The organism is Achromobacter sp. GbtcB20 (assembly GCF_019091095.1).
Lineage (GTDB): Bacteria > Pseudomonadota > Gammaproteobacteria > Burkholderiales > Burkholderiaceae_B > Achromobacter > Achromobacter mucicolens.
In genome coordinates this window covers 263494-319115 of the sequence record NZ_JAGXJZ010000003.1, presented here as the reverse complement: position 1 = coordinate 319115, position 55622 = coordinate 263494, and the positions used below count along the sequence as shown (strand labels likewise).

General features: G+C 67.4%; 54 protein-coding genes and 1 pseudogene (2 of these 55 only partly in view). 33 read left to right on the top strand and 22 right to left on the bottom strand.

The window, feature by feature from the left end; all coding sequences use genetic code 11:
- Together KVT32_RS06730 and KVT32_RS06725 are read left to right on the top strand one after the other, a co-directional pair.
- Positions 1-203 carry the 3' portion of a FecR family protein gene (locus KVT32_RS06730; protein WP_217617870.1) on the top strand. The gene continues 850 nt to the left of window position 1, outside the view, so only the last 203 of its 1053 coding nucleotides appear in the window; the start codon falls outside the window, past its left edge; the stop codon is at positions 201-203.
- Between the two features lie 70 nt (positions 204-273).
- Positions 274-2709: a TonB-dependent receptor gene (locus KVT32_RS06725; RefSeq protein ID WP_217617869.1), complete on the top strand. Its 2436-nt coding sequence runs from the start codon at positions 274-276 to the stop codon at positions 2707-2709.
- Between the two features lie 87 nt (positions 2710-2796).
- Here the strand turns inward: KVT32_RS06725 and KVT32_RS06720 are convergent, their stop codons facing one another.
- Positions 2797-3705 carry a LysR family transcriptional regulator gene (locus KVT32_RS06720; protein ID WP_062840807.1) on the bottom strand — a complete coding sequence of 303 codons (909 nt, stop codon included), beginning with the start codon at positions 3703-3705 and terminating at the stop codon, positions 2797-2799.
- Positions 3706-3828: 123 nt separating this feature from the next.
- On the opposite strand from KVT32_RS06720, the gene KVT32_RS06715 reads away from it, so the two are divergent.
- The 16 genes from KVT32_RS06715 to ccmI all read left to right on the top strand — a co-directional run bounded on the left by KVT32_RS06715 (position 3829) and on the right by ccmI (position 17237).
- Positions 3829-4791, top strand: a complete 963-nt coding sequence (locus KVT32_RS06715; RefSeq protein WP_217617868.1) for a 3-hydroxyacyl-CoA dehydrogenase family protein — start codon at positions 3829-3831, stop codon at positions 4789-4791.
- On the top strand, positions 4788-5648 hold the full coding sequence (locus KVT32_RS06710; protein ID WP_217617867.1) for a 3-keto-5-aminohexanoate cleavage protein: 861 nt from the start codon (positions 4788-4790) through the stop codon (positions 5646-5648). The genes KVT32_RS06715 and KVT32_RS06710 overlap by 4 nt, the downstream gene beginning before the upstream one ends.
- 267 nt (positions 5649-5915) lie before the next feature.
- Complete coding sequence (gene napE / locus KVT32_RS06705) at positions 5916-6074, top strand: periplasmic nitrate reductase, NapE protein (protein WP_056316205.1); 159 nt, start codon at positions 5916-5918, stop codon at positions 6072-6074.
- Positions 6074-6415 (top strand): chaperone NapD, encoded by a 342-nt coding sequence (locus KVT32_RS06700; RefSeq protein WP_180100150.1) that lies wholly within the window; start codon positions 6074-6076, stop codon positions 6413-6415. The genes napE and KVT32_RS06700 overlap by 1 nt, the downstream gene beginning before the upstream one ends.
- Positions 6399-8894 carry a periplasmic nitrate reductase subunit alpha gene (napA, locus tag KVT32_RS06695; RefSeq protein ID WP_152384044.1) on the top strand — a complete coding sequence of 832 codons (2496 nt, stop codon included), beginning with the start codon at positions 6399-6401 and terminating at the stop codon, positions 8892-8894. The genes KVT32_RS06700 and napA overlap by 17 nt, the downstream gene beginning before the upstream one ends.
- 16 nt (positions 8895-8910) lie before the next feature.
- Complete coding sequence (locus KVT32_RS06690) at positions 8911-9387, top strand: nitrate reductase cytochrome c-type subunit (RefSeq protein WP_152384043.1); 477 nt, start codon at positions 8911-8913, stop codon at positions 9385-9387.
- A gap of 16 nt (positions 9388-9403) precedes the next feature.
- Positions 9404-10042 carry a cytochrome c3 family protein gene (locus tag KVT32_RS06685; protein ID WP_152384042.1) on the top strand — a complete coding sequence of 213 codons (639 nt, stop codon included), beginning with the start codon at positions 9404-9406 and terminating at the stop codon, positions 10040-10042.
- On the top strand, positions 10029-10712 hold the full coding sequence (ccmA, locus tag KVT32_RS06680; protein ID WP_217617866.1) for a heme ABC exporter ATP-binding protein CcmA: 684 nt from the start codon (positions 10029-10031) through the stop codon (positions 10710-10712). The genes KVT32_RS06685 and ccmA overlap by 14 nt, the downstream gene beginning before the upstream one ends.
- A complete protein-coding gene (gene ccmB / locus KVT32_RS06675; RefSeq protein WP_063954707.1) occupies positions 10678-11343 on the top strand; it encodes a heme exporter protein CcmB in 666 nt (221 codons plus the stop codon). The genes ccmA and ccmB overlap by 35 nt, the downstream gene beginning before the upstream one ends.
- An 8-nt stretch (positions 11344-11351) precedes the next feature.
- Entirely contained in the window at positions 11352-12188 is an 837-nt protein-coding gene (gene ccmC, locus KVT32_RS06670) for a heme ABC transporter permease CcmC (protein ID WP_254636783.1), read from the top strand.
- Complete coding sequence (gene ccmD / locus KVT32_RS06665) at positions 12185-12334, top strand: heme exporter protein CcmD (protein ID WP_056316183.1); 150 nt, start codon at positions 12185-12187, stop codon at positions 12332-12334. The genes ccmC and ccmD overlap by 4 nt, the downstream gene beginning before the upstream one ends.
- The gene (ccmE, locus tag KVT32_RS06660) at positions 12331-12822 is read left to right on the top strand and encodes a cytochrome c maturation protein CcmE (RefSeq protein WP_175156742.1); all 492 of its coding nucleotides are present in this window, start codon (positions 12331-12333) and stop codon (positions 12820-12822) included. Before ccmD ends, ccmE begins: the two co-directional genes overlap by 4 nt.
- Positions 12819-14840, top strand: coding sequence for a heme lyase CcmF/NrfE family subunit (locus tag KVT32_RS06655; protein ID WP_217617865.1), 2022 nt, complete (start codon positions 12819-12821; stop codon positions 14838-14840). The genes ccmE and KVT32_RS06655 overlap by 4 nt, the downstream gene beginning before the upstream one ends.
- A gap of 2 nt (positions 14841-14842) precedes the next feature.
- Positions 14843-15364 carry a DsbE family thiol:disulfide interchange protein gene (locus tag KVT32_RS06650; protein ID WP_217617864.1) on the top strand — a complete coding sequence of 174 codons (522 nt, stop codon included), beginning with the start codon at positions 14843-14845 and terminating at the stop codon, positions 15362-15364.
- Positions 15361-15906: a cytochrome c-type biogenesis protein gene (locus KVT32_RS06645; RefSeq protein ID WP_217617863.1), complete on the top strand. Its 546-nt coding sequence runs from the start codon at positions 15361-15363 to the stop codon at positions 15904-15906. The genes KVT32_RS06650 and KVT32_RS06645 overlap by 4 nt, the downstream gene beginning before the upstream one ends.
- On the top strand, positions 15903-17237 hold the full coding sequence (gene ccmI, locus KVT32_RS06640) for a c-type cytochrome biogenesis protein CcmI (RefSeq protein WP_175156741.1): 1335 nt from the start codon (positions 15903-15905) through the stop codon (positions 17235-17237). The genes KVT32_RS06645 and ccmI overlap by 4 nt, the downstream gene beginning before the upstream one ends.
- Positions 17238-17274: 37 nt before the next feature.
- On the opposite strand, the gene KVT32_RS06635 is transcribed toward ccmI, so the two are convergent.
- From KVT32_RS06635 to KVT32_RS06620, 4 genes are all read right to left on the bottom strand, one after another.
- A complete protein-coding gene (locus tag KVT32_RS06635; protein ID WP_371825570.1) occupies positions 17275-20475 on the bottom strand; it encodes a tetrathionate reductase subunit A in 3201 nt (1066 codons plus the stop codon).
- 37 nt (positions 20476-20512) lie between these two features.
- Entirely contained in the window at positions 20513-21547 is a 1035-nt protein-coding gene (gene nrfD, locus KVT32_RS06630; RefSeq protein WP_152384036.1) for an NrfD/PsrC family molybdoenzyme membrane anchor subunit, read from the bottom strand.
- A gap of 19 nt (positions 21548-21566) precedes the next feature.
- Positions 21567-22340 (bottom strand): sulfate reduction electron transfer complex DsrMKJOP subunit DsrO, encoded by a 774-nt coding sequence (gene dsrO / locus KVT32_RS06625; RefSeq protein ID WP_056316165.1) that lies wholly within the window; start codon positions 22338-22340, stop codon positions 21567-21569.
- 74 nt (positions 22341-22414) lie between these two features.
- Positions 22415-22969: a DNA-deoxyinosine glycosylase gene (locus tag KVT32_RS06620; RefSeq protein WP_217617862.1), complete on the bottom strand. Its 555-nt coding sequence runs from the start codon at positions 22967-22969 to the stop codon at positions 22415-22417.
- A 172-nt stretch (positions 22970-23141) separates the two neighbouring features.
- Between KVT32_RS06620 and KVT32_RS06615 the strand changes: the two genes are divergently transcribed.
- The gene (locus tag KVT32_RS06615) at positions 23142-24005 is read left to right on the top strand and encodes a pirin family protein (RefSeq protein WP_152384033.1); all 864 of its coding nucleotides are present in this window, start codon (positions 23142-23144) and stop codon (positions 24003-24005) included.
- Between the two features lie 61 nt (positions 24006-24066).
- Here KVT32_RS06615 and KVT32_RS06610 read toward each other — a convergent pair whose 3' ends face one another.
- Positions 24067-24936: a LysR family transcriptional regulator gene (locus KVT32_RS06610; RefSeq protein WP_152384032.1), complete on the bottom strand. Its 870-nt coding sequence runs from the start codon at positions 24934-24936 to the stop codon at positions 24067-24069.
- 110 nt (positions 24937-25046) lie between these two features.
- Here KVT32_RS06610 and KVT32_RS06605 point away from each other — a divergent pair, with 110 nt between their 5' ends.
- Entirely contained in the window at positions 25047-26033 is a 987-nt protein-coding gene (locus KVT32_RS06605; RefSeq protein ID WP_217617861.1) for a zinc-dependent alcohol dehydrogenase family protein, read from the top strand.
- A 66-nt stretch (positions 26034-26099) separates the two neighbouring features.
- Here the strand turns inward: KVT32_RS06605 and KVT32_RS06600 are convergent, their stop codons facing one another.
- Genes KVT32_RS06600 through KVT32_RS06590 form a run of 3 tightly spaced genes read right to left on the bottom strand, consistent with a single transcriptional unit; the run spans position 26100 to position 28947 of the window.
- Positions 26100-27308: a GGDEF domain-containing protein gene (locus KVT32_RS06600; RefSeq protein ID WP_180100179.1), complete on the bottom strand. Its 1209-nt coding sequence runs from the start codon at positions 27306-27308 to the stop codon at positions 26100-26102.
- A gap of 53 nt (positions 27309-27361) precedes the next feature.
- Positions 27362-27991, bottom strand: coding sequence for a class I SAM-dependent methyltransferase (locus KVT32_RS06595; RefSeq protein WP_217617928.1), 630 nt, complete (start codon positions 27989-27991; stop codon positions 27362-27364).
- 50 nt (positions 27992-28041) lie between these two features.
- Positions 28042-28947: a LysR family transcriptional regulator gene (locus KVT32_RS06590; protein WP_217617860.1), complete on the bottom strand. Its 906-nt coding sequence runs from the start codon at positions 28945-28947 to the stop codon at positions 28042-28044.
- 107 nt (positions 28948-29054) lie between these two features.
- Between KVT32_RS06590 and KVT32_RS06585 the strand changes: the two genes are divergently transcribed.
- Positions 29055-29933: an aldo/keto reductase family oxidoreductase gene (locus KVT32_RS06585; protein ID WP_152384028.1), complete on the top strand. Its 879-nt coding sequence runs from the start codon at positions 29055-29057 to the stop codon at positions 29931-29933.
- Positions 29934-30017: 84 nt separating this feature from the next.
- Here the strand turns inward: KVT32_RS06585 and KVT32_RS06580 are convergent, their stop codons facing one another.
- Both KVT32_RS06580 and KVT32_RS06575 read right to left on the bottom strand, forming a co-directional pair.
- Complete coding sequence (locus tag KVT32_RS06580) at positions 30018-31874, bottom strand: phosphoenolpyruvate carboxykinase (GTP) (protein ID WP_056316142.1); 1857 nt, start codon at positions 31872-31874, stop codon at positions 30018-30020.
- Positions 31875-32015: 141 nt separating this feature from the next.
- The gene (locus KVT32_RS06575) at positions 32016-33662 is read right to left on the bottom strand and encodes an acyl-CoA synthetase (RefSeq protein ID WP_152384027.1); all 1647 of its coding nucleotides are present in this window, start codon (positions 33660-33662) and stop codon (positions 32016-32018) included.
- 151 nt (positions 33663-33813) lie between these two features.
- Here KVT32_RS06575 and KVT32_RS06570 point away from each other — a divergent pair, with 151 nt between their 5' ends.
- Positions 33814-34539, top strand: coding sequence for a TetR/AcrR family transcriptional regulator (locus tag KVT32_RS06570; protein WP_056316137.1), 726 nt, complete (start codon positions 33814-33816; stop codon positions 34537-34539).
- On the opposite strand, the gene KVT32_RS06565 is transcribed toward KVT32_RS06570, so the two are convergent.
- On the bottom strand, positions 34503-35414 hold the full coding sequence (locus KVT32_RS06565) for an SDR family oxidoreductase (protein WP_217617859.1): 912 nt from the start codon (positions 35412-35414) through the stop codon (positions 34503-34505). The genes KVT32_RS06570 and KVT32_RS06565 overlap by 37 nt on opposite strands.
- A 138-nt stretch (positions 35415-35552) precedes the next feature.
- On the opposite strand from KVT32_RS06565, the gene KVT32_RS06560 reads away from it, so the two are divergent.
- The 5 genes from KVT32_RS06560 (at position 35553) to KVT32_RS06540 (ending at position 40537) form a co-directional block, all read left to right on the top strand.
- A complete protein-coding gene (locus tag KVT32_RS06560) occupies positions 35553-36347 on the top strand; it encodes an enoyl-CoA hydratase/isomerase family protein (RefSeq protein ID WP_217617858.1) in 795 nt (264 codons plus the stop codon).
- 75 nt (positions 36348-36422) lie between these two features.
- A complete protein-coding gene (locus tag KVT32_RS06555; RefSeq protein WP_152384024.1) occupies positions 36423-37700 on the top strand; it encodes a Zn-dependent hydrolase in 1278 nt (425 codons plus the stop codon).
- 13 nt (positions 37701-37713) lie between these two features.
- Positions 37714-38049 (top strand): co-chaperone YbbN, encoded by a 336-nt coding sequence (locus tag KVT32_RS06550; RefSeq protein WP_062841814.1) that lies wholly within the window; start codon positions 37714-37716, stop codon positions 38047-38049.
- A gap of 56 nt (positions 38050-38105) precedes the next feature.
- A complete protein-coding gene (locus tag KVT32_RS06545) occupies positions 38106-39011 on the top strand; it encodes a DMT family transporter (protein WP_217617927.1) in 906 nt (301 codons plus the stop codon).
- Between the two features lie 155 nt (positions 39012-39166).
- Positions 39167-40537: a carotenoid oxygenase family protein gene (locus tag KVT32_RS06540; protein ID WP_217617857.1), complete on the top strand. Its 1371-nt coding sequence runs from the start codon at positions 39167-39169 to the stop codon at positions 40535-40537.
- Here the strand turns inward: KVT32_RS06540 and KVT32_RS06535 are convergent.
- Together KVT32_RS06535 and KVT32_RS06530 are read right to left on the bottom strand one after the other, a co-directional pair.
- A complete protein-coding gene (locus tag KVT32_RS06535) occupies positions 40522-41406 on the bottom strand; it encodes a DMT family transporter (RefSeq protein WP_056316119.1) in 885 nt (294 codons plus the stop codon). The genes KVT32_RS06540 and KVT32_RS06535 overlap by 16 nt on opposite strands.
- Positions 41397-42185, bottom strand: coding sequence for a GNAT family N-acetyltransferase (locus tag KVT32_RS06530; RefSeq protein WP_217617856.1), 789 nt, complete (start codon positions 42183-42185; stop codon positions 41397-41399). Before KVT32_RS06530 ends, KVT32_RS06535 begins: the two co-directional genes overlap by 10 nt.
- A gap of 127 nt (positions 42186-42312) precedes the next feature.
- Here KVT32_RS06530 and KVT32_RS06525 point away from each other — a divergent pair, with 127 nt between their 5' ends.
- On the top strand, positions 42313-43818 hold the full coding sequence (locus KVT32_RS06525) for a PLP-dependent aminotransferase family protein (RefSeq protein WP_217617855.1): 1506 nt from the start codon (positions 42313-42315) through the stop codon (positions 43816-43818).
- On the opposite strand, the gene KVT32_RS06520 is transcribed toward KVT32_RS06525, so the two are convergent.
- The gene (locus KVT32_RS06520) at positions 43815-44111 is read right to left on the bottom strand and encodes a hypothetical protein (RefSeq protein ID WP_056316115.1); all 297 of its coding nucleotides are present in this window, start codon (positions 44109-44111) and stop codon (positions 43815-43817) included. The genes KVT32_RS06525 and KVT32_RS06520 overlap by 4 nt on opposite strands.
- The gene (locus KVT32_RS06515; RefSeq protein ID WP_056569853.1) at positions 44111-44743 is read right to left on the bottom strand and encodes a LysE family translocator; all 633 of its coding nucleotides are present in this window, start codon (positions 44741-44743) and stop codon (positions 44111-44113) included. Before KVT32_RS06515 ends, KVT32_RS06520 begins: the two co-directional genes overlap by 1 nt.
- Before the next feature lie 152 nt (positions 44744-44895).
- On the opposite strand from KVT32_RS06515, the gene KVT32_RS06510 reads away from it, so the two are divergent.
- Positions 44896-45729, top strand: coding sequence for a DUF72 domain-containing protein (locus KVT32_RS06510; RefSeq protein WP_152384018.1), 834 nt, complete (start codon positions 44896-44898; stop codon positions 45727-45729).
- Positions 45730-45748: 19 nt separating this feature from the next.
- Here the strand turns inward: KVT32_RS06510 and gorA are convergent, their stop codons facing one another.
- Entirely contained in the window at positions 45749-47107 is a 1359-nt protein-coding gene (gorA, locus tag KVT32_RS06505) for a glutathione-disulfide reductase (RefSeq protein WP_175156720.1), read from the bottom strand.
- A 181-nt stretch (positions 47108-47288) separates the two neighbouring features.
- Between gorA and KVT32_RS06500 the strand changes: the two genes are divergently transcribed.
- Entirely contained in the window at positions 47289-47912 is a 624-nt protein-coding gene (locus KVT32_RS06500) for a LysE family translocator (RefSeq protein WP_108696702.1), read from the top strand.
- A 52-nt stretch (positions 47913-47964) separates the two neighbouring features.
- Here the strand turns inward: KVT32_RS06500 and KVT32_RS06495 are convergent, their stop codons facing one another.
- Together KVT32_RS06495 and nirK are read right to left on the bottom strand one after the other, a co-directional pair.
- Entirely contained in the window at positions 47965-48291 is a 327-nt protein-coding gene (locus tag KVT32_RS06495) for a cytochrome c5 family protein (protein WP_142049457.1), read from the bottom strand.
- A 71-nt stretch (positions 48292-48362) separates the two neighbouring features.
- Positions 48363-49445, bottom strand: a complete 1083-nt coding sequence (nirK, locus tag KVT32_RS06490) for a copper-containing nitrite reductase (RefSeq protein WP_062841822.1) — start codon at positions 49443-49445, stop codon at positions 48363-48365.
- 191 nt (positions 49446-49636) lie between these two features.
- Here nirK and KVT32_RS06485 point away from each other — a divergent pair, with 191 nt between their 5' ends.
- Entirely contained in the window at positions 49637-50398 is a 762-nt protein-coding gene (locus tag KVT32_RS06485) for a Crp/Fnr family transcriptional regulator (protein WP_217617854.1), read from the top strand.
- Here the strand turns inward: KVT32_RS06485 and KVT32_RS06480 are convergent.
- Together KVT32_RS06480 and KVT32_RS06475 are read right to left on the bottom strand one after the other, a co-directional pair.
- A complete protein-coding gene (locus KVT32_RS06480) occupies positions 50395-51240 on the bottom strand; it encodes an SUMF1/EgtB/PvdO family nonheme iron enzyme (protein WP_193725273.1) in 846 nt (281 codons plus the stop codon). The genes KVT32_RS06485 and KVT32_RS06480 overlap by 4 nt on opposite strands.
- Before the next feature lie 111 nt (positions 51241-51351).
- Entirely contained in the window at positions 51352-53637 is a 2286-nt protein-coding gene (locus KVT32_RS06475) for a nitric-oxide reductase large subunit (RefSeq protein ID WP_152384015.1), read from the bottom strand.
- Between the two features lie 212 nt (positions 53638-53849).
- On the opposite strand from KVT32_RS06475, the pseudogene KVT32_RS06470 reads away from it, so the two are divergent.
- Positions 53850-54089, top strand: a pseudogene (locus KVT32_RS06470) (aspartate racemase); the annotation flags it as partial.
- Between the two features lie 33 nt (positions 54090-54122).
- Here the strand turns inward: KVT32_RS06470 and KVT32_RS06465 are convergent.
- Positions 54123-54833 (bottom strand): Crp/Fnr family transcriptional regulator, encoded by a 711-nt coding sequence (locus KVT32_RS06465; protein WP_056316086.1) that lies wholly within the window; start codon positions 54831-54833, stop codon positions 54123-54125.
- A gap of 160 nt (positions 54834-54993) precedes the next feature.
- Here KVT32_RS06465 and KVT32_RS06460 point away from each other — a divergent pair, with 160 nt between their 5' ends.
- Positions 54994-55622, top strand: the beginning of a protein-coding gene (locus tag KVT32_RS06460) for an acyl-CoA synthetase (protein WP_217617853.1). The gene runs 1027 nt beyond the window's last position; 629 of the gene's 1656 nt are visible here — the first part of the coding sequence; the start codon lies at positions 54994-54996; the stop codon falls past the right edge of the window.

Here is a 55622-nt window from a genome sequence, read left to right as displayed (position 1 = left end):
CGCTGAGTTGCGATCCCGCCGTGGCGGACCGGCTGCTGTCCGGTTCCTTTCCCGTCAACAACGTGGACAAGGTGCTGGCCGCACTCAGCGCCACGCTGGACATCCGCGTGGAAACCGAGACGCGGCTCTGGCGCGGCCGCCGTCTGCACCTCATCGCCGGCCCCGACACGGCGCGTCAGTCACCGCTGTTACAAAAAAGCTGATCCGTTTTTCGATCCCAAGGGTCAAGGAGGGTGAGCACACAGCAACCTCACCTCTCTGAAAGGCCAGTTCATGAATCACGTCCGGGCGCCCAAGCGCCAGTCCTCCCGTATCCTGCGCCGCGCAGCCACGGCGCGCCTGGCGGGCCGCATCGCCACCGCCACGCTGCTTGCGACGCCCGCACTGGCCGTCCCCACTGCCGCCCACGCGCAGGCCGCCGCCACGCGCAGCTACGACATTCCCGCGGGGACGCTTGAGGACGCGCTGGGCCGCTTCGGGCGTGAAGCCGGCATCGTGCTGTCGTTCCGGCCCGACGTGACGGCTGGCCTGCAAAGCAACGGACTGCGTGGCGCCTACGGCGTGCGCGGCGGGCTGGACGCCCTGCTGGCCGGCACCGGCATCCGCGTGCTGCCGCAGTCCAATGGCAGCTATGTGCTGGACCGCCCGGCCGGCGCGGGCATCGCCACAACGCAACTGCCCGCCGTGACGGTGACGGCCTCAGCCGCCGATCCCACCCTGCCCGCGCCCTTCGCGGGCGGCCAGGTGGCGCGCGGCGGCGGCCTGGGCGTGTTGGGCACGGGCGACGTCATGGACGTGCCGTTCAGCACCACCAACTACACCGCGCAGATGATCGAGAACCAGCAGGCCCGCACGCTGGCCGACATCGTCATCAGCGAGTCCTCGGTGCGCACCACCACGTCCAGCGGCGGCTTCTCCGACGAATTCCAGATCCGCGGCTTTTCCGTCGCGGCAGGCGACGTGGGCCTGAACGGCCTGTACGGCCTGGCGTCCGCCAGCCGCATGCCCGCGGCCATGATGGAGCGCGTCGAAGTCCTGAAGGGCCCCGGCACGCTGATGAACGGCATCGGCCCCAGCGGCAGCATCGGCGGCGGCATCAACATCGTCACCAAACGCGCGGGCGACGAACCCCTGACCCGCCTGACCACCACCTACCAGAGCAAATCGCAACTGGGCGGCCAGCTCGACATGGGCCGGCGCTTTGGCGAGAACAACGAATGGGGCATCCGCGTCAACGGCGTCTACAGCAACGGCGACACCAACATCGATGACGGCAAGCAGGAGCAAGGCGTGGGCGCGCTGGCGCTCGACTACCGCGGCACGAAGCTGCGCTGGTCGCTGGACGCCTACACGCAGCACGAAGACATCGACAATTTCCGTCCCCAGATCGGCTTCCAGTCGAACGTGACGTCGCTGCCGTCGCCGCCGTCCGGTCACCGCAACTTCTATCCCGGCACCAAGCTCAAGCTGAACGACTCGACCGTGGCCACCCGCCTCGAGTACGACATCAACGACCACCTGATGGTCTACGGCGCGACCGGCTACCGCTACGGCACCGCCGAGCAGACCTTCCCGTCCGGCCCCGCCGATGCGCTGGGCAATTTCACGGTGTCCAACGCCTATTACGACTCGTATTCGCGCACCTGGACGGGCGACGTCGGCCTGCGCGCCCGCTTCGACACCTGGGGCGTCGGCCACACTGTCACCCTGTCGGCCACGCGCCTGGACCAGGAGTCCGGCAACGCCTACGTCACGTCCTCGGGCCCGGGCGTGCCGTCCAGCATCTACCGCCCCGCGCCGCTGCCCCCGGTCACGGCCTACCGCGGCGCGCCGCAAAAGGCGTCCAAGACCGAGTTGACCAGCTACACGCTGACCGACACCCTGTCCTTCGCCGACGAGACCCTGCTGATCACCGGCGGCCTGCGCAACCAGCGCGTCGCGCTGGACAACTATTCCACCGCCACCGGCGCGCGCCTGAACGCCTATGACGAAAGCGCGATTTCCCCGGTCGCCGGCATCGTGTTCAAGCCGATTTCCAACGTCTCGCTGTATGGCAACTTCACCTCCGGCCTGACCCGCGGCGGCATCGCCCCCGCCACGGCCGCCAACGCCGGCCAGGTGTTTGCGCCCTACAAATCCAAGCAATACGAAGCGGGCGTGAAGGTCGACTGGGGCAAGATCATCACCAGCGCCTCGGTGTTCCAGATCACGCGCCCGAACTCGATGACCGATCCCGACACGCGGATCTACAGCTTCGACGGCGAACAGCGCAACCGCGGCCTGGAACTGTCGGCCTTCGGCGAAGCCATGCCCGGCCTGCGCATGATGGCCAGCGCCACGTTCTACGACGCCACCCTCAAGCGCACTGCGGGCGGCGTGAACGACGGCAACGAAGCCAACGGCGTGCCCAAGAACACCTTCAACCTGGGCGTGGACTGGGACACCCCCTGGGTGCGCGGCCTGAGCCTGAACGCCCGCGTGATCCACACCTCGTCGATGTACTTCAACGCGGCCAACACCCTGACCCTGCCCTCGTGGACCCGCTACGATATCGGCGCGCGCTACAACACCGAGATCCTGGGCCGCTCCGTGGTGTTCCGCGCAAATATCGAAAACCTGTTCAACAAGGACTTCTGGCTGGCCAGCGGCTCGTACGCGACGGTGGCCGCGCCGCGCACGTTCTTGTTGTCGGCGCAGATTGATTTTTGATCCGTACGCCTGCAAGGATTCGCGGCCCCCGCGCCGCGAATCCGCTGCCTGCCGCAAAGCCGGCCTCCGCAACGAGGCCGGCTTTTTTCATCGCGGCTGCGCCGCCACGTACTCCCGAAGCGTCTGCACCAGCGCCACGGCAGCCGGCGACAGACTGCGGTTGCGCGCCGTCACCAACCCAATCGAGCGCTCGGCCACCGGCGCCGTCAGGCGGCGCTGCACGATGCCGGTCTGCGCCACCGCGCCGGCGGCGATCTCTGGCAGCGCGGCCACGCCGAAGCCGCATTCCACCATGGCCACGATGGTGGTCAGGTGTTCGGCCTCGAAGGCGGGCGCAAAGCGGATGCGGTTCTGCAGGAAGGCCCATTCCGTGTATTGGCGCACGCTGCTCGGGTGGACCATGGACACATGCTCCGCACCGGCCGTGTCGGCCCAGCGCAGCGGCCCCTTTGCGCGCGCAAGCGGGTGCGCCTCGGGGATCAGCAGGATGAAGCTGTCGGACATCAGCGGCACGTAGTGCAGGTCGGCGTGCTGCGGGTCGGCGGCGGTCAGGGCAAAGTCCACTTCGCCCGCGCGCACCAGGTCGAAGGCCGGGCCGGACAGCGTGTCGCGCACCTTCAGCGCGACATGCGGGTGCGCCTGGCGATAGGTCATCAACACGCGCGGCAGCAGCCGCGCCGCCAGCGACGGCAGCGCGGCGACCGACACCTGGCCCTCTTCCGCGCTGGAAATGCCGCTCACGGCGGCGATCGCGTCGCGAAAAGCCGCCTGCAGGGTCGCGGCCTGCTGCAGAAAGACCTCGCCCGCGGCCGTCAGCCGCACGGTGCGCGTGGTGCGGTCGAACAGTCGCACGCCCAGCGCCTCCTCGATCCGCTGGATCTGCGTGGATAGCGCCGACTGCGACAGATGCAGCTGCCCGGCGGCCTGCCGGAAATTGAGCGTGCGGCCCAGCACCAGCGTGGTGTCGATGTCGCGCATCGAGAGATTGATCTGCATGGTTTGTCCCCGGGCGTTATTGATCTGATTGACCGATCATTCTATTCAAAAATTCTGATTCATCAATCAACCGCGCTTCTCTACACTCGCCTCCAGACGGGTTTCCAGAATCAGGAGAACAGCATGCAGAAGGACGCGAAGGCGCTGCCCAATCCGGGCGCGGCGCATGCGGTGGTGGTGGGCGGCGGCACGATGGGCGCGGATGTGGCCGTCGTGCTGACGCGCGCGGCGTGCCGCACGACGGTAATCGAATCGAATGCCGAGCGCGCGGCCGGCGTGCCGGCGCGGGTGGCGGAGAACCTGAAGGTCATCGGGCGCGAGGCGAACGCCACGCTGCTGGCCACCGCGCCGTCGCTGGACGACGTGGACTGGTCCACGGTGGACCTGGTCATCGAGTGCATTCCCGAGCGGCTGGACATCAAGCAGGCCCTGTTTGCGGACCTGGCGCGGCGCACGCGGCCGGACGCCATCCTGGCCAGCAACAGTTCCAGCTTTCCGATCAGCGCAATCAGCCAGGGGCTGGACACGCGTGGCCGCATGCTGGGCCTGCACTTTTTCATGCCGGCGCACCTGGTTCCGCTGGTGGAAGTGGTGCTGGGCGAGGCCAGCGACGAGGCCTGCGCCGACACGCTGATCGCGTTCATGCGGCGTTGCGGCAGCGTGCCGGTCAAGGTAAAGCAGGATCTGCCCGGATTTCTGGCCAACCGCCTGCAGCACGCCCTGTCGCGCGAAGCCTTTGACCTCATCGACCGCGGCATCGCGTCGCCCGAGGACGTGGACGCCGCCGTGCGCTTCGGCTTCGGCTTCCGGTTCCTGGCGGCGGGCCCCGTCATGCAGCGCGACCACGCCGGTATCGACGTTCACGCGGCGGCCGGCGCCACGATGTATCCCACCTTCTGCAACGCCGACCACCCGGCGCGCTGCCTGACCGAACGCGCCGCCGACGGGCGCCACGGCATGAAGGCCGGCGAAGGCTTCCATGTCTGGACGCCCGAGACCATTGCCGCCGAACGCGCGCGCTACGACAGGCTGCTGCGCGCGGGCCTGGACCTGATCGCTCCCGAACTGCCGGAGATCCAGCCATGAGCGCCCCGGCCCCCGCCCTGCCGCGCGCCGCGCTGGCCGACTCGCCCGTCATCATTACCGTCGCGCCCAACGGCGCCTACAAGAAGGCCGCCGACCACCCGGCCGTGCCGTTGACCGCGCAGGCCCTGGCCAGCGAGGCCCGGGCCTGCCTGGACGCCGGCGCCGCCATGATGCACATGCACGTGCGCAAACCCGACGGCAGCCACCTGCTGGATGCCCAGGCCTATCGCGACGCGCTTGCCGCGGTGCACAAGGCAGTCGGCGACGAACTGCTGGTGCAGGTGACCAGCGAAGCGGCGGGTGTGTACCAGGCCGCGGAACAGATCGCGATGGTGCGCGAATTGCAGCCTGAGGCCGTCTCCATCGGCCTGCGCGAAATCGCCGTGCCGGGCATTTCCGAAGCGGAACTGGCCGCCTTCCTGGCTTGGCTGGCCGAGCGCCGCATCATGACGCAGATCATCCTGTACGACGAGGCCGACGTGCGCCGCTGGCTGTCGCTGCGCGCGCGCGAGCTGGTGCCGCCCGGCGCGTGGTCGGTGCTGTTTGTGCTGGGGCGCTACAGCGCCGGGCAGACGTCGTCGGCGTACGACCTGCTGCCCTTTCTGGCCGCCTACGATCATTCGCTGCCGTGGGCCATCTGCGCCTTTGGCCCCGAGGAAAACGCCTGCGTCACGACGGCTGCCGCGTTTGGCGGCCACATGCGCGTGGGGTTTGAGAACAACCTGAAGCTGCGCGACGGGACGATCGCCCCGGACAACGCGGCATTGGTGGCGCAGGCCGCGCAAGGCGCGCAGGCATTGGGCCGGCCGCTGGCGACGGCGGCGGACGCCCGGCGCATTTACGGCGCGATCGGCTGACGCGGCGGCGGGCCGCATCGCGGTCGCCTGACGCGGCGGCGGGCGGCGCCGCGGTCGGCCCACGTGGCCGCACGCGGCTCCGCTGACATCTGCGCTGGCATCTGCACGGACTGTCTTTGCCGTCATCGCAACGTAAACAGACCGCGGTACCTTCTCGAATATTTCGCTGTGTTGCAACATTGACGCGGCGCAAACTCATCTGCTACAAACTTTCGCATCAGTACGTTTGACGCAATAACCCTACAAGTTTTTGCAGCGAGGTGGTGTGTGCAAGACGAATCCGATGGCTACACAAAAGCCCAGGAATTCCGAAGTTTCCTGTTCCTGGCGGCAGTCATGGCTCCGGTGCTGGCAGTAGTCATCGTGGCCGGGTACGGTTTTGCGGTCTGGATCTACCAGATGTTTGCAGGCCCCCCGGGAAGCTGATGCAAAGCTTCCGCCCCCCTCTTCCCAATCGTCAGCCGGCCCCCGCTTCCTGTAGCGCGCCGCCCGAGCTGCATATCGCCAGCATGGTGGTGCATGCCGCCCCTCGCCGGCTCTCGGACGTGCGTGCGGCGATCCTGGATATCGCGGGCGCGGAAATCCACGGCGCTTCCGAGACCGGCAAGCTGGTGGTCACCCTGGAAGCCTCTTCCACTGACGACATGATGGCGCAGATCTCCACGATCCAGCGCCTGGATGGCGTGCTGGCGTCCGCCCTGGTCTATCAGGCCGCCGACACGCTGGACGCGATGAATCAGGAGATTGACGATGGCCATCGCCCGTAGGGAATTCATCAAGCAATCCGCTGTTGCCGCGGCCGCCACGGTGGCGGGCATTCCCATCGTCGGCTACACGCAGAACATCGTGACCGAATCGGAAGCGGCCAAGCTGAAGTGGTCCAAGGCGCCCTGTCGATTCTGCGGGACCGGCTGCGGCGTGAACGTGGCGGTCAAGGACAACCAGGTTGTCGCCACCCACGGCGACTTCAACGCCGAGGTCAACAAAGGCCTCAATTGCGTAAAGGGCTATTTCCTTTCCAAGATCATGTACGGCAACGACCGGCTGACCACGCCGCTGTTGCGCATGAAGGATGGCAAGTACGCCAAGGACGGCGAGTTTGCGCCGGTGTCCTGGGACACCGCGTTCGATGTCATGGCCGAGCAGTTCAAGCGGGTGCTCAAGGACAAGGGTCCCGAGGCGGTGGGCATGTTCGGGTCAGGCCAATGGACCGTCTGGGAAGGCTACGCCGCACTCAAGCTGATGAAGGCGGGTTTCCGAACCAACAACCTGGACCCGAACGCGCGCCACTGCATGGCGTCCGCGGCGGTGGGCTTCATGCGCACCTTCGGGGCTGACGAGCCCATGGGCTGCTATGACGATATCGAGAACGCCGACGCCTTCGTGCTGTGGGGCTCGAACATGGCGGAGATGCACCCGATCCTGTGGACGCGTGTCACCGACCGCCGGCTGTCGGCGCCCAAGACCAAGGTGGCCGTGCTGTCCACGTTCGAGCACCGCTCGTACGAGTTGGCCGACCTGACGCTCACCTTCACGCCCCAGACCGATCTGGCGATCCTGAACTACATCGCCAACTACATCATCCAGACCAAGCGGGTGAACCGCGAATTCGTGGACAAGCATACGGTGTTCCACGAAGGCAACACCGATATCGGCTACGGGTTGCGGCCCGAACATCCGCTGCAGAAGGCGGCCAAGAATGCCAACAATGCGGGCGGCTCCAAGCCCATCACCTTCGACGAGTTCGCCAAGTTCGTCTCCAAGTACGACCTGGACTACACCGCCAAGCTGACGGGCGTGCCCAAGAAACAGCTTCAGGACCTGGCCGAGCTGTATGCGGACCCCAAGATTCGCGTCACCTCGTTCTGGACGATGGGCTTTAATCAGCACACCCGGGGCGTGTGGGCCAATAACATGGTCTACAACATCCATCTGCTGACGGGCAAGATTTCCACGCCTGGCAACAGCCCCTTCTCGTTGACGGGCCAGCCGTCCGCCTGCGGCACGGCGCGAGAGGTCGGCACGTTCTCGCACCGCCTGCCCGCCGATCTGGTGGTCACCAATCCCAAGCACCGGGCGCATGCGGAAGAAATCTGGAAGCTGCCCGCGGGCACCATCCCCGACAAGGTCGGCGCGCACGCGGTGTTGCAGAATCGGATGCTCAAGGACGGCAAGATCAACGCCTACTGGGTGATGGTCAACAACAACATGCAGGCGGGCGCCAACCTGATGAACGAGGGGTTGCCCGGTTATCGCAACCCCGAAAACTTCATCGTGGTGTCGGATGCCTACCCCACGGTCACGACCATTTCCGCCGACCTGATCCTGCCGGCCGCCATGTGGGTGGAAAAGGAAGGCGCGTACGGCAACGCCGAACGCCGCACGCAATTCTGGCACCAGCTGGTCAACGCGCCAGGCGACGCCCGCTCCGATCTCTGGCAACTGATGGAGTTTTCCAAGCGCTTCAAGGTCGAGGAAGTCTGGCCCGCCGACCTGCTGGCCAAGATGCCGGAGTACCGGGGCAAGACCTTGTTCGACGTGCTGTTTGCCAACGGCAAGGTCAACAAGTTCCCCAATACCGAACTCAGCGCGGAATACGAGAACCAGGAGGCGAAGGCCTTCGGCTTTTACGTGCAAAAAGGTCTGTTTGAGGAGTACGCCGAATTCGGCCGGGGCCACGGCCACGATCTCGCGCCGTTCGACACTTACCACGAGGTCCGCGGCCTGCGCTGGCCGGTGGTCAACGGCAAGGAGACGCTGTGGCGCTACCGCGAAGGCAGCGACCCCTACGTGAAGGCGGGCGCGGGCTTCGAGTTCTATGGTCATCCGGACGGACGCGCCATCATCTACGCCCTGCCCTACGAGCCGCCTCCGGAGATGCCGGACGAGGAATATCCGTTCTGGCTGTCCACCGGACGCGTGCTTGAACACTGGCACTCGGGGTCGATGACAAGACGCGTACCCGAGCTGTACAAGGCATTTCCCAACGCGGTGTGCTTCATGCACCCGGACGACGCGCAGGCCATGGGACTGCGGCGCGGCGTGGAAGTCGAGGTCGTCTCGCGGCGCGGACGGATGCGCACGCGGGTGGAAACCCGCGGCCGCGACAAGCCGCCGCGCGGGCTGGTCTTCGTGCCGTGGTTCGATGCAGGGCAGCTCATCAACAAGGTCACGCTGGACGCCACCGATCCGATCTCGTTCCAGACCGATTTCAAGAAATGCGCCGTGAAGATCGTCAAGGTCTGAGCCCCGGGAGACAGCCATGAAGAATCGCGTCACCGCCATCGCGCTCTGTGTCCTGCTCGGGTCAGCGGCCTGGGCCGCCCCCCCTTTCGAGGTGGTGGACCCGATGCGCGGCCCCACACCGGTCGCCGACGAGACGGATCCGCCGCTCATCAGTCCCATCGAGAACAAGGACATCAAGCGGATGCGCACGTATTCGATGCAGCCGCCCACCATTCCGCACAAGATCGACGGCTACCAGATCGACAAGAATTTCAACCGCTGCCTGACGTGCCACGCACGCGTGAACACCGAAGAGACGCAGGCCCCGCCGCTAAGCGTCACGCACTACATGGACCGCGACAGCAACGTGCTGGCGGAGGTGTCGCCGCGGCGTTATTTCTGCGTGCAATGCCATGTGCCCCAGGCTGAAGCCAAGCCGCTCGTGGCCAATGACTACCAGGACATCGACGTAATTCTCAAGCGCCTGACCGCCCCGGCGTCCGACAAGAAGTAAGGGACAGGAGTCCGTCATGGTCAAGCTCATCAAGCGTTACTGGAACATCATCCGCCGGCCCAGCGTGCACTTCAGCCTGGGCTTTCTGACCGTGGGCGGATTCATCGGCGGCATCCTGTTCTGGGGCGCGTTCAACACCGCCATGGAGCTGACGAACACCGAGAAGTTCTGCACCGGCTGCCATGAAATGCGCGACAACGTGTACGCGGAACTGAAAGGCACGATCCACTTCACCAACCGCTCGGGCGTGCGGGCGCTGTGCTCGGACTGCCACGTGCCGCACAACTGGACCGACAAGATCGCCCGCAAGATGCAGGCGTCCAAGGAAGTCTGGGGCAAGATCTTCGGCACCATCGACACGCGCGAGAAGTTCGTGGACAAGCGGCTGGAGCTGGCGCAGCACGAGTGGGCGCGTTTCAAGGCCAACGATTCGCTGGAATGCCGCAACTGCCACAACTACGAGTACATGGATTTCACCCGCCAGAGCGTGCGCGCGCAGAACATGCACTCGACCTACCTGGCCGACAAGTCCAAGACCTGCATCGACTGCCACAAGGGTATCGCCCACACGCTGCCGCACATACCGCCTGGCCAGACCTCTGAAGCGACGCCGCCGGCCAGGGCGTCCAAAGAGGTCGCCAATGCGGCCCGCTGACGCGCCGCTGCCGATGCTGAGCGCGCGCGGCCTGGTCAGCCGGCGCGGCGCGCCCGAAGGGTCCGCGCCGCTGGATTTCGACTTGTATGCCGGTCAGCTTCTGCATGTGCAGGGCGCCAACGGCAGCGGCAAGACCAGTCTGCTGCGGATGCTGGCGGGCCTATTGCGGCCGCTGGACGGCGCCATCACCGGCCGGGACGGCGATATCCGCCGCGATCCGGCGGCGCACTTTGCGCGCACGGCCTACCTGGGACACGGCAATGGCCTGTCGGGCGACCTGACCGCGCTGGAAAACCTGCGCTGCGCGCTGCACGTGGCCGGCACGCCGCATGGCGACGGCGCGATCGCCGCCTGCCTGCAGACGTGGCGGCTGGGCGGCTGCCTGCACACGCCGGCTGCCCGCCTGTCGCAAGGCCAGGGCCGCCGGCTGGCGCTGGCCGGCGTGGTGCTGGGCGCCAAGCCGCTGTGGCTGCTGGACGAACCCGACGCCGGCCTGGACGCGGCCAGCCTGGACCAGTTGGGCGCGGCGCTTGCCGCCCATCTGGCGGCGGGCGGCGCGGCCGTCGTCGCCTCGCATCGCGGCCCGGCAACCCCTGCCAAACACACCCAAACCCTGAACATGGATGACTACGCGGATGCTGGCAACGTTGTCTCAGTTGGCGCTGCGTGAAGTCCGGCTGGCCTGGCGTCGACCGGCCGACACGCTGGGCGCGACGCTGTTCTTCATCGTCACGGGGTCGCTGTTCCCGCTGGCGGTGGGGCCCGATCCCGTGCTGCTCCTGGCCATCGGGCCCGGCGTGCTGTGGGTCTGCGCGCTTTTGGGCATCCTGCTCAGCCTCAATCGCCCGTTTGCGCAGGACTACGACAACGGCGCGCTGGAGCAGCTGCTGGTGTCGCCGCATCCGCTGCCCATGCTGGTGGGCGTGAAGCTGGGCGCGCATTGGTTCAGCACCTGCGTGCCGCTGATTCTTGCCAGCCCGGTGCTGGCGTTGCAATTCGGCCTGCCGCCGCACGCCATCGGCATCCTGGTGCTGTCCCTGCTGCTGGGCACGCCGACGCTGGCGCTGGTGGGTGGCCTGGGCGCGGCGCTGACGCTGGGACTGCGCGGCGGCGCGCTGCTGCCGCTCCTGGTGCTGCCGCTGTATGTGCCGGTGCTGATCTTTGGCGCGGGCGCCGTGTCGGCCACGCACGCCGGGCTGGGCGCGGGGCCGCAGCTGTCGCTGCTGGGCGCGGGCCTTTGCCTGGCTATCCTGCTCTGCCCCTGGGGCGCATCGGCGGCGCTGCGCGTGGCGCTGGACTGAGGTTATCCATGCACAATCCCTCCACCTTCGACGCTCCCCGCCCCGCCGCCGCGCGGTCTAGCTGGCTGCGCTATGCGTCACCCGCGCTGTTCTATCCGCTGGCCGGGCGGATGATTCCGTTCTTCGCGGCGGGCGCCGCCCTGCTTGCCGCGGCCGGCCTGTACACGGGCCTCGTGGTGGCGCCCATCGACAGCCAGCAGGGCGAGGTCTACCGCATTCTCTTCATCCACGTGGCCGCGGCCTGGATGTCGATGTTCCTGTATCTGGTGATGGCGGGGTATGCGGCGCTGGGCCTCATCTTCAATACGCGTCTGTCGTTCATGATGATGCGCGCGCTGGCGCCCACGGGCGCGCTCTTTACCTTCCTGACGCTGTGGACCGGCGCGCTGTGGGGCAAGCCGACCTGGGGCACGTGGTGGGTCTGGGACGCCCGGCTCACGTCCGAGCTGATCCTGCTGTTCCTGTACCTGGGCTTCATGGCCCTGCAGGCCGCCACCGACGACACGCAGCGCGCGGACCGCGGCGGCGCCATCCTGCTGCTGGCGGGCGTGGTGAACGTGCCGATCATCTATTTCTCGGTGCAATGGTGGAGCACGCTGCACCAGGGCGCCTCGATCAACCTGACGTCGGCCCCCAGCATGGCGCGCGTCATGGTGACCGCCATGCTGCTGATGGTGGCGGCCTTCTGGCTGTACAGCGCGGCGGTCGCGCTGGCGCGGGTGCGCGGGATCATTGCAGAGCGCGAGCCGGGCGCCGTGCTATCGGGTGCCGTGCTGGCTGCCGGTTCGCCGGACGGCGCAGTGTCTTCCGGCGAGCGCCGCGGCACGCGTTCGGAGGCGCCATGAACTGGGATACGTTTTTTTCGCTGCAGGGCCACGGGCCCTATCTGATGGGCGCCTATGGCGTCACGATCGCGCTGATGGCGTGGGAAGTGCTGGCGCTGTGGCGGCGCGCACGCCGCGCGCGCCGCCCCGGGGGGCCGCGCCGATGACCCCACGCAAACGCCGCGCGCTCGCCATCGTGGGCGGCCTTGGCCTGTTGGGCCTGGCCACCGCGCTGGTGCTCAACGCGCTGCAATCGAACCTGGTGTTCTTCTTCAGCCCGACGCAGGTGGTGGCGCACGAGGCGCCCGCCAGCGGCAGCTTCCGCGTGGGCGGTCTGGTAGAACAAGGCTCGCTGCGCCGCGACGCCGACGGCCTGACGTTGCGATTTGCGGTGACGGACACCGCCCACGCCGTGCCTGTCACTTACCAGGGCCTCCTGCCCGACCTGTTCCGCGAGGGCAAGGGCGTGGTCGTGGCCGGCAAGATGGGCGCAGATGGCGTGTTCCGCGCGACCGAGGTGCTGGCCAAGCACGACGAAAACTACATGCCGCCCGAAGCCGCCGACGCGATCAAGAAGGCGGAGCAGCGCGCGCAGGGTGCGGCTGGCGTACCGGCATCGGGCTACGCCCCGGCCCTTCAGGCGGAGGCGCGATGATCCCCGAAATCGGTCTTTTCTGCCTGATCCTCGCGTTGCTGGTCGCGGTGGCGCAAGGCACCCTGCCGCTCATCGGCGCGGCCACCGGCTGGCAGGCCGGGTTGCGTGTGGCCCGGCCCGCCGCCATCGGCCAGTTCGGCCTGACGACGCTGGCCTTCGCCTGCCTGGCGTGGTCGTTCGTGAACAACGATTTTTCGGTGCTGTATGTGGCTGCGAATTCCCACGCCGACCTGCCGGCCGGCTACCGCTTCGCGGCGGTGTGGGGCGGACACGAAGGGTCGCTGCTGCTGTGGCTGTATCTGCTGACCGCGTGGACGCTGGCGGTGGCGCTATGCAGCAAGCGGCTGCCCTTGCCCTTCGTCGGCCGCGTGCTGGCGGTGATGGGCTGGATCAGCGTGGGTTTCCTGCTGTTCATGCTGTTCCTGTCCAATCCGTTCGAGCGCCTGATCCCGCCCGCCATGGCGGGCCGCGACCTGAACCCGCTGCTGCAGGATCCCGGCATGATCGTGCACCCGCCCATGCTGTACATGGGCTACGTGGGCTTCTCGGTGGCGTTCGCCTTTGCGATTGCGGCGCTTCTGTCGGGCGAGCTGGACGCGATGTGGGCGCGCTGGGTGCGGCCGTGGACGCTGGCCGCGTGGACGTTCCTGACCATCGGCATCCTGCTGGGCAGCGCGTGGGCCTACTACGTGCTCGGCTGGGGCGGCTGGTGGTTCTGGGATCCGGTCGAGAACGCGTCGTTCATGCCTTGGCTGGCGGGCACCGCACTCATCCATTCGCTGATCGTGACCGAGCGGCGCGGCGCGTTCCGAAGCTGGACCGTGCTGCTGGCCATCTGCACGTTTTCGCTCAGCATCCTGGGCACGTTCCTGGTCCGTTCGGGTGTGCTGACGTCGGTCCACGCGTTTGCGGTGGACCCGGGCCGGGGCCTGTACATCCTCGCGTTCATGACGCTGATCGTGGGCGGCTCGCTTGCCTTGTATGCCTGGCGCGCGCCCACCGTCGGGCTGGGCGGCGGCTTTTCGCTGCTGTCGCGTGAATCGCTGCTGCTGTCCAACAACGTGGTGCTGACGGTCGCGGCGGGCTCGGTGCTGCTGGGCACGCTGTACCCTGTCGTGCTGGACGTGATGGAGTGGGGCAAGATCTCCATCGGGCCGCCCTACTTCGAAGCCGTGTTCGTGCCGCTGATGACACCCGCGATCTTCCTGATGGGGGTCGGACCCGTCGCGCGCTGGAAACAGGCCGAGGTGCCCGAGCTGGGCAAACGCCTGCGCGTGGCCTTCGTGGTCAGCGTGCTGACGGCGGTGCTGGTGCCGCTGGCAATGCCCGGGCCGTCACGCTTCGGTTCGCCGATGATCGTGCTGGGCCTGTGGCTTGCCGCCTGGTCCGTCGCCAGCGCCGCGGCACACGCGCGCCAGCGCCTGATGGATGGCGACGGCGAGGTGCTGCGGCGGCTTACGCGCCAGCCGCGCGCCTGGTACGGGATGCTGCTGGCGCACGTGGGCGTGGGCATCTTCATCGCGGGCGTCACGCTTGCCAACGGCTACGAGGACAAGCGCGAACTGCGCGTGGACGTGGGCGCCACGCAGGAAGCCGGCGGCTACCAGTTCACGTTTGCCGGCATCGGCCCGGCCACCGGCCCCAACTACACCGCGCAACGCGCGGTATTCCACGTCGTGCGGGACGGCAAGCCGGTGGTGACGCTGTATCCCGAAAAGCGCCATTACACCGTGCAGGACATGGCGCTCAGCCAGGCCGACATCGACAGCGGCTTTACCCGCGACCTCTTCGTGGCGCTGGGCGAACCGGTGGCCGGCAACGCCTGGACCGTGCGCATCCAGGTCAAGCCCTTCATGACCTGGATCTGGACCGGCTGCATCCTGATGGCGCTGGGCGGCCTGCTGGCGGCGGGCGACGGCCGCTACCGGCATGCGCAGCAAGCGCAGAACAAGGCAGAGGCACAGCGGGCAGCGCCGGCCGGCCTGCCCGAGACCGCCCGCGCGGCGCGGGAGAGCTGAGGATGCTGCGCTATCTGCTGCCGCTTGCGATCTTTCTGACGATGGCCGTGTTCCTGGCGAAAGGGCTGTCGCGCGATCCACGCGCGGTGCCGTCCGCGATGATCGACAAACCCGCGCCCGCCATCGGCCTGCCCGACCTGCTGGAGCCCGGCAAGACGCTGGATGTGGAATCCCAGCGCGGCAAGGTGTGGCTGCTGAATGTGTGGGCGTCCTGGTGCGGCCCCTGCAAGGACGAACTGCCCGTGCTGCGCGACGCCGCGCAGCGCCACGGCATTGCGCTTTACGGGCTGAATTACAAGGACAAGCCTGACGAGGCGCGCCAATGGCTGGCGCGCAATGGCAATCCCTACCTGGCCTCCGCCAGCGACGTCGACGGGCGCGTGGGCATCGAGTACGGTGTCTACGGCGTGCCCGAAACCTTCGTGATCGACGGCGACGGCCGCATCCGCTACAAGCACCTGGGCCTCATCACGCCGGAGCTATGGCGCACCCGCCTGCAACCTGTCATCGAGGCGCTGCAATGACCGCCGCGCCTTATCAGCCTTGCCCGCTGCTTCGTCTTTCGCTGCGTCACCTTTCGCTGCGTCACCTTTCGCTGCATCGTCTGCTTCTGCCGCTACTGCTAAGCCTTGTGCTGCTGCCCGCCGCCCTGCTTGCCGCGCCCGCGCCCAATGCCGAGCCCCCCGCCGTGCTGTCGGCCGAACAGGAGCAGCGCGCCGACAAGCTGGCGCATGGATTGCGCTGCCTGGTCTGCCAGAACCAGACCCTGGCCGAATCCAATGCGCCTCTGGCGCAGGACATGCGCAACCTCATTCGCGGCCAGCTTGCCGACGGCAAGACCGACGCGCAGATCATGCGCTTTTTCGAAGACCGCTACGGCGACTTCGTGCGCTACGACCCGCCGTTCAAGCCGGTCACCTGGCTGCTCTGGCTGGGCCCCTTCGCGCTGCTGGCGCTGGGCTTTCTGGTGTTGGTGCGCACACTCAAGCGGCGTGCCGGCGTGCGCGCGCCGCTGACCGCGGACGAACGCGCCCGCGCCGCCCGCTTCCTGGATTCCGGCTCATGACCACGCTCTGGCTCATTGTCCTGGCCCTGCTCTTGGCCACCCTGCTCTGCCTGGTGCCGCCGCTGCTGCGCCGCACGCCGGCCGCGGAGACCGCGTCGGACGCCAGCGTGCGCGCCTTCTACCTTGCGCAGCGCGAACAACTGCGCCGCGATCTCGCCAACGGGGCCCTCACCCCGCAGGCGCACGCCCGCGCCGACGAAGAGCTGCAGCGCGACCTGCTGCAGGATCTGGCGATGCGCCGCGATCCGCGCGCGCGGCTGGGCGGCCAGCGCGCCGGCCTGGCCGCGGCCTGCGTGCTGACGGTGGCCGTTCCGGTGGCCGCAGTGCTGCTGTACGGCCAGCTCGGCAATCCGCGCGCGGCCGCCACCGTCGCCTTGTCGCAGGCGCCCGAGCCGCATGCGCAGGCGGCGGACAACGACATGGCGCTGGCGGTCAACGCGCTGGCCCAGCGCCTGCGCGCCTCACCCGATGACGCCGACGGCTGGTACATGCTGGCGCGTTCCTACGAAACGCTGGGCCGCTACAACGACGCCGTCGCCGCGTATCAGGAAGTGCTGCGGTTAGTGCCCGGCCAACCGGCCGTGCTGGCCGATCTGGCCGACGCGCTGTTGTCGGCACGGCAGGGACAGCCCGACGAGGCCTCCATTGCCGCCGTCGCGCAGGCGCTGCAGGCCGATCCCGACCAGCCCAAGGCCCTGGCGCTGGCCGGCATGATGGCGCTGCGCCGCGGCGACGCCGCCGACGCGCTGACGCACTGGGAACGGCTGCGCGCGCTGCTGCCCCCGGACGCCGAGGCCGCGCGGCAGATCCAGACGAACATCGCCCAGGCTCGCGCCATGGCGGCAAGCGGCACGGCCGGGGGAGCCGCCGCGCCGCCGGCTTCCGGCAATTCCGCATCCACCGCCGCGGGCCAACCGGCGACGGCGCCGGGGCCAACGGCATCCGGCGTGGCGACGCCCTCCCCTTCCGCCGGCGCTTCGACCGCAACCGCCCGGCTCGCCGGCCAGGCGCGGATCGCCGACGCCCTGCGCGATCAGGTCCGCCCGACCGACACCGTTTTCATCCTGGCGCGCCCCATGTCGGGATCGCGCATGCCCGTCGCCATCCTTAAGATGCAGGCCGCGGACCTGCCGCGGGCCTTCGTGCTGGACGACAGCACAGCCATGTCGCCGGACGCCACGCTGTCCAAGGCCGGCAAGGTGCGTGTGGAGATTCGCGTCAGCCGCTCGGGCAACGCCGCCGCCCAGGCCGGAGACCTGAACGGCGTGCTGACGGATGTGGGGCCTCGGGCGGACGGCCTGGCACTGGTGGCCGACACCGTCGTGCCCTGACGCTTACCGCCACGCACGCGGGCCGGCCCCCCAGCCGTCAGACCCGCTCGATCCGGGCAGGCAGGCCTTGCCGCACCGCCGCGCCCGACACCCAATCGATCCAGACGTTGGCGTGCTGGCCCCGCGTCGCGTCGCCAAAACCCAGGTCGTTCAGGTTGACGCCCGCGGCCAGCGCCGGATCATGCGGCATTGGCTTGCCATCGACGACATGGACGCGCGCGCCCAGTTCGGTGTGGCCGTAGCCGTGCTCGATGCCCACCGCGCCCGGCTGCACGCCATCGCGCAGCAACGCCGGCCCTGTCACCGACCCGCCCGGCGTGACGATGCGCACTGTGTCGCCGTTGCGGATGCCCAGCCGTTCGCCGTCCTGCCGGTTGATCGACACCGGGTTGTGCGGATGCACCTGGCGCAGGCGGTTCACCCCAATCGACAACGAGCTCATCAGATTGGACTTGAATGAACTCAGCAGGAACGGCCACTCCTGCCGCGGATACGCATCGCGCATGTCGCGGCCATCCGCCAGCCTGGTCGGATACCAGGTGGGACAGCCGCTGTACCGCTCACCCGTCATCGCATGACGAAAGCCCGCCAGCTCTTCGCTCCACACATGCAGCGGCTTGGCATACGCCACGCGCGTGCGGCGTGTCTGGCCGCCTTCTTGCGTCCAGGCGTCGTCCGTCCGGTCGAATCGCCCGCCGCGGCTCATCAGCATGGCCACCTGCCGCCATTCGGCAGGCTTGAGCTTGGCTTGCAGCAGGTCGCGATAGCGGTCGACGCCGGTCAGCGCCATGTCGTCGTCGCTGGCCGGCGGCACCGGCCGTCCCGCGGCAAACGCGATGTTCGCCATGCCGCGCAGAAAGAAGTCCTCGGGCGTATCCAGCGCGTACTTGGCGCCCTCCTTGTCTGACATCGCGCCCTCGCCGAATCCCGGCATGGCCAGGCGTTTGGCGCACGCGATCAGGAAGGTCTCCAGGCAAACTGGCTCGTTCGTGGCCGTGCGCGCCACGCGCGGCTGCACGGTCGGCCACCGCACCGTCGAGGCTTTGGCCACCACGTCCGCCCACGGCGCCGACACGCCCCAGCTTTCGTACGTGACCGTGTCCGGCACGATGTAATCGGCCAGCGCGTTGGTCTCGTTGATGAAAGGGTTGATCGACACCGCCAGCGGCAGGATGCGCGGGTCCTTCAGCTTTTCCAGCGCCACGTGCTTGAACCCGGCAATCCCGTAGACCGGGTTACTCATGTGATTGAACCAGACCTTGGCACGGTACGGATAGCCCGCCAGCGCCGAAGCCAGCATCTCGGAACTGAGGCCGCCCGTCGCCGGATACCACGGCGCGGCTGCCGGATAGGCAGGCTGGCCCGCGGCCTTTTTGCGCTTGAATTCGCTGGATTTTTCGTACGGAAAGCGGTTGCGCGACAGCGGCACGCCCTTGGGCGTGGCCTTGTTCGCGAAGCCGGCAATGTTGTAGCGCGGCCCCGCGCCGTAAGGCGGAAACGGCCCGGCATCCAGCACCAGTCCGCCTTCCACGTTCAGGTTGCCCACCAGCGTGTTGAGCATGGCGATGGCGTAGGCGGTGTAGAAGCCCGCGCCGCTCATGGTGCCGCCGTGCGCATCGGCCACGGCGCGCTTGCCGTGACTGGTGAAACGCTCGGCGAGGGACGCGATTTTCGCCGCCGGCACGCCGCAGAGCGAGGCGTACTCGTCCAGCGTCTTGCGGCGCGCTTCTTCGCGCAGCAGGTCCAGCGAGGTGCGCACCCGCAGCGCCGCTTGCGGACCCGCCAAGCCCGGCGCGACGACCGGCTCGTCGACAAACAGCGCGGCCGGCGAGGCCGTCGTGTGCGGCGCCAACGTGCCGTCCGCAAGACGCACGACGTAGACGTCCTCCCATTTCTCGTCCGCGTCGGCCGGGCGCGCCCAGCCCATATCGGCGCCACGCAAAAAGGCGCCCAGGCGCGGATGGCCCGGTTCGGCCACCACCAAGTGCGTGGCGTTGGTCCACGCCGCTTCGCCCGCCGCCTTCATGGCGGCGGGGCCCGGCTGCGCCAGCATGCGCGCGTCGAACCGTTCGTTGTCCAGAATCCAGCGGATCAGCCCCATGGCCAGCGCCAGATCGCTAGCCGGATTGACGGGCACCCATTCATTGCCCGATCCCGCCGACAGGCTGGACGAGGCCGGCAGCACGGGCGACACCACCACGTAGCTGAATCCCGATTTCTGCGGGCGCACGCGCGCCTCGGCCAGCTGACGGGCCTGGCGTTGAAAGGGATTGCCCGCCTGCGCCGGCGCCGCGCCAATGAAGAGCCCGAAACGTGCGTTGTCCCAGTCCGGCTTGCCGTGCGGCATGCCCTTCAGGTCGCCCAGCGCCGCGCCCGCCCCCACCCGGAAACTCTGCCCGCAATACGAGCCGTGATTGCTGAAGTTGACGGTGCCGAAGGACTGCCCCGCAAAGCGCTGGATCAGCGGCGTGCGCCCCTCGTTGGAGGCGTCGGTGAACAGGAACTGGTTGACCTTCGCGCCGTATTCGGGATTGTCGGGGTCCAGCGGCGTCTCGCGGTCGTAGATCGCGCGCAAGCCGTCCACGTGGCCTTCGCCAAACAGATCGCCGCCTTCACAGACTTCCTCGACCAGTTGCTCGAAGCTGATCGTCTGCCACTTGCCCTCGCCGCGCTTGCCCACCCGCTTCAAGGGCTGCAGCACGCGATACGGGCTGTCCATCTGCTCCAGCATGGCCGAGCCGCGCGCGCACGAGGTGGCGCGCCCTTCCAGGCCGCTGTCGCCGCCCAGCTGCGCGTAGACCTCGCGCACCGGCGTCTCCATGGCCGCCGGCCGTGTCGTGGCCAGCGGGTGATACGGATTGCCAGCGACGCGCAGGATGCGGTTCTCGGCCGTGTCCACGCGCAACCGCACGCCGCATTGCGTCCAGCAGCCCAGGCAGCTCGACGGGCTGACCGTCTGCCCCGGCTGGGCGCTGAGCGCACCGGTCAGCGGGTCGATGCGGAACTCTGGCGGCAGCGAGTTGCCGCGCACGGCATGCGCCGTCGGCACGCCGGCCGTGCCCTGCGCCAGCCCCTTGACCGCCTTGACCACCGTGTCGCCGTAGCCCGCTGCAAACGCCGCCATGCCGCCGGCCGCGAGGCCGCCGCGCATCATCAGCTTGCGCCGGGCCTCGTCGCGAGGCAGATCCGCGCCATCGTCCGCGGCGCCGGGCTTGTCGTCTTTGTGTTGCTTGTCCATTGCGTTCTTTTCCATGTGCTTTCGTCTCGGCGCGCGCTCAGGCGGCCACGGCGCGTGCGCGCGCGGGGTAGATGTCCAGGGCCCAGGTCACGACGGTGATCAGCGCCACGCACAGCCCCAACACGCCCACCATGCCCAGCAGCCCATCGCTGCCCCAGGGCATGTCGTACAGGTACAGCCCCGCGCCGTACTTGGGCACGCCCTGCACGCTCATGAAGACCACCCAGCGGAAGATCCACGCCGCGCCCAGCATGGTCAGCGCCAGCGCGGCCGACGGCAGGGGCGCGGCCAGCGTGCGTGCCGGCCGCTGCAGCAGCGCGACGATGCAAAAGGCCGTGATGACCGCGCCCGCCAGGCTCAGACGCCAGACCGGAAAGTCCGCGAAAAGCCGCAGCGCCGCCTCGAAAGACGCATCGAGTCCCGAGAGGCCCAGCAGCGCCCACGCCCCCGCGCTCATCGCCATCATCACGACCGCGGTCACGCTCAGCCGGCGCAGCATCGCCACCGGCAGCACGCGCAGTCCGCCGGGCAGCCAGCGGCCCACCAGGAACATCGCGCCCAACGCGCCCAGCCAGGCGGTCAGCGCAAAGTTCACCGGCAGGAACACGGTGTGCCACAAGGGCCGCGAACGCAGCACCATCACCTCGGCGCCGGTGTAGACCAGAATGGACAGCGCCGACAGCGCCAGCGCCGCCGCCACCACCCGCAGCCACCCCATCCGGCCCCACCACCACGCCGCGCAGAACAGCAGCGCCAGTGTCACGAAGACCGGCAGCAGCAATGCCCCCAGCCACATCCAGGACCACGGCGTGATGTGCGCATAGAAGTGCCAGAAGCGGCCGGGCTGGTGCAGGTCGGCCAACAGCGACACCGGCGCGGCGATGGCGCTGACCAGCAGCAACGTCACCGCCGCCGGCAGCAGGCGGCGCGCGTCGGAATCGGCGCGGCCAAACGCCGCGAAGGCGGCGGTCAGCGCGGTGGTGGCGCTGATGCCGATAAGAAAGAAATACTGCACGGCCCAGGGCAGCCAGGCGGCGTCGTAGACCGGCGTGAGCAATTCAGAGATTTGCATGAGTGTCCCCTTCCTTGGCTCAGTGGCCGCCCGCCAGGCGCACGCCGGCCTGGCCGTCGACCTGGTGCACGAACGCATCGGGCAGGCCGATGTAAAAGACGTGGGGATCGGTCTTCATCTCGGGCTTGAGCACCTTGATGTCGGCCTTGTGTTCGGCCAGCAACCGCGAAATGGCGCTGTCCGGATCGTTCATGTCCCCGATCACCCGGGCGCCGCCCACGCAGCTTTCCACGCACGCGGGCAGCAACCCGGCTTCCAGCCGGTGCTCGCAGAACGTGCACTTGTCGGCCGTCTGGGTCTCGTGATTGATGAAGCGCGCATCGTAGGGACAGGCCTGCACGCAGTAACCGCACCCCACGCAGCGCGCGTTGTCGACCAGCACGATGCCGTCTTCGCGCTGGAAGGTCGCCTGCACCGGGCAGACCGGCACACAGGGCGGCTTGTCACAGTGGTTGCACAGGCGCGGCAGCATGACCATCGAACACGGCCCACCCGCGTCGGGCGTGACCTCGTACTGCAGGACGGTGGTGCGGAACTGCCCGATGGGCGGCACGTTCTCCAGCGAACAGCTCACCGTACAGGATTGGCAGCCGATGCATTTGCGCATGTCGACAACCATGCCGTAGCGCTTGCCCGCCATGCCGGGCCGGCGCGGCGGCTGGCCATTGAGCCCGGGCGCGGCGTCGGCGTGGATGGGAATGACAGTGGCCGCGGCGCCCAGGCCGAGCAGCCCTTTCAGAAAGCCACGCTTGCCCGGCAGCGGTGTTTCCGGGGGGCTGGTGGGGGTGTGCATCGTTAAACTCCGAAACGTTTAGGTGTTACGGAAATTAACTTATCACCTGTAGTTATATAGAGCCTTGATAAGCGTCAATTGGGGGACGGAAGCGTCAGCGCCGGTGCCCACGCCGCCAGTTTCTGCGCGAAGCTGGCCGAAGCATGCGCGGGGCTGGTCGAAGGCAGTTCGAAAAACTGGATCGAGGCGGCCGCAGGCAGGTTGGGCAACGCATGCCGCCGGAACATCGCCGCGGCCTTCGCGCCGTTGAAACAGATGCGCGCGATCGAGGGATAGCGGTCCAGGAAGGCGTTGAAATCGTTCGGCACCAGCGTGTCGCCCCGGATATCGGCGTCCAGGCTGCCCGGCCGTTCGCACGCCTGCAGCACATCCCACAGCGCCACGCGGTTCGCCCGCAGTGCCTGCAACCGCTCGTCGTAGCCCAGCCCGGCGTCAAACCCGAAGATCCGCGCCGCCAGCGGCCAGAATGCGTTGCGCGGATGCGCGTAATACTGCGCCTGCCGCAGCGACGCCACGCCCGGCATGGAGCCCAGCACCAGCACGCGCGGGCCGTCCCCCACCACCGGGGCAAATCCCGTAACCACCGCCTCGCGCCGCGCCGCCGCGATGTCGTCCCTGATCTTGTCCATGCCCGGAAGGATACCCGCCGCGACGCTGGCCCGCCCGCCTGGCCCGTATTGATCGTTCGCCACATGGAACGGTGCTTATCAATCACGAGCACTACCGGGAATGCCGATCCGCCCTTATCTTCTTCCCTATGACGAACGGCCCCGAAGGGGCCGCGCAACAGGAAACCTCACCATGAAGAAGATCCTCGGCGTGCACGCCAGCCCCCGTCCCCACTGGGTGGGCGACGGATTTCCGGTGCGCTCCATGTTCTCGTACAACGACAAAGGCCGCGACACCAGCCCGTTCCTGCTGCTGGACTACGCCGGCCCCGCCGAATTCGGTCCGGCCAGCCAGCCCCGCGGCGTCGGCCAGCACCCGCACCGCGGCTTCGAGACCGTGACCATCGTCTACAGCGGCGAAGTCGAACACCGCGACTCCACCGGCAACGGCGGCGTCATCGGCCCCGGCGACGTCCAATGGATGACGGCGGCGTCCGGCATCCTGCACGAGGAATTCCATTCCCACGCCTTCACCCGCACGGGCGGCAAACTGGAAATGGTGCAGCTCTGGGTCAACCTGCCCGCCAAGGACAAGAAGGCGCCGGCCGGCTACCAGGGCATTCTGAACGCAGACATCCCGGTCGTGGACCTGCCCGACGCCGCCGGCACGCTCCGCGTGATCGCAGGCAATTACGCTGGCCAAGCGGGCCCCGCGCGGACCTTTACGCCGATGGACGTGTGGGACGTGAAGCTGGCGGCGGGCAAGACGGCGACCTTCCCCGTTGCCGCGGGCCGCAACAGCATGCTCGTCATGCTGCGCGGCACGGTGCTGGTCAACGGCGAATCCGTCGCGCGGGATGCGCAATTGGCGCTGTTCTCCAAAGAGGGCGAGGACATCACGGTCGAAGCGAATAACGACGCGGTGTTTTTGATCTTGAGCGGGGAGCCGATCGATGAACCCGTGGTCGGGTATGGGCCGTTTGTGATGAACTCGCAAGCGGAAATCGTCGAGGCGATCCAGGACTTCAATGCTGGAAGGTATGGGCAGATGGGGTAAGGGTTGCCGCATCGTGAAGGGCAAAGCCGCGCATTCTTGCGCGGCTTTGCCTCAGCATGCCTCACGAATTCGCGAAGGCATTGATCGTGACGTCCAGAAGTGCGCGCAATCGCGCCACACGGCGCAGATCGCGGTGATAGCCCAGCCAGACATCGCGACCCGGCGGCGCTTGGCCCAACTCGATTCGCCGGATGCCCGGCGTTGCGTCGCCTAGCGGACACGGCAGCACCGCAAACCCTGCTTTCTCGGCACACATGCGGGCTTGAACGCCACGATTGTTGCTGCCGAAAACCACCCTTGCGCGGGGCAACATTTGCTTGACCCATTCGACGTCGGGCATCGATCCGAATGCGCTGTCCATGCTGATGAGCGTATGGCCGTCCCCGTCGCCCGGGGACGGCGGTGCAAGGTCGACGTGCCCGTATAGCGCATAGTCGATGCGCGTCAGCTTGCGCTGGATGACGTCGGATTCCTCAAACGGCGTTATTCGGAACAACAGATCCGCCTCGTGGCGCGCCAGGTTGTACAGGCGCGAATCCGTCAGCAGTTCCAGCGAGATGCCCGGATGCTGCGCCAGAAACCGCGCGAACACCGGCGTAAGCATGTGTATGCCGAACCAGTCCGACGAGGAGACGCGCAGCAGCCCCCGAAGTTGGGATTCCTTGCCGGTCAGCGCGCGGGTGAAGCCCAGCGCTTCTTCCTCCATGCGCTCGGCATAGGCCAGCACGGCCGCGCCGTCATCGGTCAGGACGAAGCCCTCGCTCGTGCGTTGGAACAGCGTGTGCCCAAGCGCTTCTTCAAGCGCACGCAACCTGCGCCCCATGGTGGGTTGGGTCTGCCCCACCTGCTTTGCCGCCGCGCCCAGGGTGCCGCAGCGGGCAATCGCCAGAAAAACGCGAACGTCGCCCCAGTCCAGACGCATCTCATTCATTTTTGTTTGGCCGTTGTGCATAAACGTTGATTTACATGCGTTATAGCATGATCAATCATGACGCATCGGCCCACTCATTCGACGGGCCAGACACCAGAAAGGAGTTGATCATGACCATGCAGGCGCTCGTTCTCAATCGTTATGACGGTCCGCTTGAGTTGACCGAAATCCCGCTGCCGCAGCCGGCCCGCGGCCAAGTACGCGTGCGCATCGCCGCGAGCGGCCTGAATCCGCTGGATACCAAGATTCGCGCGGGCAGCGCCGCACACGCAAAGCATCCGCTGCCACTGGTGCTGGGCATCGACATGGCAGGCGTGGTTGATGCGGTGGGACCCGGCGTGACCACGTTCCGCATCGGTGACGAGGTCTATGGCATGACCGGCGGCGTGGGTGGCATCCAGGGTTCGCTGGCCCAATATGCGGCGGTGGATGCGGATCTGCTTGCCATCAAGCCGGCAAACCTCTCGATGCGTGAAGCGGCGGCGCTGCCCCTTGCGTTTATCACGTCCTATTCGGGCATCGTCGACCGCGCGCACCTGCGGGCCGGTCAGACGGTGCTGGTGCAAGGCGGCGCGGGCGGTGTGGGCCATGTATCGGTGCAACTGGCGCGCGCACTGGGCGCCCACGTCTTTGCCACGGCGGCATTGCGCGATCACGACCTTGTTGCGCGCCTTGGCGCAACGCCCATCGACTACCAGTCACAGACGGTGGAGTCGTATGTGGATTCGTTCACGCAGGGCGCTGGCTTCGATCTCGTCGTTGACACCGTCGGCGGTCCATCGCTCGATGCGGCGTTTACGGCGGTGAAGCACTTTGGGCATGTCGTCAGCGCGTTGGGATGGGGCACGCATGCGTTGGCGCCCCTATCGTTCCGCGAGGCCACGTATTCCGGAATTTTCACCCTGTATCCGCTTCTCACGGGCCTGCATCGCGCCCACCACGGCGACATGCTGCGCGAGGCCACACGGCTGGTTGAAGCGGGCAAGCTCGTGCCCCATCTCGATCCCCGCCGGTTCGACCTGCGCTCCGCAGAAGCCGCCTACGACGCCATCACCCAAGCAACGGCACGCGGCAAAATCGTGGTGGATGTCGCATGAAGCATGATTGAAGGCCGGGCGCCGACGCTTGCCTTGCGGGCGTTGGCGGCGCCGACGGCGAAACCCTTAGAAATTCGCCCCTGCCAACGCCACGCCGGGGGCCGCCCCGTGGCGGGACGCACTCGCCACCTCCACCCGGTTCCGCCCGCCCGCCTTCCCGCGATAGAGCGCCGCATCGGCCTCGCGCAGCGCTTCCTCCAGCGCATCCGCCCCATCAAATCGTGACGACACGCCGATCGTCACGGTGCAGCGCAGCCGCTCGTTCGCGCCGGTGACACGGATCGGCTGGCTCTCGATGCTGGCCCGCAGCCGCTCTGCCAGCACCATCACATCGGCCACGTCCGATTCGAGCAGAATGGCGACAAACTCCTCTCCCCCGATCCGGCCGGTCAGATCCCCCCGGCGCACGCCCGCACGCAGCAACCCCGCCACATGGCAAATCACCTCGTCCCCGGCCTGGTGGCCGTAGGTGTCGTTGATGCGCTTGAAGTGATCGACGTCCAACACCAGTAAATACGCGGGCTTTGCACTGCGCCCATTGAAATACTGGACGAGCGCATCCGAGAGCCCGCGCCTGTTGAGCAGATCCGTCATCGGATCCCGCGCCGCCATATTCCGCAGGCTGTCCGTCAAACGGCGCAGCACCAGCCAGACAATCGACGGCGGCACGATGGTGGCGAGGGTGGACATATAGATGTAGAAAATCATCTGGAAGCGGCTGTCCATGTGCAGCGCATCCAGGCCGCCCTCCATGATTTTCAGGAACTTCAACGCGTTCAGCACGCAGATCCCGCCAATCAGGCACGCGAAGAAGACCATTTCCGCGCGCAAGTCCTTGGCGAAGGTCCGTGTGCCGCATAGCACCGTGACCGACATCGCAAAGAAAAGCAGCGTGGCCGACGCCGCAAGCATGGCGTAGCGGGCTTCCGGGCCCATCTGCCATTGCACCCACCATTGCGCCATGCCGTACACGAGACAGAACGCCAGCAGCGGCTGCCACAAGCGGACCTGATGCCCGAAGAACCGCATGGCGCCCAGCAGATAGGCGATTGGGGCGGCCAGCGTGAGGCAGTGGTTGACGACGCTCATGAGGCTCCACGCGGGGCCGCCTTCGATGAGTTGAAGAATGTAGGCGGCCGCCAGCAGCAGGTTGCCGACGGCAAAGAAGTCCATCCCCATCCTGTTGCCAGGCAGACGACGGCTGATAAGCAGAAACATGCCGGAAAAGCACAGCAGGTGTGCGCACAGCATGCCGACGAGCGTGGAGGCAACCATGAGAGAGACGTCAAGAAAGGAAGCGGATTTCCATCACCGGCGTGAAGCCGGCGCTAATCGCGCCGCCGCCAGACGCTCGCCAGCCACGGCTGCTGCTCGCGCGGCAGCCCATCGGGCCGGTAGTAATGCTCCAGCTCCTCGAACCCGGCGGCCTGCATCAGCGCCCGCCAGCCTTCAAGATCGTGATAGGCGCCATAGCGCCCGCGATTCCAGCCTTCCTGATTGCCGCCTCGCGGATTGGAGCTGAACAACACGCCGCGCGGCCGCAGCGTGGCGCGCAGTTCTTGCAGCACCCGAGGCAGTTCCTGCCCCGGCACATGGAACAGCACGGCGTTGGCGAAGATGCCGTCAAAGCGCGCCGCGGGCAGTTGAAGCTGCAGGAAATCCTGCTCCCAGACCTCGCAACCGCTTGCCGCGCGGGCCATTTGCACAAAACGCGGCGTGCCGTCCAGGCCGACGGGCCGGTGCCCCATCGCCAGGAACGTCTTCAGGTCACGGCCCGGTCCGCACCCGAGATCCAGGATGTCAAAGGGCGGCTCGCCGTCGATGTGATGCAGCAAGGCGGCGATGTTCTGGCTGACGTCGTGATCCTGCGTGCCGGCCTGGAACGAATCGGCGTTCTCTTCGTAATGGGCGAGCGTCAGGGACGTGATTTTGGCGAGGTCTTCGGGATCCAGGTGCATGGGGCGATTGTGCATCAAACAGCGCAGGCCGGCGAGACAGAGCGCGCCATTCAGGAAATCGGCTGCGCCTTGATGAAGTCGATCAGCGCCTTGAGCGGCGAAGGCACCAGCCGGCGGCCGGAGTAATACAGAAACGGTCCCGAGAACTGCGGCCACCAGGGTTCCAGCACGGGTTCCAGCGCGCCGCTTTCGAAGTGCGGGCGCAGCCAGTCTTCGAACAGATACATGACCCCGGCGCCCGCGATGGCCGCATCCACGGCCAGGTCGACCGCGCCGCCGATCTGCACGACCAGCGGACCCGATGCGTCGATGCGCACCCATTCCCCGTCCCGCTCGAACTCCCACGGCGGCATCGACCCGCTGGGAAACCGGCCGCGCAGGCAGGCGTGCTGCATCAGGGCTTCGGGATGGGCGGGCCGTCCGTGCCGGTCCAGGTAGGCGGGCGAAGCGCCGGCCGCAAAGCGCTGCACGCGCGGGCCGATGGGCACGGCGATCATGTCCTGTTCCAGCCGGTCGTCGTAGCGGATGCCAGCGTCGCACCCAGCGGCGAGCACGTCGACGAAGCTTTCCTCGGCCACGACTTCCAGGCGGATGTCGGGATAGGCGGCCAGGAAGGCCGGCACGATGGACGGCAGCACGAGCCGCGCGGCGCTGAGCGGCACATTGAGCCTGAGCGTGCCGGCGGGCTTGTCGCGAAAGACGTTGACGGCGTCCAGCGCGGCCTCCACTTCCGTCAGCGCGGGCGCCAGCCGGGCCAGCAGTTCCTGGCCGGCCTGCGTCAGCGCGACCGAGCGCGTGGTGCGGTTAAAGAGCCGCACCCCTAGTTGCGCCTCAAGGCGGCGCACGGTGTCGCTTAACCGCGAGGCGCTGGTGCCGGCCGTGCGGGCCGCTTCGCGAAAGCCTTGCGCGCGCGCCACCGCAACGAAGGCGTTGAGGTCATCGAGGTCGGTCGCCATTGTTCATTTTTCCGTACAAGCCGTGCGGATTGTATTGGCTTATCAGGCGGCGATGGAAGTTCTATCGTTTGACCCATGCCTCCCTTTCATCGAAAACAGGATCAGACATGACTCAACTTGCAGACAGCGGCACCTACGCGCTCGGCTCGCGCCAGGTTTATCGGCTTGGCTACGGCGCCATGCAGCTTGCCGGCCCCGGCGTCTTCGGGCCGCCCAAGGATCGCGACGCCGCGCTGGCCGTCCTGCGCGAGGCCGTGGCCGCGGGCGTCAACCACATCGACACCAGCGATTTCTACGGCCCGCACATCACCAACCAGCTGATTCGCGAGGCACTGGCCCCCTATTCCGATGACCTGGTGATCGTGACCAAGGTGGGCGCGGTGCGCGGCGACGATGCGTCCTGGAATCCCGCGTTCTCGGCCGAACAGCTGACCCGCGCGGTGCACGACAACCTGCGCAACCTGGGACGGGACGTGCTGGACGTGGTCAACCTGCGCGCCATGTTCGACGTGCATGGTCCGGCGGAAGGCTCCATCGAGGAACCGCTGTCCGTGCTGGCCGGCCTGCAGCAGCAAGGGCTGATCCGGCACATCGGGCTGAGCAACGTGACGCCCGCGCAGGTGGCGCAGGGCCGCGGCATCTGCGAGATCGTGTGCGTGCAGAACCAGTACAACGTCGCGCACCGGGGCGACGACGCGCTGATCGACGACCTGGCGCGCGAAGGCATTCCCTATGTGCCGTTCTTTCCGTTGGGCGGCTTCAGCCCGTTGCAGTCGTCCATCCTGAACGACGCCGCGGCGCGGATCGGCGCGACGCCGATGCAGACGGCGCTGGCCTGGCTGCTGCGCCGATCGCCCAACATCCTGCTGATTCCCGGGACGTCGTCCCCGAAACACCTGCGCGAAAACCTGGCAGCCGCGTCGCTGCAATTGCCGGATGACGTGGCCAAGGGGCTGGACGGGATCGCGGCCAGCAAGACGGCTTAAACCCCCGGGCTGAACCCGCGGGACGCAAAAAAACCCGCCTGCGCAAAGCAAGCGGGTTTGTTCAGACCACAGGATCCAGCAGCCTCAGGCCGCCAGACGGCCTTCGATCTCGGTCTTGGTGGTGCGCAGTTCGTCGGGCAGGCCTTGCGACAGCTGGCCGAAGAGCTCGTGATGCAGCGCCAGTTCTTCGCGCCAGGCGTTTTCGTCCACCGACATGACTTGCTCGAACTTGTCCGGGCTGAATTCCAAGCCGGTCCAGTCGATGTCCTGGTAGCTGGGCGACACGCCGAACACCTGGTCCACGCCCTTGGATTGGCCGTCGATGCGGCCCAGCATCCAGCGCAGCACACGCATGTTGTCGCCAAAGCCCGGCCAGACGAACTTGCCGTCCGGACCCTTGCGGAACCAGTTCACGCAATAGATGCGCGGCAGGGTCGCGCCGGCGGCTTCGAGCTGCTTGCCCAGATTGAGCCAGTGGCCGAAGTAGTCGCTCATGTTGTAGCCGCAGAACGGCAGCATGGCGAACGGGTCGCGGCGCACCACGCCTTGCTGGCCGGCGGCCGCGGCGGTGGTCTCGGAGCCCATCGTGGCGGCCATGTAGACGCCTTCGACCCAGTTGCGCGCTTCGGTGACGAGCGGCACGGTGGTGGAGCGGCGTCCGCCGAAGATGAACGCGTCGATGACCACGCCCTTGGGGTTTTCCCACTCGGGGTCGATGGACGGGCACTGCGAGGCGGGCGCGGTGAAGCGCGCGTTCGGGTGCGCGGCCTTGCGGCCGGTTTCGCGCGCGATCTCGGGCGTCCAGTCCTTGCCCTGCCAGTCGACCAGGTGCGCCGGCGGCGTGTCGGTCATGCCTTCCCACCAGACGTCGCCGTCGTCGGTCAGCGCGACGTTGGTGAAGATGACGTTGGCCTTGAGCGTGGCCATGGCGTTGAAGTTGGTCTGCTCGCTGGTGCCCGGGGCTACGCCGAAGTAGCCGGCCTCGGGGTTGATGGCGTGCAGGCGGCCGTCCGGGCCGGGCTTGATCCAGGCGATGTCGTCGCCAATGGTGGTGACTTTCCAGCCGTCCATGCCTTGCGGCGGGATCAGCATGGCAAAGTTGGTCTTGCCGCAGGCCGACGGGAAGGCGGCAGCGACGTGGTACTTGCGGCCCTTGGGCGAGGTCACGCCCAGGATCAGCATGTGTTCGGCCAGCCAGCCCTGGTCGCGGCCCATCGTGGATGCGATGCGCAGCGCAAAGCACTTCTTGCCCAGCAGCGCGTTGCCGCCGTAGCCGGAGCCGTAGCTCCAGATTTCGCGGGTCTTGGGGAAGTGCACGATGTACTTGGTGGGGTTGCACGGCCAGGCCACGTCGGCCTCGCCCTCGGCCAGCGGCTTGCCGACCGAATGCAGGCAGGGCACGAAGTCGCCATCGGTGCCCAGCACGTCATACACCTGCTTGCCCATGCGCGTCATGATGCGCATGTTCACGGCCACGTACGGGCTGTCGGACAGTTCAACGCCGATGTGGGCGATGTCCGAACCCAGCGGGCCCATCGAGAACGGCACCACGTACAGCGTGCGGCCGCGCATGGCGCCGTCGAACAGGCCGTTCAGCGTGTCGCGCATTTCGGCCGGGTCGGCCCAGTTGTTGGTGGGGCCGGCGTCTTCGGCGCGGTCCGAGCAGATGAAGGTGCGGTCTTCAACCCGCGCCACGTCGGACGGGTCGGACCACGCGAGATAGGAATTGGGGCGCTTGGCGGGGTTGAGCCGGCGCATGGTGCCGGACTGGACCATCTGCTCGCACAAGCGGTCGTACTCTTCCTGCGAGCCATCGCACCACACGACGCGATCGGGCTTGGCCAGCGCGACGAAACTGGCAACCCAGTCGATCAGTCCGCGGTGCTTGACGTACGCGGGCACGTTCAAGGCTGCCAGTCCCCCGTCCAAAGGCTTATTCATTGGGGTTATCTCCATACTTTGGCTAAAGGTGATACGGCCCCAATTGAGTGGGGCCGTATCCAGTTTGCGCCATCATACTTGCAGCGCCGGGCAACCCGTCAACCCATCCACATGGAGGAGATTGTCACCGGGTGAGACGGCTCAGCCCGGGTAACCGGCGCGCAACTCCCGGCGGATAATCTTGCCCGTCGCGGTCGTCGGCAAACTGGTTACAAACCGGATCGTGCGCGGATATTCATGGGCGGCCAGCCGGGTGCGGACATGCGCCTGCAGTGCCTTGACCAGCGCCTCGTCGCCTTCGACCCCCTCTTTCAGCACCACATACGCCACCACGATTTCCGTGCGTTCGGCGTCCGGCATGCCCACCACCGCCGCCATGCGCACGGCGGGATGCCCGAGCAGGCAGTCTTCGATGGGGCCCGGACCAATCCGGTAGCCGGCGCTGGTGATGACGTCGTCGTTGCGGCCCACGAACCGGATGAAACCTTGCGCGTCGCGCACGCCGATATCGCCGGTCAGAAGATAATCGCCGGCAAATTTTTCCGCCGTCGCCGCCGGGTTGTTCCAGTACCCCAGGAACATGACCGGATCCGGGCGCATTACGCCGATGTTGCCCTCTTGTCCATCGGCCAACTCGGCCCCGGCGTCATCCACAATAGCGACCCGGTGACCGGGCGCGGCGCGGCCGATGGCGCCCAGGCAAGGGTCGAACAGCGACGAGCACGAGGACACGATCATGTTGCATTCGGTCTGGCCGTAGAACTCGTTGATGGTCACGCCCAGCACCCGACGGCCCCAGTCGATGAGTTCCGCGCCCAGCGATTCGCCGCCGCTGGCCACCGAGCGCAGCGTGCGCGGCCCGGCGTCCCCGGGCCATTCGCAGCCGCGCATCATCTTCAGCGCGGTGGGCGGCAAAAAGGTGTGCGTGACGCCGTGGCGTGCCATGAGCTCCAGCGCCGAGGCGCCGTCGAATTTCTCGAACCGACGCGCCAGCACGGGCACACCGTGGTGCCAGGACGGCAACAACACATCCAGCAGCCCGCCGATCCATGCCCAGTCGGCCGGCGTCCACATCAGGACGGCGTTTTCCGGAAAGAATTCATGCGACATCTCGACGCCGGGCAGATGGCCCAGCAGCACACGGTGCGCATGCAGCGCGCCCTTGGGCTTGCCGGTGGTGCCCGAGGTGTAGATGATGACGGCCGGATCGTCGGCCGCCGTCGCCACGGGGTCGAACGCGTCAGCCTCCAGCGCCAGGCTTTGCTGAAACGGCAGCGCATTGACCGCGGCCGCCGGGCCTTCCATACCCCCCGCCTCGCCGTCGATGCAATAGATCACTTTCAGATCCGGCAGGCTGTCGCGGATCTCGAGCAGCTTGCGGCAGCCTTCGGCGTCCGTAATGAGCGCCGATGCCCCGCTGTTGGCCAGCCGGTACTGGATGGCGTCCACCCCGAACAGCGTGAAAAGCGGCACCGCCACCGCGCCCATCTTGTAGACGGCGACATGGGCGATGGCGGTTTCAGGCGCCTGCGGCAGGTAGATGGCCACGCGGTCGCCACGGTGGATGCCGTAGCGCGCCAGGCTGTTGGCCAGCTGGTTCGACTGCGACTTGATCTGGTCGAACGTGTAGCGCGTCTGCGCCCCATCGCTCTTTTCAAAGATCAGCGCCAGCCGGCCGCTGCCGTCCGCCCACTTGTCGCACACGTCGACGCCGATGTTGTAGGCCGCGGGCACCTGCCACTGGAACGTGGACAGGACTTGCGCGTAGGAATCTGCTCTATGCAGCATGGTTGTCTCTTGATGATTATGGTTGTTGCCATGAAGGAGCCGCGGTGGCGGGTTGCATCCCGCCTTGCCACGGCGTTGACCCTCGCTCAATAATAGGCGCTCGCGCGGACGGCCAGGCAGGCCGCCCGCCCCTTTTTCGCCTTTTGCCTGCATGGAAAATAGCCCAGCCGTCCCGATGCGCCGCCCGCCGGCCAGCGCCAAGTCCGAGCAACGCATCCGCGACATCCTGCGGGTCGCGCGCCAGGTGTTCTCCGAAGCGGGCTTCCAGGCGGCCACCACCACCGAGATCGCGCAGCGCCTGGGGGTTTCGGAAGCCACCGTCTTTACCTACTTCGGCGGCAAGCGCGAACTCTGCGTGCGGGTGATCAGCGACTGGTACGACGAAATCATCGCGCGGGTGGAAGACCATCTTCCGCATATCCATGGCACGCGGGCCCAACTGCATTACCTGGTCCATACGCACCTGCGCCATTTGCTGGCCGAGGGTCCCGGCCTGTGCGCGTTCATCCTGTCCGAAGGGCGCGCGCGCAACGACGACTTTGGCGAGATCTACGCCGGCCTGCAACGCCGCTACACCGCGCCCCTGATGCGCATCCTGGCCCAAGGCCAGGCCGATGGCGACATCCGCCAGGACATGCCGCTGCGGCTGCTGCGCTCGGCGGTCTACGGGCCGATGGAACACGTGCTGTGGGACGCGATGCTGCGCGGCACGGGCGTGGATGTGGCGGCCACCGCCGACCACCTGGTGGGCTTTTTGTGGCAGGCCTTGCAGCCGCCGCGCCAGGATGCGCTGGCGCTGGCGCAGTTCCGGGGCGAAGTCCAGAATGCGCTGCATCGCCTTCAATCTTCGGAAAACAGCGACGGCGGCACGTACTGAGGAAAGCCGTTGTAGGCCAGGCCGCGCTCGGCCGGCTGCAGGTTCCAGGAATGGCGCGCGTTGGGCACGCCGCCATCGACGCGGATGACGCTGCCATTGATGAACGCCGCCGCGGGCGACAACAGGAAAACCACCGCCGCGGCCAGCTCGGCCTCGGTGCCGAAACGCTGCAGCGGGACCTTGGTCTTCAGTTCGCGCAGCACGCCGCGGTAATGTTCGTCGTAGCTGTCCATGCCGCTGGAAGCGATCCAGCCCGGCGCCACCGCGTTCACGCGCACGCCGGCATGCGCCCACTCGCAGGCAGCGGTTTCGGTCAGGTTCCACACGCCCGCGCGCGCCGCGCCGGAATGCCCCATCCCCGGCATGCCTCCCCAGATGTCGGCCAGCATGTTGACGATGGCGCCGCCGTGCTGGCGCATGTGCTGGGTATAGACCTCGCGCGACACCAGAAACGTCCCGTGCAGGTTGTTCTGCACCACGGCATTCCAGCCGTTCAAGCTGATCCGGTCCAGCGGCGCGGGAAACTGCCCGCCCGCGCAATTGAATACGCCGTCCAGCCCGCCGTGCGCGGCCAGCGCATCGGCCACGGCGCCGCGAACGCCGGCCTCGTCGCGGATGTCGCACGCATGCTGGCTGATGCGGCCGGCGGCTTCGGGGTAGATGCCGGCGATTTCCTCGGCCACGGCGCGCAGCTTGTCGGGGTTGCGTCCCACCAGCGCCAGACGGGCCCCCAGCGCCGCCAGCTCATGCGCGGTGCATCGGCCCAGGCCGCTGCCGCCGCCGGTCACCATGACGGTCTTGCCGTCGAACAATCCCGGCCGGAATACCGATGCGTAACGCTGACCGGCGGTCGCGCTGTCCTGATGCTGGCTCATGTCTGTCTCCGAATTTTTTGTTGAGGATAACTCAATATATCCAAACGAAGTATCGCGAAATCACGCTTTTACCCATAGAATCAGCCAGGAAAATGGCCACGCCGATTGAGCCATCATCAATAACACTGGAGACCGCGCATGACGCCGAACGCACCGCTGGACCTGGCCCTCGACGGCCCAATCGCCCGCCTGACGCTGAACCGGCCGGACATGCGCAACGCGTTCGACGAGACGCTGATCGCCGCGCTGACGGCAGCGGTCAAGACGGCCGTGGACGACGCCCAGGTCCGGGTCCTGCTGTTGACGGGTGCGGGCACGGCGTTCTGCGCCGGCGGCGACCTGAACTGGATGCGCAAAATGGGCACGCTGACCGACGCGGACAACCGCCAGGACGCCACGCGGCTGGCGGACATGCTGCACGCGGTCTGGACCTGCCCCAAGCCCATCGTTGCCTGCGTCAACGGCGACGCCTACGCGGGCGGCATGGGGCTGGTGGCCGCCTGCGACATCGCGGTGGCGGCGGACAGCGCGCACTTCTGCCTGTCCGAAACCCGGCTGGGCCTGCTGCCCGCCACCATCAGCCCCTATGTGATCCGAGCCATGGGCGAACGCGCGGCCAACCGGTACTTCCTGACCGCGGAACGTTTTGACGCCGCCACCGCGTTGCGGCTGGGGCTCGTGCACGAGGTGGTTCCCGCCGCGCTGGCGCTCGCGGCTGCCGAAGCGCTGTGCCGCACCTTGTGCGCCAACGGGCCGGGCGCCGTGCAGGCCAGCAAGCGGCTGGTGCGGGACTTCGCAGGCCAGCCGCTGGATGCAACCCTGATTGCCGACTCGGTCGAACGCATCGCGGCCATCCGCAGCACCGAGGAAGCGCGCGAAGGCGTGACCGCCTTCCTGGAAAAGCGCGAGCCAGCCTGGCGCCGAACGACGTAGGCGGCGGCCCGGCGCGCCGCGGCATGGACGCCATGGCATTGATGCCATAATCCAGGGCGATCTTCTGGAAGTCTCATGCCGCAAGCCACACCGCCCGCCTTTCCTCCCCTGAACGCCGAACGCCTCTGGGCGCGCGTCGACACCCTGTCCAAATTCACCCTGCCCGACGTGCCCTGGACGCGCCGCGCCTTTTCGCCGCTGTTCGATGACGCGCGAGCCTGGCTGCGCAGCGAGTTCGAAGCCGCGGGGCTGGCCACGCGCCTGGACGCGGGCGGCAACCTGGTCGGCACGCGCGCCGGGCGCGACGCCGCGCGCAAGCCGATCGCCACCGGCTCGCACTGCGACACCGTCATGAGCGGCGGCCGCTTCGACGGCATCATCGGCGTGCTGGCAGGCATCGAGGTCGCGCACACGATGCAGGAACACGGCATCACCCTCGACCATCCCTTCGAGGTCATCGACTTCCTGTCCGAGGAACCCAGCGACTACGGCATTTCCTGCGTGGGCAGCCGCGCGCTGTGCGGCCAGCTCAGCGCCGACATGCTGGCCGCGCGCAATCCGCAGGGCGAGACGCTGGCGCAGGGCATCGCCCGCATCGGTGGCGATCCGGCGGCGCTGAATGCGCCGCTGCGCCGCGCGGGCGAAACCGCTGCCTTCGTCGAACTGCACATCGAACAGGGCCCCGTGCTCGAGAGCCGCAACCTGCCGATCGGCGTGGTCACCAACATCGTCGGCATCCGACGCGTGCAGATCGTGGTCGAGGGCCAACCCGATCACGCGGGCACCACGCCCATGGATATCCGGCGCGACGCGCTGGTGGGCGCGGCCCGCATCATCGACGCCGCCCACCGCCAGGCCAGCGCCGCCAGCGGCAATCCGCACTACGTCGTCGCCACGGTGGGCCGGCTGGCCATGACGCCCAATGCGGCCAATGCGGTGCCCGGCCGGGTCGAGATGACGCTGGAAATGCGCAGCGACAGCAACGCCGTGCTCGATGCCTTTCCGGAAACCCTGATGGCCGGCGTGGCGGACGACCTGAAGGCGCTGCGCCTGACCGCCGGTTTCACGCAGCTCAGCCGCGCGCAGCCCACGGACTGTTCGCCCCTGGTGATGGACGCTGTCAAGGCTGCCGCCGACCAATTGGGCTACGCGTCGATGCGCCTGCCCAGCGGCGCCGGCCACGACGCCGTCTACATGGCGCCCACGGGCCCCATCGGCATGATCTTCATCCCCTGCCTGAACGGCCGCAGCCACTGCCCTGAAGAATGGATCGAACCGGCGCAACTGCTGGACGGCACCCGCGTGCTGTATCAGTCGGTGCTGGAACTGGATCGCGTGCTGCGCGGCGCTTGAGAGTCCTCACACCATGGAACAGATAACCCTCAACGACAGCACCGCCGACCGCTATCTGCTGGACGCGCCCGGCCTGTCGCTCATCGTCTTTCACAGCCGCACCTGCGGCACCTGCCGCGTGGCGCGCGAGCAGCTTCCGGCCGTTGAACTGCCGGTCGAGCGCATCTGCTGGATCGATGCCGGCGACAACCGCGGGCTGGTCGAGCGCTACGAGGTCTTCCATCTGCCGGCCATGTTCGTCGCCCGCGACGGCGCCTTCTACGGACCGGTGCAATCCACGCTGGCCGAATGGGACCTGCGCCAGCAGATCGGGCTGGCGCTGGACAGCTACCCCGCCGAACTGCCGTGAGCGTCGCCGCCGCAAGGCCGCAACGCCTTCCCCTGGACACGCTGGCCACCAGCGCCATGCTGGCGCTGTGCGTGTGCTGGGGCTTTCAGCAGATTGCCATCAAGCTGGTGGCCGATGACATCGCCCCCATCATGCAGATCGGGCTGCGCTCGACGTTCGCGGCCCTGGTACTGGCGGTGGTGGTGTGGCGTTCAGAGCGCGGGCGCGCGTTCACCGACGGCACCATCCTGCCCGGCCTGATCGTGGGGTTGCTGTTCGCGGGCGAATTCCTGTTCGTCGCGCAGGGTCTGGTCTACACCACGGCCTCGCACATGGCGGTGTTTCTATACACCGCGCCCATCTTCGCGGCGCTCGGCTTGCACTGGCTGCTGCCCGAAGAGCGCCTCAAACCGCTGCAATGGGCAGGCGTGGCGCTGGCCTTCTGCGGCATCGCGGTCGCGTTCCTGGTCAAGGGCGGCGAACCCGCCGTCCACGAGGGCGCCCGCAACATGCTGCTGGGCGACGCGATGGGGCTGGCGGCCGGGTTGCTGTGGGGCGCCACCACGGTCGCGATCCGCAAGACGGCGCTGTCCGAGGCCGCCCCCGCCAAGACGCTGTTCTATCAGATGGCCGTGGCCGCGGTGGGGCTGCTGGCCTTCGCCGTGGCGACCGGCCACCACGGCATCCGCTACACCCAGGCCGCCGTGCTGAGCGTCGCCTTCCAGTCGGTGGTGGTGGCGCTGTCCAGTTATCTGGTCTGGTTCTGGCTGCTGCGCCGGTATCTCGCCTCGCGCCTGTCCATTCTGTCCTTCATGACACCCCTCTTTGGCGTGAGCTTTGGCGTGCTGATCCTGGATGAGCCGCTGGATGCGGGATTCGTGATCGGCGCGGTGATGGTGCTGGCCGGGATCACGCTGGTCAGCGGCGCGGAAATGGTGCGGGAACGGCTGCGCAGGCGGCGCGGCGGCGCGTCTCGTGGTTGAACTGGCCATCATGGTTGACTCGGCCATCTTGGGTTGAACTGGCCATCATGGTTAACTCGGCTTTCACCCTGCGGTCCGGGCGGATATAACGGACGTTTGCCGCCCCGGACGCTTGCCGCCCCCCTCCCGGCGCGGGGCCACGGCCTGGAGTCCCCATGCAACCCTGGCACAGCGACAACCCCGCCCTGACCCGTGCGTTCGCACCGGTCTTTGACGAACGCGACGACGCGAACCTGCCCATTGAAGGCGACCTGCCCGCCGGCCTGTCCGGCGTCTTCATGCGCAACGGCCCCAACCCGCAATTCGAACCGGGACCAAGCTACGCCTATCCTTCCGACGGCACGGGCATGATCCACGCGCTCTACCTGGAAAGCGGCCGCGCGCGTTACCGCAACCGCTGGGTGCTGACCGCCGAACTTCAGGAAGAACGGGACGCGGGCCACCGCATTTACAACCCGACGTTCGGCCCGCCCCCGCAAGCCAACCTGGCCAACACCAACGTGCTGCGTCACGCCGGGCGGATCCACGCGCTCTACGAAGGCGGATGCCCCTACGAAGTGAACGACGCGCTGGGCACGCTGGGTCCCAATACGTTCCACGGCAAGCTCGCGGGCGCGTTCTCGGCGCATCCCAAGGTCGATCCGCTGACCGGGGAAATGCTGGCGATCAACTACGACCTCATGGCCGGCACGCTGCAATACATGCGGCTGGACGCCACCGGCCGGGTGGACCGCCAGGTGTCCTTCTCGTCCCCCTGGCCGGCGCTGGTCCACGACATCGGCCTGACCGCCACCCACGTGGTCGCGTTCGTCTGCCCGCTGGTGTTCGACTTCAGCCGCGGACCCGCGGCGCCGGCCTGGGAGCCTCAACGCGGCACGCACGTGCTGCTCGTGCCGCGGGACTGCAACGACGCGGCGCAGATCCGGTGGATCGAAGCGGATCCCTTCTTCAACTGGCACGTCGCCAATGCCTGCGTGGACGGCAACGTGATCGAGGCGGTGCTCCCCTGGCACGACGGCTACGGACCCAGCTCGCGCAAGCGGCTCGAAATGCACCGGCTGCGCATCGATCTGGACAGCGGACGCGTGGACGATCAGATGCTGGACGATCAGCCCTGCGAGTTCGGCCGGGTCAACGATGCGTGGCTCGGGCGGCGCGCCCGCTTCTGCTATGCCGGCCTGCGCGACCCGCGTCCGGGTGAAACGCCGCAGCCCGGCGCCTTCGAAGCCTTTGCCCGCTACGACCTGCAGACGGGTGAAAAGTCCGTGTTCCGGCTGCCCGCCGGGCAGACCGCGTGCGAACCGGTGTTTGCGGCCGACCCGGCCGGCGCGGGCGAAGCGGACGGCTACATCCTGAGCTTCGTGCATGCGGAAAACGACACCGGGGGCCGGTTCATCGTGCTGGACGCCCGCGACCTGGCCGCCGGTCCTGTCGCGCAGGTTCGACTGCCGCGCCGCGTGCCCGCTGGGCTGCACGGCACGTGGATGCCGTCGCCGCCCGAGGGTGCCGGTCAGGCGCGCCGCTGACCCAGGTTCAGGACGATCAGCCCCGCCCCGGCCATGACGAAGGCGAAGCCCCACCAGTCCGCCGGGGCCGGCCGGTCGCCCACCAGCGCCATCGCGCCCAGCACGCCCACGACCGGCACCATCAGCGTGGTCAGCGCGGCGACGGTGGCGCTGACGCGTTCGCTCAGCACGAACCACAGCCAGTACGCCACCGCGGTGCCCAGGATGATGTGAAACGAGAGCGCCCCCGCGACGCTGGCGGTCCAGCCGCGCGTGGGGAAGGACTCGCCGGCGATCAGCGCGCCGGCCAATGCGCAGCTGGCGCCGACGACGAGCTGCCACGCGGTGATGACGATGCGGTCACCCGCGACGGGCCAGCGCTTGAGATACACGGTGCCGGCCGCCCACCCGAACGCCGCCACCAGCGGAAACACCAGCCCCTTGGCGGCGGCTACATCGTTGCCAGCGAACACCGCCTGCAGCACCGGCCAGGCCAGCACCGCCACCCCGCAAGCGCCCAACAGCAGCGCCAGCCCCCGACGGCGATCCAGGCGTTCCCCCAGCACCAGCCACGCAAGCAGCGCCGACATCATCGGCATCGTGAAGGTCAGCACCGCCGCGCGCGACGTGCTGGTGCTGAGCTGCGCCCACGCCACGGCCAGGTTGAAGACGGCCACGGCCAGGACGCCGCCCACCACGATCCCGGGCCACGCGCTGCGCGGCGGCAACAGCGGCAAGCGTTTGGCGCCCGCCAGCAGCAATAGCAGCAACGCGCCGCTGCCCAGGCCGAGCACGCGCAAGGTGAACGGCGGGAAGATGGACAGAATGATCTTCACCGCCGGCCAGTTCAGCCCCCAGAAAAGGGCCAGTGCCACCGGAATCAGGCGCACGCAGCCGGGTCTCCTGCGCCGTTGCCCCGCCGATTGCTGGCCACATCGTTGCCCGCGCCGGCGGCCGCTTCGGCCGCGATCAACGCCGCCAGGCCCTGGCGTTGCTTGCCCTCGGCGTCGAAGTTGTCCGGGCTGAGCCAGCGCTCGTAGGCCGCGCGCCGCGCGGGCCATTCGCTGTCGATGATCGAGAACCACGCCGTGTCGCGGCTACGGCCCTTGTAGACGGTGGCCTGCCGGAAGATACCTTCAAAGGTGAAGCCCAGTCGCAGCGCGGCGGCGCGCGACGGCGCGTTCAGGCTGTCGCACTTCCATTCATAGCGGCGGTAGCCCAGCTCGTCGAAGGCGCGGCGCATCAGCAGGAACTGCGCTTCGGTGGCGATGCGGGTGCGCTTGAGCTGGCGCGAATAGGACACGAAGCCGACCTCGATGACGCCGTTGGGCGCGTCGATGCGCATCAGCGCCAGCGTGCCGACGGCGCGGCCCGTGGCCAGGTCGATGATGGCGTGATGCATGGGGTCCGGACTGGACTGCGCGGCGTCGGCGAACGTCCGGTAGGCGGCCTCGTCCGCGAAGGGGCCGGCGCCCATGTAGGTCCAGTCGCTGTCGTCGGGCGCCCGGCTGAAGGCCTGGTACAAGTCTGCCGCGTGGCGCTCGGCCGACAGCGGCTCCAGACGGCAATAGCGGCCGACGGCGGGCGCGAGCGGCGGACGCGGACGCGTCGTCCAGCCGGGCAGCGCCGGGCCGATGGGTTGCTGGAAATCGTTGGTGCGCGGTTGCATGCGGGCGGTGCCTCGGCGATCGGTTCAGGGCGCGCCGCCGACGGTGGCGGGCGCAACACCCAGGGCCTCACGATATCGGAACCGTGGCATCATAAAAAGCGCCACGAACCAGGAATTTAATAGGGCCATGACCGACTCTGCCTTGCGCGACGCCGCCCATGCTTCACTCCTGTACAGTCCGCTTGCGCGCGGCCCGGGTTCGCTGCCGCGCCAGCGCCAGCTCATCCAGCGGCTCAAGCAGGCCATCCTGGCGGGCCAGCTTCCGGCAGGCGGCAAGCTGCCGTCGTCCCGCGCACTGTCCGAGGACCTGGCCATCTCGCGCAACACGGTGCTGATCGCCTACGAGCAACTGACGGCCGAGGGCTACGTGATCGCCGACCGCCAGGGCACGCGCGTGGCGCCGCTGTCGGCCGCGGCCCGCCACGCCGCCCGCCAGGCCGTGCCCAGCCCCACACAGGCCCCGGCGACCGCCCGCCGCCTGGCCCGCATCGTCTCCACACGCCATGCCGCGGACGCCACGCTGCCGATGACGCCCGGCACGCCCGCGCTGACCCAATTCCCGCTGAATGCCTGGCGCCGCGCGCAGGACCGCGCGCTGCAGGCCGCCCCGGCCGCCGCGCTGGGCTATGGCGATCCGGCCGGCGAGCCCGCGCTGCGCGAGGCCATCGCCCAATACCTGCGCGTATCGCGCGGCGTGCATTGCGACGCTTCGCGCATCGTCATCACGGAAGGCGCGCAGGGCGGGCTGGCGCTGTGCGTGCAACTGCTGACCAATCCCGGCGACACGGCCTGGCTGGAAGACCCGGGGTATCGCGGCGCCAAGGCCGCCTTTCATGCGGGCGACCTGAATGTCGTGGCCATGCGCGTGGATGCCGACGGCATCGTCATCCCCGAAAGCGCCTGGGCGCGCCAGCCGCCCCGCCTGATCCAGACGACCCCGTCGCATCAGTACCCCACCGGCGCGGTGCTGTCGCTGACGCGCCGGCTCGACCTGCTGGAACGCGCGCGGCGCGCGCACGCGTGGATCATCGAAGACGACTACGACAGCGAATTCCGCCATCAGGGCGAACCGATCGCCGCCATGCAGGGCCTGCTGCCGGACGCCCCGGTGCTGTACGTGGGCACATTCAGCAAGACCATGTTCCCCGCCCTGCGGCTGGGCTTTCTGGTGCTGCCCGAGGCCATCGCGCGCGAGGCCATGCCGTCCATCGTCGAAATGCAGCGCGGCGGCCACCGGCTGGAGCAGCTCACCATGGCGGCCTTCATCGAAAACGGCCAGTTCTCGCGCCACCTGGGCCGCATGCGGCGGCTGTACCGCGAACGCCAGTCGGCGCTGCGCGAAGCGCTGGCGCAGCATCTGGGGATCGAACACGAGGTGCTGGGCGGACACTGCGGATTGCATCTGACCGTGCGGCTGCCGTCCGAATATGCGGATACGGCCATCGTGGCCGAAGCGCGCAAGCTGGGCATGAATCCCGGCGCGCTGTCTTCGTTCGCGCTCACGCCGCGCCCCGAGGACAATGGTCTGGTGATCGGCTATGGCAACACCGGCGCGGAACGCTTTCCAGCGATGGTGCGGCGGTTGCGAGAGGTTGCCCAAGCGATGGCAAAGGCGGTGCCGCGGGCCCGCTAGTCCACCAGCCCACCGAGCACCAGCAGCGTCATGAACAGCCAGAAAAGGAACCCCAGAATCGAGCGCCGCAGCAGCGCCTTGACCGCGCCCCACAGGAACATGAGGCCCAGCGCCAGCAGCACCAGATTGAAGATCGACGGGCTCATGCCCATCGCGCCGGCCAGGCCGGCGTAGAAGTCCGCCAGCGCGCCGCCCAGGCCGCCCAAGAGCCATTTGATTCCTGCAACGATGGCGCGCAGGCCCTCGCCGAGCATGCCGCCCAGCGTCGCGAAAAATCCGTCCTGGGCCGGCATCAGCGTCGCGTATCCACGAGCATGCGCACCGCCAGGCCGGCCAGCACCGTGCCCATCAGCCAGCGCTGCACCACCATCCACAGCGGGCGGCCCGCCAGGAAACCGGCAATGGAACCCGCCATGATCGCGATCAGCGCGTTCACGGACAGGCTGATCACGACCTGCGTCATGCCCAGCGCCAGCGACTGGGTGAAGACGCTGCCGTGATCGGGCTGAATGAATTGCGGTAGCAGCGACACGTACATGACCGCGATCTTGGGATTGAGCAAATTGGTCAGGAGACCCATCGTGAACAATTGCCGCGGGCTGCTTTTGGGCAGGTCATGCACCTGAAACGGTGACCGGCCGCCCGGGCGGATCGCCTGCCACGCCATGTAGAGCAGGTAGAGCGCCCCGCCGATGCGCAGCGCGTCGTAGGCGTAGGGCACGGCCATCAGCAAGGCGGTGATGCCGAACGCCGCACAGGCGACGTAGAAGATGAACCCGACCGCCACGCCGCCCAGCGAAATCAGGCCAGCCTGCGGCCCTTGCGAGATGGAGCGGGACACCAGGTAGATCATGTTGGGGCCGGGTGTGAGCACCATGCCCAGCGCTACCAGGGCGAAAGTCAGCAGATGTGTCAGGTCGGGCATGGGAAGCCGGCGTGCGCCGGACAAAAGTCGGATCGTGAATGCACACCTTAGCCGAAAACTGTACCGGAACAGCGGAATTTTCCGATGGGGTTGGCGGCTAGTCGCGCCGGCGATACAGTGGACCGCTCGACCCCTTTCGTGGAGCGCAGTCCATGCCGAAACGTCATCCGTCCCCGGCGGGCCGGGCCGCCGCGATCCGCGTTGGCATCGGCGGCTGGACCTTCGAGCCGTGGCGCGGCGGCGTCTTCTATCCCGACGACCTGCCGCACGCGCGCGAACTGGAATACGCCAGCCGGCAGGTCACGGCCATCGAGATCAACGGCACCTACTACGGCACGCAAAAGCCTGCCACGTTTGCCAAGTGGCGCGACGAAACGCCCGAGGATTTTGTGTTCTCGCTCAAGGCGTCGCGCTATTGCACCAACCGGCGCGAGCTGGCGGGCGCGGGGGACTCGATCGATCGCTTCATTAAAAGCGGCATCGCCGAACTGGGCGCGAAGCTCGGCCCCATCGTGTGGCAGTTTGCCCCGACCAAGCAGTTCGATCCAAAGGACTTCGGGGCCTTCCTGGAATTGCTGCCGGACAAGGTGGACGGACTGCCCTTGCGGCATGCGCTGGACGTGCGTCATGCCAGCTTTGCCTGCGAGGAATATCTGGACCTGGCGCGCCGCCATCGCGCAGCGACCGTCTACACCGACAGCGACGAGTTTCCCGCCATTGCCGACCGGACGGGCGACTTTGTCTACGCGCGGCTGATGCGCGCCAGCCCCCGATACAAGGCCGGATATGCGCCCAAGGCGCTGGACGCCTGGGCAGAGCGCCTGCAGGCCTGGTCGCGCGGCGACCATCCGGACGACCTGCCGCACATCGGTGCGCCGGCCAAGCCTCCCAAGGCTGCCAAGGTTCAGGACGTCTTTGCGTACTTCATCAATGGGGCAAAAGAACGCGCGCCGGCGGCGGCGCGCGTCATGATCGAACGCCTGTAGCGTCAGGCGTTCGCGCGTCTTACTGCGCGACAGGCGTGCGCATCGTGACGAACTCTTCGGCCGCCGTGGGATGGATGCCGATGGTGTCGTCGAAGACGGCCTTGGTTGCGCCCGCCTTCAGCGCCACGGCAAGCCCCTGCACGATCTCGCCGGCCTCCGGGCCCACCATGTGCACGCCCAGCACGCGATCGGTCTGCGCGTCGACGATCACCTTCATCAGCGTGCGTTCCTGCGACTCGGTCAGCGTCAGCTTCATGGGCCGGAAGCGGCTTTCGAAAAGCCGCAGCTCGTACCCGGCGTCGCGCGCCTCTTCGGTGGTCAGGCCCACGGTGCCGATATTCGGCAGGCTGAACACGGCGGTGGGGATCAGCTTGTAGTCGACCTTGCGATACTCCTGCGGGCGGAACAGCCGGCGCGCAACGGCCATGCCTTCGGCCAGCGCCACCGGGGTAAGCGGCACGCGGCCGATCACGTCGCCGATGGCCAGGATGGAAGGTTCCGCGGTGCGATATTCGTCATCCACGTCAATGAAGCCGTCCTCGCGCAGCTTCACGCCGGTGTTCTCCAGCCCCAGGTTGTCCAGCATCGGACGGCGGCCCGTGGCGTAGAACACGCAATCGGTCTCGATGACGGCGCCGTCCTTGCAGGTGGCGGCCAGCGAGCCGTCCGCGCGCTTGTCGATGCGGGCGACCTCGGTGTTCATGCGCAGGTCGATGCCCTTCTTGACCAGTTCGTCGCGCAGGTGCTCGCGCACGCCCAGGTCAAAGCCGCGCAGGAACAGCGGACCGCGGTAGGACTGGATGGTCTGCGCGCCCATGCCATTGAAGATGGACGCGAATTCCACGGCGATGTAGCCGCCGCCCACGACCAGCACGCGGCGCGGCAGGTCTTTCAGGAAGAAGGCCTCGTTGGACGTGATGGCGTGTTCCTTGCCCGGAATGTCGGGCACCAGCGGCCAGCCGCCGGTCGCGACCAGGATGTGCGCGGCGCTGTAGGTCTTGCCGTTGATGTCGACCGTGTTCGGGTCGACGATGCGCGCGTGGCCTTCGAGCAGCGACACGCCGCTGTTGACCAGCAGATTGCGGTAGATGCCGTTCAGGCGTTCGATCTCGCGGTTCTTGTTGGCGATCAGCGTGGGCCAGTCGAACTTCGGCGCGTCCGCGGTCCAGCCAAAGCCATGCGCCTGTTCGAAGTCTTCGCTGTAGTGCGCGCCGTAGACCAGCAGCTTCTTGGGCACGCAGCCCACGTTCACACACGTGCCGCCCAGGTAGCGGCTTTCGGCCACGGCCACGCGCGCGCCGAAGCTGGCCGAAAAACGGGCTGCGCGCACGCCGCCCGAGCCCGCGCCGATCACAAACAGGTCAAAGTCAAATGCCATGGAGTTTCCTTCGCGCGGCCTGGCGGCCGGCGTTCACTGTCCGGGAAAGCTGTATTTAACACCACCGCGTCGCGGACTGCCGGGTCTTGGATGCCCGCCGCCCTGGTTCTCAGGCCGCCCGGTTGGGATACATTGGCCGCAGCCGGCCCCACGCGCCGGTCCCTCTTGCGGAGTTCCTTCCATGTCTCTCGAAACCTGGCTGGCCTTCCTGGGCGCCTCGGCCCTGCTTGTCATGCTGCCCGGCCCCACCATCCTGACCGTGATCAGCTATTCGCTTACCCACGGCAAGCGCGCCCGCCTGCCGCTGGTGCTGGCCGTGGCGCTGGGCGATTCGACCGCCCTGGTGCTGTCGCTGCTGGGCCTGGGCGCGCTGCTGGCCGCGTCCGCCTTCTGGTTCACGGTGGTCAAGACCGTCGGCGGCCTGTATCTGCTGTATCTGGGTTACCGGCTGCTGCGCGCCGGCGTGTCGCCGGCCACGCTGCCCGCCGCCAAGCCGGTGGGTTCGCGCTGGAAGCTCTTTGCCAACACGTATCTGGTGACCGCGCTGAACCCCAAGGGCATGATCTTCTTCGTGGCCTTCCTGCCGCAGTTCATCGATCCGGCGGGCGATGTGACGCGGCAGTTGTGGATGCTGTCGGCCACCTTTGTGGCCTGCGCGGGCATCAATGCCGCGGCCTACGCCATCTTTGCGGGCTCGGCCCGGCGGATGCTGGTGTCGCCGCGCGCGCAGCGCGGCTTCAACCTGGGCGGCGGCGCGCTGATGTCGGCCGCCGGCGTGTGGGCGTTGCTGGCCCGCCGCGTTTAGCAGGGCGGGCGGCCAGCCGCTTGTAGCGGCGCGCGCCGCCAGCCATTGAGCGCTACTTCGCTGCCGCCATCATGTATTCCACGGCGGCGCGCAGCGTGGCCTCGTCTGCCGCCGAGCCGCCGCGCGGCGGCATGGCGCCCTTGCCTTTCAGCACGGTGACCATCAGCGCATCGGTGCCTTGCGCCAGAAACGGCGTCCAGGCTTGTTTGTCGCCCAGCTTGGGGGCATTGGCCACGCCGCTGGCATGACACACCACACAGGCAGATTTATAGAGCTTTTCTCCGGCGGGATTGACGGCGGCAAGCGTGTCGGCCGCGGCATGCTGCACGGGCAGTCCCGTCAGCGCAAGGGCAAAGGCGATTCGAGCAATAAGAGGCATGGCAGCAATTCCAGGCGTGGGGTTGATGGCAAACCGGCAGGACGCGCGGCGCGCGCCCTGCCGTCTGGGCATTACTGCGGGATGGGGCCCGGCGCCTTGATCTGCTTCATCAGGTCGTCGTTCCACTTGCCCTCGACCTTGATGTGCCCGGCCGCGCCCAGTTCAAAGGCTTCGATCAGGTTGTGGTTCAGGTAGGCATACACGCCCGGCTGCTTGAACGTGTACAGCGCCGCGCCAGCCGAACCGCCGCGGATGAACCAGGTTTCCAGGTCCTTTTCGGGCGGATTGTTGAACTTGCCGGTTTCCCAGACCCAGTCGCCGTGGCCGCCGATCAGGTGGGGCCGCGTGTCGCGATTGGCTTGCGAATGGATCAGCAGCACGGTTTCGCCGACCTTGGCGGTAAGCGCGTTGTCGCCGGTCAGGGCGCCAACCTTGCCGTTGAAGACGATGTGCGACGGAGTCAGCTTGCGCATGACTTCCACGGTGTCGCCATAGCTTTCAGCGAGGGTCGCGTAGTCTTTGTACTTGCCGTTGGCGTCCTTGGGGATGTACAGGTCGAACTCGCCGATGGTGTAGACGCGGTCGTACTTGAGCGGCTTGCCTTGCGGGTCCTTCAGGCCTTCGCGCGGCAACACCATGATCGTGCCGCTCATGCCGGACACCACATGCCACGGCACCATGCCTTCCGGCGCGCAGTGATAGACGAAGGTGCCGGCGCGGTCGGCCTTGAAACGCATGGTGGCTTGTTCGCCGGGGTTCACGTTGGTCAGCTTGGCGCCGCCCAAGGCGCCCGTGGCGGCGTGGAAGTCGACGTTATGCGGCATCGCATTGGACTTGGGATTGACCAGGGTCAATTCCACGTAATCGCCCTCGTGCACGACCATCGTGGGGCCGGGCATGGATCCGTTGAATGTCATGGCCTGCAGCGTGGTGCCCTTGCTGTCGATGACCATCTTCTTTTCTTCGATGGTCATGGTGAATTCGACAACCTTGGGTCCCGACTTGGCCACCTGCTCATGCGGGTGAACCAACGGCGGGGCGACCAGCGTGACCTTGGCGCGCGGCAGCGTGTCTGCGTTCTGGGCGGAAGCCAGGCCACCCGCCATTGAGAACATCAGGGCGGCGGCAAGCAAGGTGGGGCGCAACGCGTTCATGTGCTACTCCTCTTTCGGTTTCTTCAAAGCCGAGTCTGTCGGCACCTCCATTGAAGAACCGCGAGCGATCGCGTTCTTTGCTGTAGCGCAAATTCGGGATAACCCTGCGGCCGCCCGCAAGTTGTCATGGTGCCCCTCAGGTGTCACCATCGATCCGTGGAAAATCCCTCCACGTCCACACGCGGACCGCCATGCCATCGCCTTTATGCCATGCCCTGCTGCGCAACCTGGATCTGTTCAGGCCCTTGTCCGACGCGCAGCTAGACACCGCGCTCAACGACGCCGTTCCCTGCCGCCTTGAAGCCGGCGAAGCCGCTTACCGGCAAGGCGCCGAAGGCGCCCATTTCTTCGTGTTGCTGCACGGCTGCCTCAAGGTCACCCAAATTACATCGGAAGGCGATCAAGTTGTCGTGAGATATGTCAATCCGGGCGATATGTTTGGCCTGGCTTGCGCGATGCGGCAGTCCTGTTACCCGGCCAGCGTATTGGCCGTGCAGGAAAGCGTGTGCCTGGCGTGGCCGGCGTCGGCCTGGGAAGGCTTCATGGGCAGCCATCCGCAATTGGGCGCGATTGCGCTGCAGACCATGGGACAGCGGCTGCAGGATGCTCACCTGCGCATCCAGGAACTGTCCACCGACGAAGTCGAACAGCGCGTGGCGCGCGCCATCCTGCGGCTGGTGCAGCAATCCGGGCAGCCCATGCACGACGGCATCGGCATCAGCTTTCCGATCACGCGGCAGGACGTCGCCGAAATGACCGGCACCACGCTGCACACCGTCAGCCGGCTGCTCAGCGACTGGAAGCAGCGCGGCATCGTCAGCAGCGGCCGCAAGCGCATCGTGCTTCGCTCGCCCGCCGCCCTGGCCAGCCTGTCGCAGAACGCGCAGCCGGCCATGGACTGCGCGTCGTGCCTGTCTTGCCGCAACGGGTCACCGGCAGCAACAAACCTCTAGCCCTCTTCCAGCACCAGCCGCATTCCCAGGTTCGCGGGCGGCACGCCGACCGAACACGCGCCGTTCTTGGGATCGCGGATGAAATCAGGCAGGTACGCAATATGCCGTCCGGCCGCGACGCGTATGCCGCAATTGCGGCTCAGGTCCGCGTCTTCGGGAGCGTCCGGCGCCGCGTCCAGCACGCGGCGCGAGTGGCAATCGGACGTCCAGTCCCACACGCTGCCCGCCATGTCCTTCAGGCCGGCCGCGTTGGCGCCATACTGGCCAAACGGCCGCACGTCGATGTCGGCGCCCTGCTTGCCGCGGCGGATTTCCTGTTCGTATTCCGCCAGCCAGCGCTGCGCGGGGTCGTTGGGCGCCTGGCCGTTGTCTTGCAAGGCGGCAGGCGGCGCTTCTTCGCGATAGGCCTCGCCGGCGGCGTAGATCCATTCGGCATAGCGCGGCAAGCGATAGCGCTGGCCGGTCGAACCCGATAGCCACGCGGCGTAGGCCGTCGCGTCGGACCAGCTGATGCCCGTGGCGGGCAGATCGGCAGACGCGTCCTTGCGGTGCGCCGCGTCCAGCGGTTTGCAGGCGCCGGCGGCCACGCACGCCGCGTATTCGGCCTGGCTGACCTGCCGCGTCATGATGGCGACGCCGCGCGGGTGGCGGGTGGTGACCGGTGCGGGGGTGACGGGATAGCCATTGCGCAGCGCCTCGCCGGGGGGCTGATGCGTGACCTCTCCGGGCGGCAGCCGCGTAAGGTCAGGCAACGCAAAGCGGGCCCGGTCTGCGGGCCCGCAAGCGATCAACAACACTGTCATGGCGCCGGCAATGGTTGCGGCAATGGGCAGGAAGCGCATGCGGAGTTTCTCCGAAGCGCCTGCGCCAGGCCGGCGCAGGCTTTGCTTCCATTGGACCGGGAGGTCCCCTTCGCAACGTTGCGCTGGCGCAAAGTCGCGAAGGTACGCAGGTCAGCCGCGTGCCGCCTTGGGCGTCAGGCGCGGTTCGACCAGCGCGGGCTTGCTGCTGAGAAGGCCCAGGATCACTTGCATGACCATGGCCAGCGCGCCCAGCAGGAACACGACGTCGCCGAACGTGCGGCCCCAGCGCAGGGTCTTGAGCAGGTCCTGCTGCATGAAGGCTTCGCTGCGGGCGTACCACATGCCTTCGCTGACGCTGGCATGGAACTGGATCAGGCCCACGGGCAACAGGCTGGTGAAGATCATCAGGGCCAGACCGATGTTCATGCCCCAGAACGCCAGCTTCATCAGACCCGGGTTCAACGCGTACTGCGGGCGGATGTAGCGCAGGACCAGCAGCGTGAAGCCAAGCGCCAGGAAACCGTACACCCCGAACAGCGCGGCGTGCGCGTGCACCGGCGTGGTGTTCAGACCCTGGATGTAGTACAGCGAGATGGGCGGGTTGATCATGAAGCCGAAGACGCCGGCGCCCAGCATGTTCCAGAAGGCCACGGCCACGAAGCACATCAGCGGCCACTTCAGGTTGTCCATCCAGGCGGCGCGGGTCTTCAGGCGCCAGTTTTCCCAGGCTTCATAGCCCAGCACGATCAGCGGCACCACTTCCAGCGCCGAGAAGCTGGCGCCCACCGCCATCACAGGCGTGGTGGTGCCCGCGAAATACAGGTGGTGGAACGTGCCGGGAATGCCACCCAGCATGAACAGCGAGGCCGAAGCCAGGCTGGCCGTCGTCGCCATGCGGCGCGACACGAGACCCAGCGTGGAGAAGATGAACGCGAGCGCCGTGGTGGCGAACACTTCGAAGAAGCCTTCGACCCACAGGTGGACGATCCACCAGCGCCAGTACTCCATGACGGTCAGGTGCGTGCGTTCGCCGTAGAAAAAGCCCGCGCCGTAGAAGAGACCAATGGCGCCGACCGATGCCGTCAAGAGCGCCAGCAGGTTCTTGTCGCCGCCCGGCGTGCGCAGCGCGGGCACGATGCCGCGCAGCATCAGCACCAGCCAGAAGCAGATGCCCGCAAACTTGCCGATCTGCCACAGGCGGCCCAGGTCGACGTATTCATAGCCTTGATGGCCCAGCCAGAAGTTCAGCTCGGGCGGCATGATCTGTGCAATGGCCAGGTAGTTGCCGGTAAACGAGCCGACCACGACCAGCACCAGCGCCCAGAACAGGATGTCCACGCCGACCTTCTGGAACTTGGGATCGCGACCGCCGTTGATCAGCGGCGCCAGGAACAGGCCGGCGGCCAGGAACCCGGTTGCGATCCAGAACAGGGCGCTCTGGATGTGCCAGGTGCGCACCAGCGAATACGGGAACCACTGAGAGACGTCGATGCCATAGAACTTCTGTCCTTCAACGGTGTAGTGCGCGGTGAACCCGCCCAGCAGCACCTGGAATCCGAACAGCGCCACGACCAGGAACAGGTACTTGCCCAGCGCGCGCTGCGAGGGCGTCAGGGCGAAGGTGGTCAGCGGATCGCGGGCGGGCGGTTGCGGTTCGTCTTCTTCCTGGCCGCGCAGGAACGCCCACGCCCAGACCAGGAAGCCGATGCCTGCCAGCAGCACGACGACGCTGATGATGGACCACATGACGTTTTCAGCGCTGGGCTGGTTGCCGATCAGCGGTTCATGCGGCCAGTTGTTGGTGTACGTGACCGGCTTGCCTTCGCGTTCGGTTGCCGCGGCCCAGGCCGTCCAGAAGAAAAAGTGCGTCAGCTGCTGGCGGCGCGTGGCGTCCGGCAGGGTGTTTTCCTTCATGGCGAAGCTCTCGCGGCTGCCTTGCAGGGCCGGCGCATCGGAGAACAACTGGTCGTAATAGGCCGCCGTCTGCTCGATGGCCTTGGCGCGGCGCGGCGTGATGGTCAGCGTGTCGGTCGCGGCGTCGCTGCGATTGGCGCGGTACTCGGCCTTGAGCGTTTCGCGCAGCGCGGCCTGCTGCGGTTTGGACAGGTCGGCGTAGGCCTGGCCGTGCTCGTCGCGCGCGGCCAGGTCCAGCCAGGCCATCAGCTCGCGGTGCAGCCAGTCGGCCGTCCAGTCGGGCGCCTGGTAGGCGCCGTGGCCCCAGATCGAACCGAGCTGCATGCCGCCCACGGACTGCCAGGCGGTCTGCCCATCCAGGATGTCTTCGCGCCCGAACAGCGCACGGCCGTCGGACGTCACCACATGACCGGGAATCGGCGGCGCCTGGCGGTAGACCTCGCCGCCGTAAAACCCGAGCAGTGCAAATGTGATCGCCACCACGGCGATCAACGTGAACCATAATTTCCGATACGGACCCATGATGGGAACGCCCTCCTGTGTTGCGGTTGGTTGGGTACGTGTCCTCATGCGAAATCCGTGCCAGAAAAAAACCACGCAAAATCAACAGGTTGAATTCTTTGTGGTGTTTTTTACTATCGCGATTGCGGGTATAAACAACCCCTGCATGGTGAATTTGACCCTGATCCGCCCGCCATCTGGTCCATTGGACCCTTACAGAAGGAATCGCCTGGATGAACGCCACGCCGCTGCACATTGGCATCGTCGCCTGCTCCGCCGAAGGCGCCGCGCTTTGCTACCGCACCCTGTGCGCCGAAGGCGCGCGGCGCATGGGCCCGCATGCGCATCCCGAGATCTCGCTGCACACGCATTCGCTGGCGGACTACGTCGCCTGCCTGGATGCCCGCGACCTGGATGGCGTGGCCGCCCTGATGCTTTCGTCGGCCAGCAAGCTGGCGCGCGCCGCGCTGGACCATGCGCTGGGCGGCCTGGCCGCCTGACGGCGGTCAGATCTGATCCAGACCGTACTGGCGCAAGCGCGACAGGTCCAGCACCTTGATCTGGTTGTAGGCGAGCGCCAGGATGCCCTGGTCGGCCAGCGTCTGCAGCGCCTGGTTGACCCGCTGGCGCGACAGCCCCGTCAGGTAACCCAGTTCTTCCTGCGAAATCGCCAGCGTCAGGTCGGTGGACGGATACAGCTGCGGATTGAACAGCTGCGCCAGCGATTGCGCCACGCGCGCGTCGGCATCCAGCAAACGGTGGTTCTGGATGGACGCGATGAACTCGCCCATGCGGTCATTCAACTGGCCGATGACAAAGTGCGAAAACGGCAGGCTGGCCGACAGCAGCGCGTGGAAGGTCGCGGTGGGCACCATCATCACCAGCGACGGCTGGATGGCCACGACATCGTATTTGCGCAGCTCGCGCTTGATGACGCTGCCCTCGCCGAACCAGCCGCCCGGCGGCACGCCCGAGAACGTGCAACTGCGGCCGGATTCGTTATAGATGGCCAGCTTGAGCAGCCCTTGGCTGACGCCCAGCCAGTAGTCCGACGGCGCGTTGCGCCGCGCAATCCACGCGCCGCTGGCCACGTGTTCCGCGCGCGAGGTCGCCAGCACCAGCGCCTGGTGCCGCGCATCCAGCGCCCCGAACCACGTACAGGCGCGAAACAGCGCAGGCAGTTCGTCGGCGGAAACTGTGTTTGAAACATCGGACATGGGAAGAACCGTGTAAAACTTGAGGAATGCGCAACCGGCCGGGGGTCTGTCATGCAGGCGACAGACGCCATTTTCCAGCCGGCCATAAGCTAGGGCAAGCGACGGGGATCAACACCCCGCGGACTTGATAAGGGGTCAACCCGCCCCATTGGAGACAAGCATGACCGGCATGTTCGATCACGGCCTTGAACGCCGCGAGGCCAACTACGAAGCCCTGACCCCCGTGGATTTCATTGCCCGGGCGGCGCAAGTCTATGGCCAGCGGCTGGCCATCGTCCACGGCAAGGTCCGCCGGACCTGGGCGCAAACCTACGCACGCGCCCAGCGCCTGGCCGGCGCTCTGGCCCAGGCCGGCATCCAGCGCGGCGAAACGGTCGCCGTCATGCTGCCCAACATTCCCGCCATGGTCGAGGCGCACTTCGGCGTGCCCATGCTGGGCGCCGTGCTGAACACGCTGAACACCCGCCTGGACGCGCCCAGCGTGCTGTTCATGCTGGGCCACGGCGAAGCCCGGGCGCTGATCGTCGACACCGAATACGCCGACGTCGCCCAGCGCGCCCGCGCCGAATTCCCGCACCTGAAGATCATTTCGGTGCACGACCTGGAAAGCGCTCCCGCCACGCTGCCGGGCGCCACCGACTACGAGGACTTCCTGGCGGCCGCGCCCGCCACCTACGACTGGAAACCGCCCGCCGACGAATGGGACGCCATCGCGCTGAACTACACGTCCGGCACCACGGGCGATCCGAAAGGCGTGGTCTACCACTACCGCGGCGCCTACCTGAACGC

Excerpts from the sequence above, each read along its gene's own strand:
- KVT32_RS06520 (WP_056316115.1), bottom strand. The coding sequence starts at position 44,111 with ATGCCGGCCCAGGACGGATTTTTCGCGACGCTGGGCGGCATGCTCGGC.
- KVT32_RS06710 (WP_217617867.1), top strand. The coding sequence starts at position 4,788 with ATGAGCGCCCCGGCCCCCGCCCTGCCGCGCGCCGCGCTGGCCGACTCG.
- KVT32_RS06720 (WP_062840807.1), bottom strand. The coding sequence starts at position 3,705 with ATGCAGATCAATCTCTCGATGCGCGACATCGACACCACGCTGGTGCTG.
- KVT32_RS06510 (WP_152384018.1), top strand. The coding sequence starts at position 44,896 with ATGCCGAAACGTCATCCGTCCCCGGCGGGCCGGGCCGCCGCGATCCGC.
- KVT32_RS06555 (WP_152384024.1), top strand. The coding sequence starts at position 36,423 with ATGCCGCAAGCCACACCGCCCGCCTTTCCTCCCCTGAACGCCGAACGC.
- ccmA (WP_217617866.1), top strand. The coding sequence starts at position 10,029 with ATGCGGCCCGCTGACGCGCCGCTGCCGATGCTGAGCGCGCGCGGCCTG.
- KVT32_RS06595 (WP_217617928.1), bottom strand. The coding sequence starts at position 27,991 with ATGCACCTGGATCCCGAAGACCTCGCCAAAATCACGTCCCTGACGCTC.
- KVT32_RS06500 (WP_108696702.1), top strand. The coding sequence starts at position 47,289 with ATGTCTCTCGAAACCTGGCTGGCCTTCCTGGGCGCCTCGGCCCTGCTT.
- KVT32_RS06485 (WP_217617854.1), top strand. The coding sequence starts at position 49,637 with ATGCCATCGCCTTTATGCCATGCCCTGCTGCGCAACCTGGATCTGTTC.
- KVT32_RS06525 (WP_217617855.1), top strand. The coding sequence starts at position 42,313 with ATGACCGACTCTGCCTTGCGCGACGCCGCCCATGCTTCACTCCTGTAC.
- KVT32_RS06515 (WP_056569853.1), bottom strand. The coding sequence starts at position 44,743 with ATGCCCGACCTGACACATCTGCTGACTTTCGCCCTGGTAGCGCTGGGC.
- KVT32_RS06650 (WP_217617864.1), top strand. The coding sequence starts at position 14,843 with ATGCTGCGCTATCTGCTGCCGCTTGCGATCTTTCTGACGATGGCCGTG.
- ccmB (WP_063954707.1), top strand. The coding sequence starts at position 10,678 with ATGCTGGCAACGTTGTCTCAGTTGGCGCTGCGTGAAGTCCGGCTGGCC.
- KVT32_RS06645 (WP_217617863.1), top strand. The coding sequence starts at position 15,361 with ATGACCGCCGCGCCTTATCAGCCTTGCCCGCTGCTTCGTCTTTCGCTG.
- KVT32_RS06690 (WP_152384043.1), top strand. The coding sequence starts at position 8,911 with ATGAAGAATCGCGTCACCGCCATCGCGCTCTGTGTCCTGCTCGGGTCA.
- KVT32_RS06605 (WP_217617861.1), top strand. The coding sequence starts at position 25,047 with ATGACCATGCAGGCGCTCGTTCTCAATCGTTATGACGGTCCGCTTGAG.
- napA (WP_152384044.1), top strand. The coding sequence starts at position 6,399 with ATGGCCATCGCCCGTAGGGAATTCATCAAGCAATCCGCTGTTGCCGCG.
- KVT32_RS06530 (WP_217617856.1), bottom strand. The coding sequence starts at position 42,185 with ATGCAACCGCGCACCAACGATTTCCAGCAACCCATCGGCCCGGCGCTG.
- KVT32_RS06480 (WP_193725273.1), bottom strand. The coding sequence starts at position 51,240 with ATGCGCTTCCTGCCCATTGCCGCAACCATTGCCGGCGCCATGACAGTG.
- gorA (WP_175156720.1), bottom strand. The coding sequence starts at position 47,107 with ATGGCATTTGACTTTGACCTGTTTGTGATCGGCGCGGGCTCGGGCGGC.
- KVT32_RS06615 (WP_152384033.1), top strand. The coding sequence starts at position 23,142 with ATGAAGAAGATCCTCGGCGTGCACGCCAGCCCCCGTCCCCACTGGGTG.
- nrfD (WP_152384036.1), bottom strand. The coding sequence starts at position 21,547 with ATGCAAATCTCTGAATTGCTCACGCCGGTCTACGACGCCGCCTGGCTG.
- KVT32_RS06715 (WP_217617868.1), top strand. The coding sequence starts at position 3,829 with ATGCAGAAGGACGCGAAGGCGCTGCCCAATCCGGGCGCGGCGCATGCG.
- KVT32_RS06575 (WP_152384027.1), bottom strand. The coding sequence starts at position 33,662 with ATGCTGCATAGAGCAGATTCCTACGCGCAAGTCCTGTCCACGTTCCAG.
- KVT32_RS06580 (WP_056316142.1), bottom strand. The coding sequence starts at position 31,874 with ATGAATAAGCCTTTGGACGGGGGACTGGCAGCCTTGAACGTGCCCGCG.
- KVT32_RS06610 (WP_152384032.1), bottom strand. The coding sequence starts at position 24,936 with ATGAATGAGATGCGTCTGGACTGGGGCGACGTTCGCGTTTTTCTGGCG.
- KVT32_RS06465 (WP_056316086.1), bottom strand. The coding sequence starts at position 54,833 with ATGTCCGATGTTTCAAACACAGTTTCCGCCGACGAACTGCCTGCGCTG.
- KVT32_RS06725 (WP_217617869.1), top strand. The coding sequence starts at position 274 with ATGAATCACGTCCGGGCGCCCAAGCGCCAGTCCTCCCGTATCCTGCGC.
- KVT32_RS06565 (WP_217617859.1), bottom strand. The coding sequence starts at position 35,414 with ATGAGCCAGCATCAGGACAGCGCGACCGCCGGTCAGCGTTACGCATCG.
- dsrO (WP_056316165.1), bottom strand. The coding sequence starts at position 22,340 with ATGCACACCCCCACCAGCCCCCCGGAAACACCGCTGCCGGGCAAGCGT.
- ccmI (WP_175156741.1), top strand. The coding sequence starts at position 15,903 with ATGACCACGCTCTGGCTCATTGTCCTGGCCCTGCTCTTGGCCACCCTG.
- KVT32_RS06585 (WP_152384028.1), top strand. The coding sequence starts at position 29,055 with ATGACTCAACTTGCAGACAGCGGCACCTACGCGCTCGGCTCGCGCCAG.
- KVT32_RS06700 (WP_180100150.1), top strand. The coding sequence starts at position 6,074 with ATGCAAAGCTTCCGCCCCCCTCTTCCCAATCGTCAGCCGGCCCCCGCT.
- ccmE (WP_175156742.1), top strand. The coding sequence starts at position 12,331 with ATGACCCCACGCAAACGCCGCGCGCTCGCCATCGTGGGCGGCCTTGGC.
- KVT32_RS06540 (WP_217617857.1), top strand. The coding sequence starts at position 39,167 with ATGCAACCCTGGCACAGCGACAACCCCGCCCTGACCCGTGCGTTCGCA.
- KVT32_RS06560 (WP_217617858.1), top strand. The coding sequence starts at position 35,553 with ATGACGCCGAACGCACCGCTGGACCTGGCCCTCGACGGCCCAATCGCC.
- KVT32_RS06495 (WP_142049457.1), bottom strand. The coding sequence starts at position 48,291 with ATGCCTCTTATTGCTCGAATCGCCTTTGCCCTTGCGCTGACGGGACTG.
- ccmC (WP_254636783.1), top strand. The coding sequence starts at position 11,352 with ATGCACAATCCCTCCACCTTCGACGCTCCCCGCCCCGCCGCCGCGCGG.
- KVT32_RS06550 (WP_062841814.1), top strand. The coding sequence starts at position 37,714 with ATGGAACAGATAACCCTCAACGACAGCACCGCCGACCGCTATCTGCTG.
- KVT32_RS06635 (WP_371825570.1), bottom strand. The coding sequence starts at position 20,475 with ATGGACAAGCAACACAAAGACGACAAGCCCGGCGCCGCGGACGATGGC.
- KVT32_RS06545 (WP_217617927.1), top strand. The coding sequence starts at position 38,106 with ATGCTGGCGCTGTGCGTGTGCTGGGGCTTTCAGCAGATTGCCATCAAG.
- KVT32_RS06685 (WP_152384042.1), top strand. The coding sequence starts at position 9,404 with ATGGTCAAGCTCATCAAGCGTTACTGGAACATCATCCGCCGGCCCAGC.
- KVT32_RS06600 (WP_180100179.1), bottom strand. The coding sequence starts at position 27,308 with ATGGTTGCCTCCACGCTCGTCGGCATGCTGTGCGCACACCTGCTGTGC.
- KVT32_RS06570 (WP_056316137.1), top strand. The coding sequence starts at position 33,814 with ATGGAAAATAGCCCAGCCGTCCCGATGCGCCGCCCGCCGGCCAGCGCC.
- KVT32_RS06590 (WP_217617860.1), bottom strand. The coding sequence starts at position 28,947 with ATGGCGACCGACCTCGATGACCTCAACGCCTTCGTTGCGGTGGCGCGC.
- nirK (WP_062841822.1), bottom strand. The coding sequence starts at position 49,445 with ATGAACGCGTTGCGCCCCACCTTGCTTGCCGCCGCCCTGATGTTCTCA.
- KVT32_RS06655 (WP_217617865.1), top strand. The coding sequence starts at position 12,819 with ATGATCCCCGAAATCGGTCTTTTCTGCCTGATCCTCGCGTTGCTGGTC.
- ccmD (WP_056316183.1), top strand. The coding sequence starts at position 12,185 with ATGAACTGGGATACGTTTTTTTCGCTGCAGGGCCACGGGCCCTATCTG.
- KVT32_RS06475 (WP_152384015.1), bottom strand. The coding sequence starts at position 53,637 with ATGGGTCCGTATCGGAAATTATGGTTCACGTTGATCGCCGTGGTGGCG.
- KVT32_RS06620 (WP_217617862.1), bottom strand. The coding sequence starts at position 22,969 with ATGGACAAGATCAGGGACGACATCGCGGCGGCGCGGCGCGAGGCGGTG.